At 71.6% G+C, this 57671-nt stretch carries 43 protein-coding genes, 1 tRNA gene, 1 rRNA gene and 1 pseudogene (1 of these 46 running past the window's edge); 27 read left to right on the plus strand and 19 right to left on the minus strand.

The genetic code is table 11. The annotated features are described in order from the left end of the window. The 3 genes from rrf to ACIGYR_RS34625 form a co-directional block, all read left to right on the plus strand. Positions 1-93: ribosomal RNA gene (gene rrf / locus ACIGYR_RS34615) — 5S ribosomal RNA — on the plus strand; the annotation flags it as partial. Positions 94-207: 114 nt separating this feature from the next. Continuing rightward, on the plus strand, positions 208-870 hold the full coding sequence (locus ACIGYR_RS34620) for a DegT/DnrJ/EryC1/StrS family aminotransferase (RefSeq protein WP_399607885.1): 663 nt from the start codon (positions 208-210) through the stop codon (positions 868-870). Between the two features lie 84 nt (positions 871-954). Continuing rightward, positions 955-1027 (plus strand) — tRNA-Thr (locus ACIGYR_RS34625). A gap of 46 nt (positions 1028-1073) precedes the next feature. On the opposite strand, the gene ACIGYR_RS34630 is transcribed toward ACIGYR_RS34625, so the two are convergent. Next, the gene (locus ACIGYR_RS34630) at positions 1074-3833 is read right to left on the minus strand and encodes a SpoIIE family protein phosphatase (RefSeq protein ID WP_399607585.1); all 2760 of its coding nucleotides are present in this window, start codon (positions 3831-3833) and stop codon (positions 1074-1076) included. Between the two features lie 410 nt (positions 3834-4243). Here ACIGYR_RS34630 and ACIGYR_RS34635 point away from each other — a divergent pair, with 410 nt between their 5' ends. The 9 genes from ACIGYR_RS34635 (at position 4244) to ACIGYR_RS34675 (ending at position 18677) form a co-directional block, all read left to right on the plus strand. Continuing rightward, positions 4244-9703 carry a HAMP domain-containing protein gene (locus ACIGYR_RS34635; RefSeq protein ID WP_399607588.1) on the plus strand — a complete coding sequence of 1820 codons (5460 nt, stop codon included), beginning with the start codon at positions 4244-4246 and terminating at the stop codon, positions 9701-9703. A 280-nt stretch (positions 9704-9983) separates the two neighbouring features. Further along, positions 9984-10664 (plus strand): two-component system response regulator, encoded by a 681-nt coding sequence (locus ACIGYR_RS34640; protein WP_391847410.1) that lies wholly within the window; start codon positions 9984-9986, stop codon positions 10662-10664. A 124-nt stretch (positions 10665-10788) separates the two neighbouring features. Further along, positions 10789-13542, plus strand: coding sequence for a DNA translocase FtsK (locus tag ACIGYR_RS34645; RefSeq protein ID WP_399607591.1), 2754 nt, complete (start codon positions 10789-10791; stop codon positions 13540-13542). 278 nt (positions 13543-13820) lie between these two features. Next, a complete protein-coding gene (locus ACIGYR_RS34650) occupies positions 13821-14663 on the plus strand; it encodes a helix-turn-helix domain-containing protein (RefSeq protein ID WP_399607594.1) in 843 nt (280 codons plus the stop codon). A 94-nt stretch (positions 14664-14757) separates the two neighbouring features. After that, positions 14758-16230 (plus strand): 30S ribosomal protein S12 methylthiotransferase RimO, encoded by a 1473-nt coding sequence (gene rimO, locus ACIGYR_RS34655; protein WP_399607596.1) that lies wholly within the window; start codon positions 14758-14760, stop codon positions 16228-16230. After that, entirely contained in the window at positions 16227-16985 is a 759-nt protein-coding gene (gene pgsA, locus ACIGYR_RS34660) for a CDP-diacylglycerol--glycerol-3-phosphate 3-phosphatidyltransferase (protein WP_391847414.1), read from the plus strand. Before rimO ends, pgsA begins: the two co-directional genes overlap by 4 nt. Then, entirely contained in the window at positions 16982-17527 is a 546-nt protein-coding gene (locus ACIGYR_RS34665; protein ID WP_399607600.1) for a CinA family protein, read from the plus strand. Before pgsA ends, ACIGYR_RS34665 begins: the two co-directional genes overlap by 4 nt. A gap of 109 nt (positions 17528-17636) precedes the next feature. Beyond that, entirely contained in the window at positions 17637-18011 is a 375-nt protein-coding gene (locus ACIGYR_RS34670) for a helix-turn-helix domain-containing protein (protein ID WP_164587610.1), read from the plus strand. A gap of 195 nt (positions 18012-18206) precedes the next feature. Further along, positions 18207-18677, plus strand: a complete 471-nt coding sequence (locus ACIGYR_RS34675; RefSeq protein ID WP_391847416.1) for a Dps family protein — start codon at positions 18207-18209, stop codon at positions 18675-18677. A gap of 363 nt (positions 18678-19040) precedes the next feature. On the opposite strand, the gene ACIGYR_RS34680 is transcribed toward ACIGYR_RS34675, so the two are convergent. From ACIGYR_RS34680 to ACIGYR_RS34690, 3 genes are all read right to left on the minus strand, one after another. Further along, entirely contained in the window at positions 19041-19805 is a 765-nt protein-coding gene (locus ACIGYR_RS34680; protein ID WP_399607603.1) for an SDR family NAD(P)-dependent oxidoreductase, read from the minus strand. 113 nt (positions 19806-19918) lie between these two features. Continuing rightward, positions 19919-20788: an Fpg/Nei family DNA glycosylase gene (locus ACIGYR_RS34685; protein ID WP_399607606.1), complete on the minus strand. Its 870-nt coding sequence runs from the start codon at positions 20786-20788 to the stop codon at positions 19919-19921. A 503-nt stretch (positions 20789-21291) separates the two neighbouring features. After that, positions 21292-26325, minus strand: a complete 5034-nt coding sequence (locus tag ACIGYR_RS34690) for an ATP-dependent helicase (RefSeq protein ID WP_399607609.1) — start codon at positions 26323-26325, stop codon at positions 21292-21294. A gap of 277 nt (positions 26326-26602) precedes the next feature. Between ACIGYR_RS34690 and ACIGYR_RS34695 the strand changes: the two are divergent. The 3 genes and pseudogenes from ACIGYR_RS34695 to ACIGYR_RS34705 all read left to right on the plus strand — a co-directional run. Beyond that, positions 26603-27454 (plus strand): annotated as a pseudogene (locus tag ACIGYR_RS34695) (AraC family transcriptional regulator); the annotation flags it as partial. 29 nt (positions 27455-27483) lie between these two features. After that, entirely contained in the window at positions 27484-28239 is a 756-nt protein-coding gene (locus tag ACIGYR_RS34700; protein WP_399607611.1) for an AzlC family ABC transporter permease, read from the plus strand. Next, on the plus strand, positions 28236-28544 hold the full coding sequence (locus ACIGYR_RS34705) for an AzlD domain-containing protein (protein WP_391847421.1): 309 nt from the start codon (positions 28236-28238) through the stop codon (positions 28542-28544). The genes ACIGYR_RS34700 and ACIGYR_RS34705 overlap by 4 nt, the downstream gene beginning before the upstream one ends. A 51-nt stretch (positions 28545-28595) precedes the next feature. On the opposite strand, the gene ACIGYR_RS34710 is transcribed toward ACIGYR_RS34705, so the two are convergent. Further along, positions 28596-29540 carry a hypothetical protein gene (locus ACIGYR_RS34710; RefSeq protein ID WP_399607614.1) on the minus strand — a complete coding sequence of 315 codons (945 nt, stop codon included), beginning with the start codon at positions 29538-29540 and terminating at the stop codon, positions 28596-28598. Positions 29541-29620: 80 nt separating this feature from the next. Here ACIGYR_RS34710 and ACIGYR_RS34715 point away from each other — a divergent pair, with 80 nt between their 5' ends. Together ACIGYR_RS34715 and ACIGYR_RS34720 are read left to right on the plus strand one after the other, a co-directional pair. Further along, on the plus strand, positions 29621-29815 hold the full coding sequence (locus ACIGYR_RS34715; protein ID WP_391847423.1) for a DUF3046 domain-containing protein: 195 nt from the start codon (positions 29621-29623) through the stop codon (positions 29813-29815). 248 nt (positions 29816-30063) lie between these two features. Continuing rightward, the gene (locus tag ACIGYR_RS34720) at positions 30064-31203 is read left to right on the plus strand and encodes an AI-2E family transporter (protein WP_399607888.1); all 1140 of its coding nucleotides are present in this window, start codon (positions 30064-30066) and stop codon (positions 31201-31203) included. Between the two features lie 25 nt (positions 31204-31228). On the opposite strand, the gene ACIGYR_RS34725 is transcribed toward ACIGYR_RS34720, so the two are convergent. After that, positions 31229-31975 (minus strand): hypothetical protein, encoded by a 747-nt coding sequence (locus tag ACIGYR_RS34725; protein WP_399607616.1) that lies wholly within the window; start codon positions 31973-31975, stop codon positions 31229-31231. Positions 31976-32384: 409 nt separating this feature from the next. Between ACIGYR_RS34725 and recA the strand changes: the two genes are divergently transcribed. From recA to ACIGYR_RS34740, 3 genes are all read left to right on the plus strand, one after another. Further along, positions 32385-33515, plus strand: coding sequence for a recombinase RecA (gene recA, locus ACIGYR_RS34730; protein WP_399607619.1), 1131 nt, complete (start codon positions 32385-32387; stop codon positions 33513-33515). 3 nt (positions 33516-33518) lie between these two features. Continuing rightward, positions 33519-34298, plus strand: a complete 780-nt coding sequence (gene recX / locus ACIGYR_RS34735; protein WP_399607621.1) for a recombination regulator RecX — start codon at positions 33519-33521, stop codon at positions 34296-34298. Between the two features lie 418 nt (positions 34299-34716). Further along, on the plus strand, positions 34717-37245 hold the full coding sequence (locus ACIGYR_RS34740) for an FtsX-like permease family protein (RefSeq protein ID WP_399607625.1): 2529 nt from the start codon (positions 34717-34719) through the stop codon (positions 37243-37245). 135 nt (positions 37246-37380) lie between these two features. Here ACIGYR_RS34740 and ACIGYR_RS34745 read toward each other — a convergent pair whose 3' ends face one another. The 8 genes from ACIGYR_RS34745 to ACIGYR_RS34780 all read right to left on the minus strand — a co-directional run bounded on the left by ACIGYR_RS34745 (position 37381) and on the right by ACIGYR_RS34780 (position 44271). Next, the gene (locus ACIGYR_RS34745; protein WP_399607628.1) at positions 37381-37821 is read right to left on the minus strand and encodes a rhodanese-like domain-containing protein; all 441 of its coding nucleotides are present in this window, start codon (positions 37819-37821) and stop codon (positions 37381-37383) included. Next, positions 37818-38327, minus strand: a complete 510-nt coding sequence (locus ACIGYR_RS34750) for a cysteine dioxygenase (RefSeq protein WP_391847590.1) — start codon at positions 38325-38327, stop codon at positions 37818-37820. Before ACIGYR_RS34750 ends, ACIGYR_RS34745 begins: the two co-directional genes overlap by 4 nt. A gap of 103 nt (positions 38328-38430) precedes the next feature. Next, positions 38431-38544, minus strand: coding sequence for a putative leader peptide (locus tag ACIGYR_RS34755; protein WP_391847429.1), 114 nt, complete (start codon positions 38542-38544; stop codon positions 38431-38433). A gap of 534 nt (positions 38545-39078) precedes the next feature. Further along, a complete protein-coding gene (locus ACIGYR_RS34760; RefSeq protein ID WP_399607631.1) occupies positions 39079-40728 on the minus strand; it encodes an FAD-dependent monooxygenase in 1650 nt (549 codons plus the stop codon). 176 nt (positions 40729-40904) lie between these two features. Beyond that, positions 40905-41858 (minus strand): amino acid ABC transporter permease, encoded by a 954-nt coding sequence (locus ACIGYR_RS34765; protein WP_399607633.1) that lies wholly within the window; start codon positions 41856-41858, stop codon positions 40905-40907. Next, on the minus strand, positions 41855-42520 hold the full coding sequence (locus ACIGYR_RS34770) for an amino acid ABC transporter permease (RefSeq protein WP_391847432.1): 666 nt from the start codon (positions 42518-42520) through the stop codon (positions 41855-41857). Before ACIGYR_RS34770 ends, ACIGYR_RS34765 begins: the two co-directional genes overlap by 4 nt. A gap of 75 nt (positions 42521-42595) precedes the next feature. Next, on the minus strand, positions 42596-43426 hold the full coding sequence (locus ACIGYR_RS34775; RefSeq protein ID WP_399607636.1) for a glutamate ABC transporter substrate-binding protein: 831 nt from the start codon (positions 43424-43426) through the stop codon (positions 42596-42598). Between the two features lie 68 nt (positions 43427-43494). Next, positions 43495-44271: an amino acid ABC transporter ATP-binding protein gene (locus tag ACIGYR_RS34780; RefSeq protein ID WP_399607639.1), complete on the minus strand. Its 777-nt coding sequence runs from the start codon at positions 44269-44271 to the stop codon at positions 43495-43497. A gap of 296 nt (positions 44272-44567) precedes the next feature. Between ACIGYR_RS34780 and ACIGYR_RS34785 the strand changes: the two genes are divergently transcribed. Further along, complete coding sequence (locus ACIGYR_RS34785; RefSeq protein WP_399607892.1) at positions 44568-45254, plus strand: response regulator transcription factor; 687 nt, start codon at positions 44568-44570, stop codon at positions 45252-45254. Positions 45255-45263: 9 nt separating this feature from the next. Beyond that, on the plus strand, positions 45264-46751 hold the full coding sequence (locus ACIGYR_RS34790) for a sensor histidine kinase (RefSeq protein ID WP_399607642.1): 1488 nt from the start codon (positions 45264-45266) through the stop codon (positions 46749-46751). Here the strand turns inward: ACIGYR_RS34790 and ACIGYR_RS34795 are convergent. Then, the gene (locus ACIGYR_RS34795; RefSeq protein WP_399607645.1) at positions 46748-47746 is read right to left on the minus strand and encodes a TAXI family TRAP transporter solute-binding subunit; all 999 of its coding nucleotides are present in this window, start codon (positions 47744-47746) and stop codon (positions 46748-46750) included. The genes ACIGYR_RS34790 and ACIGYR_RS34795 overlap by 4 nt on opposite strands. Positions 47747-47878: 132 nt before the next feature. Between ACIGYR_RS34795 and ACIGYR_RS34800 the strand changes: the two genes are divergently transcribed. Beyond that, positions 47879-48286 carry a MazG nucleotide pyrophosphohydrolase domain-containing protein gene (locus ACIGYR_RS34800; protein WP_399607648.1) on the plus strand — a complete coding sequence of 136 codons (408 nt, stop codon included), beginning with the start codon at positions 47879-47881 and terminating at the stop codon, positions 48284-48286. 16 nt (positions 48287-48302) lie between these two features. On the opposite strand, the gene ACIGYR_RS34805 is transcribed toward ACIGYR_RS34800, so the two are convergent. After that, positions 48303-49724: a hypothetical protein gene (locus tag ACIGYR_RS34805; protein ID WP_399607650.1), complete on the minus strand. Its 1422-nt coding sequence runs from the start codon at positions 49722-49724 to the stop codon at positions 48303-48305. Between the two features lie 315 nt (positions 49725-50039). Here ACIGYR_RS34805 and ACIGYR_RS34810 point away from each other — a divergent pair, with 315 nt between their 5' ends. Further along, entirely contained in the window at positions 50040-50585 is a 546-nt protein-coding gene (locus ACIGYR_RS34810; protein ID WP_399607653.1) for a DUF1697 domain-containing protein, read from the plus strand. 244 nt (positions 50586-50829) lie between these two features. On the opposite strand, the gene ACIGYR_RS34815 is transcribed toward ACIGYR_RS34810, so the two are convergent. Further along, the gene (locus ACIGYR_RS34815) at positions 50830-52197 is read right to left on the minus strand and encodes a lectin (protein WP_399607656.1); all 1368 of its coding nucleotides are present in this window, start codon (positions 52195-52197) and stop codon (positions 50830-50832) included. 229 nt (positions 52198-52426) lie between these two features. Between ACIGYR_RS34815 and ACIGYR_RS34820 the strand changes: the two genes are divergently transcribed. Next, complete coding sequence (locus ACIGYR_RS34820) at positions 52427-53260, plus strand: SDR family NAD(P)-dependent oxidoreductase (protein ID WP_399607659.1); 834 nt, start codon at positions 52427-52429, stop codon at positions 53258-53260. Between the two features lie 43 nt (positions 53261-53303). On the opposite strand, the gene ACIGYR_RS34825 is transcribed toward ACIGYR_RS34820, so the two are convergent. Further along, complete coding sequence (locus tag ACIGYR_RS34825) at positions 53304-54467, minus strand: MAB_1171c family putative transporter (protein ID WP_399607662.1); 1164 nt, start codon at positions 54465-54467, stop codon at positions 53304-53306. Further along, on the minus strand, positions 54454-54975 hold the full coding sequence (locus ACIGYR_RS34830; protein WP_399607665.1) for a regulator component: 522 nt from the start codon (positions 54973-54975) through the stop codon (positions 54454-54456). The genes ACIGYR_RS34825 and ACIGYR_RS34830 overlap by 14 nt, the downstream gene beginning before the upstream one ends. A 456-nt stretch (positions 54976-55431) precedes the next feature. On the opposite strand from ACIGYR_RS34830, the gene miaB reads away from it, so the two are divergent. Continuing rightward, positions 55432-56961 (plus strand): tRNA (N6-isopentenyl adenosine(37)-C2)-methylthiotransferase MiaB, encoded by a 1530-nt coding sequence (gene miaB, locus ACIGYR_RS34835; RefSeq protein ID WP_399607668.1) that lies wholly within the window; start codon positions 55432-55434, stop codon positions 56959-56961. A gap of 331 nt (positions 56962-57292) precedes the next feature. Next, a protein-coding gene (locus tag ACIGYR_RS34840) for a class III extradiol dioxygenase subunit B-like domain-containing protein (RefSeq protein WP_399607671.1) crosses the window boundary here: on the plus strand, positions 57293-57671 show its 5' portion. 335 nt of this gene lie beyond the right edge of the window; only the first 379 of its 714 coding nucleotides appear in the window; it begins with the start codon at positions 57293-57295; its stop codon lies off the right edge, out of view.

Consider the following 57671-nt stretch of genomic DNA (forward strand, 5'->3'; position numbering starts at 1 on the left):
ACGCCCGGTTACATTCCGAACCCGGAAGCTAAGCCTCACAGCGCCGATGGTACTGCAGGGGGGACCCTGTGGGAGAGTAGGACGCCGCCGAACAAATTGTGATAAAGGTCGGATCCTGAACTTCGGTTCGGGGTCCGGCCTTTTTTTGTTGTGCGTAACGTGTCGTTCACGTTGCGAGCACAGCATCCAGACATGGGAACTGCAGCAATGCTCAGGGCCGCCGGCGTCGGAGTCGGTGACGAGGTCGTCGTACCGGCCTTCGGGAACGCCGAAGTCGCCGAGGCCGTGACCCTGGCCGGGGCGCTCCCGGTCTTCGCCGACGTGGACCCGGTGACGTACTGCCTGGCCCCGGACGCGGTCGAGTCGGCCGTAACCTGCCGTACCGCCGCGGTCGTTGTCGTGCACCGCTTCGGACGGCGCGCCGACATCGCGCGGTTGCACGCGCTCGGGCAGCGGCACGGGCTGCTGGTGCTGGAGCAGGGTGAGTCCGAGGCGCCGTACGACGAGATAGCCCAGCGCAGGGAGCGAGCCGCTTATCTCGACGCCAAGCTCAAAGGCGTACGCACGCCGGACGGTGGCGACGGGCACACCTATCAGCAGTACGTCGTGCGCGTGCCGGGGAACGGCCGGCCGGACCGGGACGCTTTCGCCCGTGCACTGCGGACCAGGGGCGTTGACTGCCGGGTGCCGGTGAAGACCCCGGTGCACCGGCTCCCCGAGTTCGGTCGGTGTGTGTCACTGCCGCAGACCGAGCTGGCCGCCGACGAGACGCTCGCGCTGCCCGTGGACGCCACGCTCACCAAGCGGGACATGCAGCGCATCGTGTCCGCCTGCAACGCACTCGGCGGTCTGCTTCAGCCCGCCTTCTGACCGGGCACCGAACGAATTTGGGAACTGAGGCCCGCTCGGGGTACAGTTTCTTCGTCGCCGCGAGGGAAACCTCGAAAACGACAGGCCCCTATAGCTCAGTCGGTAGAGCGTCTCCATGGTAAGGAGAAGGTCAACGGTTCGATTCCGTTTGGGGGCTCAAACAAAAAGCCCCACCCTCACGGGTGGGGCTTTTTCATGCTTTCTCACACCTCCATGTGGATCCCCGGAACGCGCATCGCCAGAATCGCCATGTCGTCGGAGGGAGCGTCGGAGGCGAAGCGCTCCACCGCACGCATGATGCGTGCGGCGACCGCGCCCGCCGTCAGACCGGTGCACGTCGTGAGGACATCGGCGAGGCCGTCGTCGCCCAGCATGCGGGTGCCCTCCCGGCGTTCGGTCACGCCGTCGGTGACGCAGAGCAGCACGTCACCCGGGTCGAGGGTGACCGTCTCCTCGTACAGCTCCAGGTCCTCGATGACGCCCAGCAGCGGCTGCGGTTCGGCCGCCGCCGTCACCGTGCCGTCCTGGCGCAGGCGCAGCGGGAGCGGATGGCCGGCACAGACGACCTTCAGCTCCGCGCTGCCGTCCTCCTGCGGACGCAACTCGCCGTAGAGGAGGGTCAGGAACCGGCTGCGGTCGCCCTCGTCGAGGATCGCGGAGTTCAGGCGCTCCAGTACGGCCGGGCCACTGAGGCCCTCGCGGGCCAGCAGGCGCAGGGCGTGCCGGGCGAGGCCGGTGACCGCCGCCGCGTTGGGGCCCGTACCGCAGACGTCGCCGATGGCGAATCCGTACGCGTCGTCGCCGATGGGGAAAACGTCGTAGAAGTCTCCGCCGACCTCGTTGCCCTCGCCGGCCGCGCGGTAGATGACCTCGACCTCGACGCCCTCGATGTGCGGTGTGCCGGGCGGCAGCAGGCTGCGCTGGAGGGCCTGGCTGATGGCCGTGCGCTCCGAGTACAGGCGGGCGTTGTCCAGGGCGAGGGCCGCCCGGCGGCTCAGGTCCTCGGCGAGTTCCAGGATCTCCTGGCGGAAGTGCTCGTCGGTCGGCTTGCCGAGGGTCAGCATGCCGATGACGCGGTTGCGGGCGACAAGGGGCAGCACGACCGTCTCGCCGCCGACCGCGCCGGCCGTCGCGAGTGTCGGGCCGATGCCCGAGGCGACCTGGCGCGTGGGGCCGCCGGAGAGGCCGAGGCTGCGCATGGAGCTGCGCAGGGCCGCCTGGTGGGCGGTCTCCGCGGGGGCGGTCCACACGCGGGCGCCGGGCGTCGGCACCGGGTCCGGCGGCGGGACCTTCGACAGCAGCGACTTGATGCCGTCGATGAGTTCCTCGTCCTCGTGCAGGACGTACGACAGGTACGGCTCGGACGCCTGGTCGGCGATGGTGTACACCGCGCACCAGGTGGCCAGGGTCGGGACCGTCATCTGGGCCATCAGGGCCAGGGTCTGGTCCCGGTCCAGGGTGCCGGCCAGCAGGTCGGACGCCTCCACCAGGAAGCTCAGGGAGCCGCGGCGCAGCCGTTCCAGCTCGCCGAGGCGGGCCGACTCGACGGCCAGCGCGATGCGGTCGGCGGCGAACTGCAGGCGCAGAGCCTCCTCGTTGGTGTACCGGCCGGGTGCCTCGGCCGCCACGCCCAGGGAGCCGGTGAGGCGGCCCTCGACCTTCAGTGGGACGGTGACCACCGAGCGCATGCCGGTGCCCGAGAGCAGTGGTACGGCCCCGGGGACGGCGGCGAGGTCGTCGTGGACCGCGGGCATGCGGGCGGAGCCGTAGCGGCCGGGTCCCGCCTCGACCGGCACGCGCGCGAAGCGCTGGCGGGCGGAGGGCAGGCCGGTGGAGGCGCGGACCTCCAGCTCCGTCTCGTCGTCGGTGGCGAGCAGCAGGAACGCGGAGTCGGCGTCGAGCATGTCGCGGGCGCGTTCCACGGTGCGCTGGAGCAGGCCGTCGAGGTCGTCCGGGGCGGGGGAGCCGATGAACACCTCGAAGGGGTCGGTGCTCTTCCCGTCGGAGGACTGGTTCTGGTCGGTGGCCGGGATCCGGGGCGGGCTCTGCAGGACGGCGCGCTCGTGGTCGTGCACCAGGAGACAGACGGTGGAGGGTTCGCCGCCGGTGTCGCGGACCCTGAGGTGGGAGGCGTACACCTGGGCCACGCGGCCGTCGGCGCCGCGGATGCCGTAGGTGCCCTCCCAGCGGGAGAGCTGGAGGGCCTCGGCGATGCCGGTGCCGGTGCCCGGGGTGTGCGGCCAGGCCGCCAGTTCGGTGAGGGGTTTGCCGATGACGTCGGGCGCCGGGTAGCCGAACAGTTCCTCGGCGTCCTCGTTCCAGGCGCTGATGTTGCCCTTGCGGTCGACCTGGAGGACGGCGACACGGACCCGGCCGTCGGCCAGCGGGAGGAGGTCGGCGGGCAGGACCGGGCCGGCGGTGCGGGTACCGACCGGGCGTTCGGGCAGGTTGAGCTGGAACCAGACGTTCTTGTGGGTGGGGGTGTAGTCCACGCCCCAGCGGGTGGCCAGGGCCGCGCAGAGCTGGAGGCCACGGCCGCCCTCGCGGTCGGGGCTGCCCATGGCGGCGGCGGAGCTCTGGAGGGGCACCTCGCGCTCCGGGTAGCGGTCGGCGACCTCGATGCGCACGCCCTCCTCCGTGCGCAGGCACAGCACCTCCGCGTGCGTGCCCGCGTGGACGACCGCGTTGGTCACCAGTTCGCTGGTGAGAACGACCGCGTCATCGACGATGTCGGCGAATCCCCAGCCCTGGAGGGTGTCGCGGACGAAGGACCGGGCGGTCGCGACCGATCGTCCGACGGGCTCGAAACTGGCGGCCGCGCGCGCGGTGATCACAGAACTCCTCGGCCGGTTGTCGGCATGCAGGGCTGTCTCGCCGACCGGCTCGCGCCGCTGCTGCGGCATCAGCTCGCCCGTCGGCTGTGGCTCCGGGGGTTGTCCCCCGGGGATCACTCCGGTGGTCATGGTGTCCGGCCGCCCCTCCGATGCCCGCTCCTACTCGTGCCACCGCCCAGGCCGGTCGGACCGGTGCGGCTGGACAGCCGCATGCAAGGTTACTTACCTTCGCCGTCCGAGCGGATGCCGGTCGCAGGTGTTTACGCCCCCAGGGTGTGCGGACGATGTGCGAAGCTGCCGAACTGTTATGGCCTGGTTCGGCCGGGGTGAAACACTGGGCAAGCTTCTGATGAAGGTCGGGTCGGGCTGCGTGTGTTCCGTGCGCGGCGGGCAGCAGCCTCTGGTGCGGCCTGATCTCGTCTGGCAGGAATACGCGGAAGTATCCGGTACGCGGAAGTAACCGGTATGCCGAGGACCGGCACGCCGGGGCCCAAGCGGCCGAGACAGCAGTAGTGGTCTACCCCTCCGGGAGGGACACAGTGGAGTCTGGCGCGGCGACGCGAAGCACGAGGACGCGCGCGAAAGGCGGACCTTCCCTGGGCAGGAGCGGCGGTACCACCGCCGTGGACACGGCTGCCCTGAACCGGCTGCTGGCGGCTCTCGTGGCGATGCGGGAGGGCAACTTCCGCAAGCGGCTCACGGTGTCCGGGGACGGCGTGATGTCGGAGATCGCGGCTGTCTTCAACGAGGTGGCCGACCGGAATCTGCATCTGACCGGTGAGCTGTCGCGCGTGCGGCGCATGGTGGGGCGTGAGGGAAAACTCACGGAACGGCTGGAGGCCGGTGCCTGTGAGGGCTCCTGGGCGACGGCCATCGACAACTCCAACGCGCTGGTGGACGATCTCGTCTGGCCCGTCTCGGAGGTCAGCCGGGTGCTCACGGCGGTCGCCGAGGGTGATCTGTCGCCGCGGATGGAGCTGCGGACGCAGGCACCGGACGGCGGTACGGGGCATCCGCTGCGCGGTGAGTTCCTGAAGGTCGGCCGTACCGTCAACAACCTGGTCGACCAGCTGTCGACGTTCACGGACGAGGTCACGCGCGTGGCCAGCGAGGTCGGCACCGAGGGCAAGCTGGGTGGTCAGGCCCGGGTGCGCGGTATGTCGGGTTCGTGGAAGGACCTGACCGAGTCGGTCAACACGATGGCGTACCGGCTGACCGCGCAGGTGCGGGACATCGCGCTGGTGACCACGGCGGTCGCCAAGGGTGATCTGTCGCGCAAGGTGACCGTCCATGTCGCCGGCGAGATGCTGGAGCTGAAGAACACCGTCAACACGATGGTGGACCAGCTGTCGTCCTTCTCCTCCGAGGTCACGCGGGTGGCCCGCGAGGTGGGCACCGAGGGCATCCTGGGCGGCCAGGCGCAGGTGCCCGGGGTGGCCGGTGTGTGGAAGGAGCTGACCGACTCCGTCAACACGATGGCGGGCAACCTGACCGCGCAGGTCCGTGGGATCTCGCAGGTCACGACCGCTGTCGCCAACGGTGACCTGTCGCAGAAGGTGACCGTTCCGGCGCGCGGGGAGGTGGCGCAGCTCGCCGAGACGATCAACCAGATGACCGAGACGCTGCGGATCTTCGCGGACGAGGTCACGCGCGTGGCGAACGAGGTCGGTGCGGAGGGGCGGCTCGGCGGGCAGGCGAACGTGCCGGGCGCGGCCGGTACGTGGAAGGACCTGACGGACTCCGTCAACACGGTCTTCCGGAACCTGACCACGCAGGTGCGGGACATCGCCGCCGTGACGACCGCGGTGGCCAGCGGTGACCTGTCGCAGAAGGTCACCGTGGATGTGGCCGGCGAGATGCTGGAGCTGAAGAACACCGTCAACGGCATGGTGGACCAGCTGTCGTCTTTCGGTGCCGAGGTGACGCGGGTCGCGCGGGAGATCGGTGTCGAGGGTGAGCTGGGCGGTCAGGCGCAGGTGCCGGGCGCGGCCGGTACGTGGAAGGACCTGACGGACTCCGTCAACACCGCGTTCCGCAACCTCACCGGCCAGGTGCGCAACATCGCCCAGGTGACGACGGCGGTCGCCAACGGTGATCTGTCGCAGAAGGTCACCGTGGACGTGTCCGGTGAGATGCTCCAGCTGAAGAACACCGTGAACACGATGGTGGACCAGCTCTCCTCGTTCGCCGACCAGGTGACGCGGATGGCCCGGGACGTGGGTACGGAGGGCAGGCTGGGCGGTCAGGCCCGGGTGGACGGCGTCTCCGGTACGTGGAAGGAGTTGACGGACTCCGTCAACTTCATGGCCGGGAACCTGACCTCGCAGGTGCGGCAGATCGCGCAGGTGACGACGGCGGTGGCGCGGGGTGACCTGTCGCAGAAGATCGACGTTGACGCGCGCGGCGAGATCCTTGAGCTGAAGAACACGATCAACACGATGGTTGATCAGCTGTCCGCTTTCGCCGACCAGGTGACCCGGGTCGCGCGCGATGTGGGTACCGAGGGGCGCCTCGGCGGGCAGGCGCAGGTGCCCGGTGTCGCCGGTGTGTGGCGGGACCTGACCGACTCCGTGAACGGCATGGCGGGCAACCTCACGGCCCAGGTGCGCAACATCGCGCAGGTCGCCACCGCCGTGGCGCGCGGTGACCTCTCCCAGAAGATCACCGTGGACGCGCGCGGGGAGATCCTGGAGCTGAAGAACACGCTGAACACGATGGTGGACCAGCTGTCGTCGTTCGCCGACCAGGTCACGCGCGTGGCCCGGGAGGTGGGCACGGAGGGCATCCTCGGCGGGCAGGCCGAGGTGCAGGGTGTCTCCGGCACCTGGAAGGACCTCACGCAGTCCGTGAACTTCATGGCGAACAACCTGACCATCCAGGTGCGCAACATCGCCGAGGTCACGACGGCGGTCGCCAAGGGTGACCTGTCGAAGAAGATCACTGTTGACGCGAAGGGCGAGATCCTTGAGCTCGTCACGACGGTCAACACGATGGTTGATCAGCTGTCCAGTTTCGCCGAGCAGGTGACCCGGGTGGCCCGTGAGGTGGGTACCGAGGGCATTCTGGGCGGTCAGGCGCACGTGCCGGGTGTGACGGGCATCTGGAAGGACCTCAGCAACAACGTCAACCTGATGGCCAACAACCTGACCATGCAGGTGCGGAACATCTCGCAGGTGTCCGCGGCCGTCGCCAACGGCGACCTGACGCGGCAGGTGACGATCGAGGCGCGCGGTGAGGTGGCGCAGCTCGCCGACACGATCAACACGATGGTGAAGACGCTGAGTTCGTTCGCCGACCAGGTCACCAAGGTGGCCCGTGAGGTCGGTACGGACGGCATCCTCGGTGGCCAGGCGCATGTGCCGGGTGTGGCCGGCACCTGGAAGGACCTCACCGAGTCGGTGAACCAGATGGCGTCGAACCTGACCGGTCAGGTGCGCAACATCGCCATGGTGACCACGGCCATCGCCAAGGGTGACTTGACGAAGAAGATCGACATTGACGCTCGTGGCGAGATCCTCGAGCTGAAGACGACGATCAACACGATGGTCGACCAGCTGTCCAGCTTCGCCGAGGAGGTCACGCGTGTGGCCCGCGAGGTGGGTACGGAAGGGCAGCTGGGCGGCCAGGCACGCGTGCGTGACGTCGACGGCACATGGCGCGACCTCACCGAGTCGGTGAACGAGATGGCCGGGAACCTGACCCGGCAGGTGCGTGCCATCGCGCGCGTGGCGACCGCGGTGACCCGCGGCGACCTGAATCTGAAGATCGACGTGGACGCGTCCGGGGAGATCCAGGAACTGCAGGACTACATCAACAAGATGATCGCCAACCTGCGGGACACCACGATCGCCAACAAGGAGCAGGACTGGCTCAAGGGCAACCTGGCCCGCATCTCCGCCCTCATGCAGGGCCGCCGGGACCTGGAGGACGTGGCCTCGCTGATCATGAGCGAGCTGACCCCGGTGGTGTCCGCCCAGCACGGCGCGTTCTTCCTGGTGATGCCGCAGATGGAGGGCAGGGGTGTCGGCACCGGCGAGGACGACTACGAGCTGCGGATGCTGGGCTCGTACGGCTACTCGATGGGCTCCATGCCGACGTCGTTCCGGCCCGGTGAGGCCCTGATCGGCACGGCCGCCGAGGAGAAGCGCACGATCCTGGTGGACAACGCGCCCAGTGGCTATCTGAAGGTCTCCTCCGGGCTCGGCGAGGCCCCGCCCGCCCAGGTGATCGTGCTGCCGGTGCTGTTCGAGGGCAACGTGCTCGGCGTGATCGAGCTGGCCTCCTTCACGCCGTTCACGCAGATCCAGCGTGACTTCCTCAACCAGATCGCCGAGATGATCGCGACCAGCGTCAACACCATCTCCGTCAACACCAAGACCGAACAGCTGCTCAAGCAGTCGCAGGAGCTGACCGAGCAGCTGCGGGAGCGGTCGGCGGAGCTGGAGAACCGGCAGAAGGCACTCCAGGCATCCAACGCCGAACTGGAGGAGAAGGCCGAGCTGCTGGCCCGGCAGAACCGGGACATCGAGGTGAAGAACACCGAGATCGAGGAGGCCCGGCAGGTCCTGGAGGAGCGCGCCGAGCAGCTCGCGGTCTCGATGCGCTACAAGAGCGAGTTCCTCGCGAACATGTCGCACGAACTGCGCACCCCGCTCAACTCGTTGCTGATCCTGGCGAAGCTGCTCGCCGACAACGCCGAGGGCAACCTGTCACCGAAGCAGGTGGAGTTCGCCGAGACCATTCACGGGGCAGGGTCCGACCTGCTGCAACTGATCAACGACATCCTCGACCTGTCGAAGGTCGAGGCGGGCAAGATGGACGTCTCCCCGACCCGTATCGCGCTCGTCCAGCTGGTGGACTACGTGGAGGCCACCTTCCGGCCGCTGACCGCGGAGAAGGGCCTGGACCTGTCGGTGCGGGTCTCTCCGGAGCTGCCGGCGACCCTGCACACCGACGAGCAGCGGCTGCTGCAGGTGCTGCGCAACCTGTTGTCCAACGCGGTGAAGTTCACCGACTCCGGTTCGGTGGAGCTGGTGATCCGGCCCGCCGGCGCGGGAGTGCCGCAGCCCATCCGGGAGCAGCTGCTGGAGGCCGGTTCGCTGGCCGATCCGGACGGCGAGCTGATCGCGTTCTCGGTGACCGACACCGGCATCGGCATCGCGGCCAGCAAGATGCGGGTGATCTTCGAGGCGTTCAAGCAGGCGGACGGCACCACCAGCCGCAAGTACGGCGGTACCGGCCTCGGCCTGTCGATCTCGCGGGAGATCGCGCAGTTGCTCGGCGGTGAGATCCACGCGCAGAGCGAACCGGGCCGTGGCTCGACGTTCACGCTCTACCTGCCCCTGCACCCGAGTGAGCTGCCGCCGCAGGGCTACCAGCAGTCCGTGCCCGCTCTGGAGGCCGGCGACCTGGTCGCCTCCGAGGCGCGCGTGTCCTCGGAGCTGTCCGCGGTGGAGATCGAGACGCCGGCCGAGGTGAAGTCGTACCAGGAGACGCAGAACGGCCCCGCCGCGCTCTTCCGGCGCCGGCGGCGCAGCATGCCCGAGGAGACGCAGCGGTTCGACCAGTGGACGGTCGCCACCGAGCAGGAGCGCGCGCCGCAGCCGGGGCGCGTGGTGCGGTTCGGTGGCGAGAAGGTGCTGATCGTCGACGACGACATCCGCAATGTGTTCGCGCTCACCAGCGTCCTGGAGCAGCATGGCCTGTCGGTGCTGTACGCCGAGAACGGCCGCGAGGGAATCGAGGTGCTGGAACAGCACGACGATGTGGCGGTCGTCCTGATGGACATCATGATGCCGGAGATGGACGGGTACGCGACCACCACGGCGATCCGTCGTATGCCCCAGTTCGCCGGGCTGCCGATCATCGCGCTCACCGCGAAGGCGATGAAGGGTGACCGGGAGAAGGCGATCGAATCGGGTGCCTCCGACTATGTCACCAAGCCGGTCGATCCCGATCACCTGCTGTCGGTGATGGGCCAGTGGATGACCACGGAGTGACCGGGGCGGGCGCGGCCGGGCCGGGCGTGAACGCCGGGGGAACTTACGGCGTCCCTCGGGAGTTGCTGCATGATGAGGGCCGGGAACATGCGGGAATCCCGGATTCCGGGAACCATCCGGGGTCCTGCCGCGTTTCCGTTATGTGCACAGTGACATCGCGGTGACAGGGTGTGGCGACAGGCGGGGTGCGGCTACGATGACCGGCACAAGGACGGGCGGCGAAAGGGAGTCGTCCCCTGGGGCGGCGCCCGGTGTACCGCCGGGGCGAGGAGGGCGGGCCATGGTGCAGAAGGCCAAGATCCTCCTGGTCGATGACCGGCCGGAGAATCTGCTGGCGCTGGAGGCCATCCTCTCTGCGCTCGATCAGACGCTGGTGCGGGCATCGAGCGGGGAGGAAGCGCTCAAAGCACTGCTCACGGACGATTTCGCGGTCATTCTGCTGGACGTCCAGATGCCGGGCATGGACGGGTTCGAGACCGCCGCCCACATCAAGCGGCGCGAGCGGACCCGGGACATCCCGATCATCTTCCTCACGGCGATCAACCACGGGCCGCACCACACCTTCCGGGGCTATGCGGCGGGCGCGGTGGACTACATCTCCAAGCCGTTCGACCCGTGGGTGCTGCGCGCGAAGGTCTCGGTCTTCGTCGAGCTGTACATGAAGAACTGCCAGCTGCGTGAGCAGGCGGCGCTGCTGCGGCTCCAGTTGGAGGGCGGCGGCAAGGGCGGGGTCGCGGGCAAGGAATCGGCCGGGCTGCTCGCCGAGCTGTCCGCGCGGCTCGCGGCCGTCGAGGAGCAGGCGGAGGCGCTGTCCAAGCAGCTGGACGACGACTCCGCGGACGCGGCGGCGGTGGCCACGGCGGCCCACTTGGAGCGCAAACTCACCGGCTTGCGCCGTGCGCTCGATGCCCTGGAGCCGGGCACGGGCGGCGGCGGTGCCCCGGTGCCGTCGCAGAACTGACGTGGGCGCGGACCGCAGTTGCGGATAAGTGTGCGTCAGTTCCGGTCCTCGGTAAGCACGACACGAACGGGTGAAGCCGTGGCCACGCGTGTCCGCTGTCGTCTCCCCCGGTAACCTCACACCCATGGCCTCACGTCCGTCCGCAGCCAAGAAGCCGCCTTCGAAGAAGGCGGCAGCTCCCGTGAAGGCTCCGGCGAAGAAGGCCGCCGCGAAGAAGGCCCCGGCCAGGAAGGCGCCCGCCAGGAAGGCCGTGGCGAAGAAGTCCGTGCCCCCGAGGCCGGCACCCAGCGCCACCGGGGGCGTGTACCGGCTCGTGCGCGCCCTTTGGCTCGGTCTCGCGCACGCCGTCGGCGCCGTCTTCCGCGGCATAGGGCAGGGTGCGAAGAACCTCGACCCGGCCCACCGCAAGGACGGCGTCGCGCTGCTCCTGTTCGGCATCGCCCTGATCGTCGCGGCGGGTACCTGGGCGGACCTCAAGGGGCCCGTCGGCGACCTGGTGGAGATCCTGGTCACCGGCGCGTTCGGCCGGCTCGACCTGCTGGTGCCGATACTGCTGGCGGTGATCGCCGTACGGTTCGTCCGGCACCCGGAGAAGCCGGAGGCCAACGGACGGATCGTGATCGGCCTGTCCGCGCTCGTCGTCGGTGTGCTCGGCCAGGTCCACATCGCCTGTGGCGCGCCCGCGCGCAGCGACGGCATGCAGGGGATAAGGGACGCCGGCGGTCTCATCGGCTGGGCGGTGGCCACCCCGATGACGTACACCATGACCGACATGCTCGCCGTGCCCCTGCTGGTGCTGCTGACGATCTTCGGGCTGCTCGTGGTGACCGCCACCCCGGTCAACGCCATCCCGCAGCGGCTGCGGAAGCTCGGCGTCCACCTGGGCGTGCTGCACGACTACGAGGCGGACCAGCTCGTCGACGAGGGCCACTACGACGAGCAGTGGCGCGAGGCGACGCCCGCGCGCCCGCGCAGGCGCTCCGGCGCCCCTTTGGCGTACGACCCCGACGGCGCCGAGGAAGAGGTCCTCTCGCAGCGTCGCGGGCGCCCCAGGCGCTCTGCGGTGCCCCAGCCGGATCCGCAGCGGCAGATGGACGCAGTGGACGTCGCGACGGCTGCCGCCGCCGCGCTCGACGGCGCCGTGCTGCACGGCATGCCGCCGTCCCCGCTCGTCGCCGACCTCACGCAGGGAGTGAGCGCGGGGGAGCGCGAGGACACCACCCCGGTGCCCGCGCCGGCGTCCGAGCCCGATCCGACGCCCGAGCGCTCGCCGGTCCCGGCCCCGGCGGCTCGCCCCAGGCACCAGAAGCTTTCGACCGGTCTCGTCCCGGATCTGACCAAGAAGGCCCCCGAGGAGCCCCGCGACCTGCCCGCGCGCGCGGAGCAGCTCCAGCTCTCCGGCGACATCACCTACGCGCTGCCCTCCCTGGACCTGCTCACACGCGGTGGCCCCGGCAAGGCGCGCAGTGCCGCCAACGACGCGGTCGTCGCCTCGCTCACCCAGGTCTTCACCGAGTTCAAGGTCGACGCGGCCGTCACCGGCTTCACCCGCGGCCCGACGGTCACCCGCTACGAGGTCGAGCTCGGCCCCGCCGTGAAGGTCGAGCGGATCACCGCGCTGACCAAGAACATCGCCTACGCCGTCGCCAGCCCGGACGTGCGGATCATCAGCCCCATCCCCGGCAAGTCAGCGGTCGGCATCGAGATCCCGAACACGGACCGGGAGATGGTCAACCTCGGTGACGTGCTGCGCCTCGCGGAGTCCGCCGAGGACGACGATCCGATGCTGGTCGCCTTCGGCAAGGACGTCGAGGGCGGGTACGTCATGCACTCGCTGGCGAAGATGCCGCACATGCTGGTCGCCGGCGCCACCGGCTCCGGCAAGTCGTCCTGCATCAACTGTCTGATCACCTCGGTCATGATGCGGGCGACCCCCGAGGACGTCCGGATGATCCTGGTCGATCCCAAGCGCGTCGAGCTGACCGCCTACGAGGGCATCCCGCACCTGATCACGCCGATCATCACCAACCCCAAGCGGGCCGCCGAGGCGCTGCAGTGGGTGGTCCGCGAGATGGACCTCAGGTACGACGACCTGGCCGCCTACGGCTACCGGCACATCGACGACTTCAACCGCGCGGTCCGCGAGGGCAAGGTCAAGCCGCCCGAGGGCAGCGAGCGGGAGCTGCAGCCGTACCCGTACCTGCTGGTGATCGTGGACGAGCTGGCCGACCTGATGATGGTCGCCCCGCGTGACGTCGAGGACGCGATCGTGCGCATCACCCAGCTCGCGCGCGCGGCCGGCATCCACCTCGTGCTCGCCACCCAGCGTCCTTCCGTCGACGTGGTCACCGGTCTGATCAAGGCCAACGTGCCCTCCCGGCTCGCCTTCGCCACCTCCTCGCTCGCCGACTCCCGCGTCATCCTCGACCAGCCCGGTGCTGAGAAGCTGATCGGCAAGGGCGACGGTCTGTTCCTGCCGATGGGCGCGAACAAGCCGACCCGTATGCAGGGCGCGTTCGTGACCGAGGAGGAGGTCGCGGTCGTCGTCCAGCACTGCAAGGACCAGATGGCGCCGGTCTTCCGGGACGACGTCACCGTGGGCAGCAAGCAGAAGAAGGAGATCGACGAGGACATCGGCGACGACCTCGATCTGCTGTGCCAGGCGGCCGAGCTGGTCGTCTCCACCCAGTTCGGGTCGACGTCCATGCTCCAGCGCAAGCTGCGCGTCGGCTTCGCCAAGGCCGGCCGCCTCATGGACCTCATGGAGTCCCGCAACATCGTGGGACCGAGCGAGGGCTCCAAGGCGCGTGACGTTCTGGTGAAGCCTGACGAGCTGGATGGCGTGCTGGCGATGATTCGCGGGGAGTCTGAGGGATAGCGCGCAGGACCGTTCGGCGGAGCCGGCTACGCCGGGTGGCCGCATCGCCGTGACCCACCCGTTAGGGAGCGGCGAGCAACCGTTTGCCTTTGTCGTACGTCCAGTTGAGCGAAAGGACAGGTAAGGGTCCCACCCTGGGGTACCTGCTTGTCCGACCATCGGCATGTCAGGCCATACACATGGCGTAGAAAGTCATACCGTCCGGTTGCCCCACCCTTTCGTCACCCCCCTAGACTGAGCTTCCAGCACAGGTGGCTACACGCTCGAAAGGCGCCCCCGTGTCCATCGGCAACTCCCCTGAAGACGAGCGTCCGTTCCGAGACGAGTCCCAGGAAGCCCGACCCTCCGTCGGCCGCGCCCTCCAGCAGGCGCGGATCGCGGCCGGGCTCACCGTGGACGACATCAGCAGTGCCACTCGTGTCCGTATCGCCATCGTGCACGCCATCGAGGCGGACGACTTCGCCCCCTGCGGCGGCGACGTGTACGCCCGTGGGCACCTGCGCACGCTGGCCAGAGCCGTCCACCTCGACCCCGAGCCGCTGATCGCCCAGTACGACGCCGAGCACGGCGGCCGTCCCGAGCCCACCCCCGCCGCGCCCCTGTTCGAGGCGGAGCGGATCCGGCCCGAGCGACGGGGCCCGAACTGGACGGCGGCGATGGTGGCCGCGATCGTCGTCGTGATCGGCTTCGTCGGGTTCACCGCGTTCAAGGGCGGCGACGACTCCGGCGACTCGAAGTCGCAGCTCGCCGAGGGCACCACGCCCACCGTCGGCAAGTCCGCCGCGTCCACGACGAAGAAGGAGAAGCCGGCCGAGCCGACCGGCGCGCCCTCCGACAGCGCCATCGCCGCCGCACCCCAGGACAAGGTGACCGTCCAGGTCAGCGCCCCCAACGGACGCAGCTGGATCTCGGCCAAGGACCACAACGGCCGGATGCTCTTCGACGGGCTGCTGAAGAAGGGCCAGTCCAAGACCTTCCAGGACACCTCCAAGATCAACCTGATCCTCGGTGACGCGGGCGCGATCGAGCTGTACGTCAACGGCAAGAAGATCGAGGACACCTTCCGGCCCGGCGCGGTGGAGCGCCTCACCTACACGAAGGGCGACCCGGTGGCCGGCTGACGGGCCCCCGATTGACCGGCGTGTGACGGAGTCGGCCACGATCGGCCAACCCCGTCGACGTGGGCTGCCAGTGAGACAAAGTAGTCTTGAGCCCATGCCTGAACGCCGTACCGTCGCACTCGTCACTCTCGGCTGCGCCCGTAACGAGGTGGACTCGGAGGAGCTCGCAGGCCGTTTGGAGGCGGACGGCTGGCAGCTCGTCGAGGACGCCGCGGACGCCGACGTCGCCGTGGTCAACACCTGTGGCTTCGTGGAAGCCGCGAAGAAGGACTCCGTCGACGCCCTCCTGGAGGCCAACGACCTCAAGGATCATGGCAGAACCCAGGCCGTCGTGGCGGTGGGCTGCATGGCCGAGCGGTACGGCAAGGAGCTGGCCGAGGCGCTGCCCGAAGCCGACGGCGTGCTCGGCTTCGACGACTACGCGGACATCTCCGACCGCCTCCAGACCATCCTGTCCGGCGGTATCCACGCCGCCCACACCCCGCGCGACCGGCGCAAGCTGCTGCCGATCAGCCCGGCCCAGCGGCAGGAGTCGGCCGCGGCGGTGGCGCTTCCGGGGCACGCCCCGGCCGACCTCCCGGCGGGCGTCGCGCCCGCCTCCGGCCCGCGCGCGCCCCTGCGCCGCCGGCTGGACGGCTCCCCGGTCGCCTCGGTCAAGCTGGCCTCGGGCTGCGACCGGCGCTGCTCCTTCTGCGCCATCCCCTCCTTCCGCGGCTCCTTCATCTCCCGCCGCCCCAGCGACGTCCTCAACGAGGCCCGCTGGCTGGCCGAGCAGGGCGTGAAGGAGATCATGCTCGTCTCCGAGAACAACACCTCCTACGGCAAGGACCTGGGCGACATCCGCCTGCTGGAGTCCCTGCTGCCGGAGCTGGCCGATGTCGACGGCATCGAGCGGGTGCGGGTGAGCTACCTCCAGCCGGCCGAGATGCGCCCCGGGCTCATCGACGTACTGACCTCGACCCCCAAGGTCGCCCCGTACTTCGACCTGTCCTTCCAGCACTCCGCGCCCGACGTGCTGCGCGCCATGCGCCGCTTCGGCGACACCGACCGGTTCCTGGAACTGCTCGACACCATCAGGACCAAGGCCCCCGAGGCCGGTGTCCGCTCCAACTTCATCGTCGGCTTCCCCGGTGAGACCGAGTCCGACCTGGCCGAACTGGAGCGCTTCCTGAACGGCGCCCGGCTGGACGCCATCGGCGTCTTCGGCTACTCCGACGAGGAGGGCACGGAAGCGGCGACGTACGACAACAAGCTGCACGAGGACGTCGTCGCCGAGCGCCTGGCCCACATCTCGCGGCTGGCCGAGGAACTCGTCTCGCAGCGCGCCGAGGAGCGCGTCGGCGAGACCGCCCGGGTCCTGGTGGAGTCCGTCGACGAGGAGGAGGGCGTCTACGGCCGCGCGGCGCACCAGGCGCCGGAGACCGACGGACAGATGCTGCTCACGAGCGGCGCGGGCCTGAGCGTCGGACGTATGGTCGAGGCGAAGGTGGTCGGTACGGAGGGTGTCGACCTGGTGGCCGAGCCGCTGACCGGCTCGCTCGCGTGTAGTGAGGAGGCGGGCAGATGACCGGAGTCCCGGCATCCGCCGCGGGCGGCTCCTCCGGCGCGCAGGGCGCCCGCGGTTCCGCCGCCGCTGCCGACGGCGTTGCGTCCGAGGTCTCCGGTACTGCTTCAGGCCCCGAGAGCGGCGGCAGGTCACCGCGCGGTGGCAAGATCGCGGCCGCGGCCGTCAACCAGGCCAGTGTCTGGAACGTCGCCAATCTGCTGACCATGCTGCGGCTCCTCCTGGTGCCCGGCTTCGTCGCGCTGATGCTGGGGAACGGCGGCTACGACCCGGCCTGGCGCTCGCTGGCCTGGGCGGCCTTCGCCATCGCCATGATCACCGACCTGTTCGACGGACATCTGGCGCGCACCTACAACCTGGTCACCGACTTCGGGAAGATCGCCGACCCCATCGCCGACAAGGCGATCATGGGGGCGGCGCTCATCTGTCTGTCGGGCCTGGGCGATCTGCCGTGGTGGGTGACGGCCGTGATCCTCGGCCGGGAACTCGGCATCACCCTGCTGCGTTTTCTGGTCATTCGCTACGGCGTGATCCCCGCCAGCCGGGGTGGCAAGCTGAAGACACTCACCCAGGGCGTGGCCGTCGGGATGTACGTCCTGGCGCTGACGGGCTGGCTGGCCACCCTGAGGTTCTGGGTGATGGCCGCGGCGGTCGTCCTCACGGTCGTGACCGGCCTCGACTACGTGAGACAAGCCATTGTGCTGCGCCGGCAGGGAATCGCCGAGCGCGCTGCGGCGTTGGAGGAGAAGGAAGCGTGAGTTCCGTGGCCACCGAACTGGTGCGACTACTGACCGTGAGGGGCGAGACCCTTGCCGTCGCCGAGTCGCTGACCGGTGGCCTGGTGGCCGCGGAGATCACCGGGGTACCCGGGGCGTCCCGGGTGTTCCGGGGGTCGGTCACCGCTTACGCCACCGAACTCAAGCATGAGCTGCTCGGTGTCGACGCCACCCTGCTGGCCCAGCGGGGAGCGGTGGACCCCCAGGTCGCGGGCCAGATGGCAGCCGGAGTCCGCAAGGCTCTGGGGGCCGACTGGGGCATCGCGACCACCGGGGTCGCCGGCCCCGATCCGCAGGACGGCAAGCCCGTCGGGACCGTCTACGTGGCCGTGGAAGGGCCTCTCACCGCCCGTTCCGGTTCTGCCGGTGGCGGAAAAGTCGAGGGTCTGCGGTTGAACGGTAGCCGTGCGGAAATTCGTATGGAGAGTGTACGGAGCGTACTCGCAGTGCTCCTGGAGCAGCTTGCGGGCGAACAGACCGGGAATGAGCGGGCACAGGATACGGAACGGAACGGGGGGTTTTGATGTTTGCAGCCCTGAGTGAACACGACATCGCTCCCCGCACGGCCGCGGCGCGAGGCGGTACGGTGGGGCGAGAAGGATGCGGCTACGCGGTCCGAGGAGGGAGCCACCGATGATTCTGCTCCGTCGCCTGCTGGGTGACGTGCTGCGTCGGCAGCGCCAACGCCAGGGCCGTACTCTGCGCGAAGTCTCCTCGTCCGCCCGAGTCTCACTCGGCTATCTCTCCGAGGTGGAGCGGGGGCAGAAGGAGGCTTCCTCCGAGCTGCTCTCCGCCATCTGCGACGCGCTGGACGTACGGATGTCGGAACTCATGCGAGAAGTGAGCGACGAACTGGCGCTCGCCGAACTGGCCCAGTCCGCCGCGGCCACCGAGTCCGTGCCCACGTCGGTCCGACCGATGCTGGGTTCCGTGTCGGTGACCGGCGTGCCACCGGAACGGGTGACCATCAAGGCGCCCGCGGAAGCGGTGGACGTGGTCGCGGCGTGAGGATCGCGCGCGCGGCCTGACGAACCCGAGACGACCGAAGCCCCGGCCGGCTTCCCCAGCGAGACCTGGGAGGCCCGGCCGGGGCTTCCGTCTTGCCGATGACACCTTGTACCCGCTTCCTGCCCATTTGCCGGTGTTGGGCCATGCGGTCATCGTGAGAAGGACGTGACGGCGCCGGAGCACCGGAGGAAGCGGATGTACATCGTGAAGAGTTCGTTGGCCGACGCGGATCTGAAGACCGTGTCCGAGGCCCTCCAGGGCGCCCTCGTGGACCTGGTGGATCTCTCGCTGGCCGCCAAGCAGATCCACTGGAACGTGGTCGGCCCCCGCTTCCGCTCCATCCACCTCCAGCTCGACGAGGTCGTCGCCTCTGCCCGCACCCACTCGGACACAGTGGCCGAGCGGGCCTCGGCGCTGGGTGTGCCCCCCGACGGGCGCGCCGTCACGGTGGCCGCCACCAGCGGCATCAAGACCACTCCGGCGGGGTGGATCAAGGACACGGACGCGGTCTCGGCGATGGTGGACGCGCTCGGCGCCGTGATCTCCCGGATGCGAGAGCGGGTGGACGCGACCGGGGAACCGGACCCGGTGTCCCAGGACATCTTCATCCAGGTCACCGCGGATCTGGAGAAGCACCACTGGATGTTCCAGGCGGAGAACGCGTAGGAGCAGGCGAGACGGGCGGCCGGAGACACCCGCTGTTTCCGGCGCCATGTGGTCCGGCGTTGCATCGGTGAGCCCGTGATGCGCCTCCCGCGCGGGACAGGCGACGGTCTAGCGTCCGGCTGGAGGTGGTGGCGGGCATGGTGGGGCGGATAGTGCGCTGGGGGGTTGCGTTCGCGCTCGGGGCGGTGTGGTGGTGGGCCGTGCTGCGGCTCGCCGCCGGGCACGGCTCGGGCGTGCTGGAGGGGGCTGTCGCGGTCGGCGGATGGGGGTTGAGTCTGCTGCCGGTGCACTGTGTGTCCAAGCCGCACGCGACCGCGGCCGTTCCGCCGGGACGCTGGGTGGCCGCCTGGCGGTCCGGGGACGTCACCACGGCATCACCACACCCCCGTTCGGGCGAAGTATCTGACCTGTCGTGAACCCCGACGCGTCCGACGCCAGATACAGCACCGCGTGCGCGACGTCGTCCGGTTCGCCGACCCGGCCCAGTGGTGTCATCCGGGTCATCACGGCTTCGGTGTGCGCCTGTGCCTCGCGGTCGTGGCGATCGGTCATGGGGGTGCGGATCCAGCCCGGCGCGATCGCGTTGACCCGGATGCCCTGCGGGCCCATCTCGGTGGCCAGCGTCTTGGTCAGCTGCACCACGGCCGCCTTGGCCGCGCCGTAACCGAGCAGCCCGGCACCGCCGGTGTCGACCGCGCCGGAGGCCATGGTGACGATGCTGCCGCGGGTCTTGTGGGCGAGCATCAGCCGGGCCGCCTCCTGGCAGGCGTACAGCACGCCCTTGAAGTTGATGTTCAGCACCCGGTCCAGATCCTCGTCCAGGATCTCCAGGACCGGGCTGCTGTGCATGACCCCGGCGATCGCCGCCAGCACGTCCAGTCGCTCGCAGGACCGGACCGCCGCGGCCAGCCGGGCTCGGTCGGTGACGTCGAGGACGTGGATACGGGCCGTGCCGCCGCGGTCCTTGATCAGCGCGGCCGTGCCGTCCAGGCCGTCCGCGTCCCGGTCGGCACAGTGCACCGTGGCTCCCGCCTCGGCGAGCAGTACGGCGGAGGCCCGGCCGATGCCGCCGGCGGCTCCGGTGACGAAGGCGGTGCGTCCGGTGAGGTCGTACGCGGTGAGGGCCATGCAGGGACGGTACGAGCATTTCTGACGGGTCGTCAATTAGTGGGTGGGGGCGGGATCGGGGCCGTGCGGGCTCTTGCCGGGGCAGGCCGGCGGCTGACCCGGGGTGTGCGTGGTCAGCCGGTGCTGCGGGGGTAGCGGTCGCGCCAGCGCTGGGGGGAGCCGGCCGCGGGAGCGGGACCCGGCTGGCAGGTGGGGCACCAGTAGGTGGGCCGTTCCTGAGAGCCGTCACCCTGGTCTGCGACCCGGACGGGGGTGTGGCAGCGCAGGCAGGGGCGAGCTGCGCGGCCGTAGACGAACAGATCGGGCCAGGGCGGACGTGTCGCCTGCCGACGGGACAGGCCCGCCGTCTGCCGGACCGGGCGATCGCGGTTCGCCTCCAGGAGCCGCTTGGCCAGGCCGGGCAGCTTCTCGGCGCGGTCCGCGGGCAGCGCGCCGGCTGGCAGCCAGGGGGTCACGCCGAGCAGGAAGCACAGCTCGCTCTTGTAGACATTGCCGATGCCGGCCAGATTGCGCTGGTCCAGCAGGGCCTCGCCGAGCTGACGGGCGGGGTCCGCGAGGACGTTGGCCAGGGCCTGGTCGGGGTCCCAGTCCGGGCCGAGCAGATCGGGGCCGAGGTGGCCGACGGCCTGCTCCTCCTCGGTGGTGCGCAGCAGCTCCAGCACCGGCAGGCGGTAACCGACGGCGTCGCGATCGGCCGTGCCGAGGATGATCCGGATCTGGTGCGCCGGTCCGCCCCGCCAGCGTTCACCCGTGCCGAACACCTTCCACGCGCCCTCCATGCGCAGATGGGTGTGCAGGGTCAGACCGCCCTCGAAACGGGTGAGCAGGTGCTTGCCGCGCGGGATGGTGCTCAGCACCCTGCGGCCGGTCAGATCGACCGTCGCGTACTTGGGCACGCGGAAGTCGCTGCGGGTCAGCGTCTTGCCCGTGAGGGCTTCGTGCAGCCGCCGCGCGGCCTGCCAGACCGTGTCACCTTCGGGCATGCGTCAAGCGTGCCACGGTGGGGCGAGGTGGCGCGGGCCGGCGGTGGGTGGGCCTGGGGAGGCGGTGCGTGCCGACGGTGGTGGGCCTGGGGAGGTGGTGGGGGCCGGCGGTGAGCGGGCCCGGAGAGATCGTGCGTGCGTCGGAGGGCGGTGGCTCGGCCGAGCGGGAGGCGGTGCGTGCGTCGGAGGGCGGTGGCTCGGCCGGACGGGAAGCGGCGGGTGCGTCGGAGGGCGGTGGCTCGGCCGGGCGGGAAGCGGTCGTGGCAGGCCGGGCGGGGCGGCGGCCGTGGTCGGGGGAGCCGGACGGGGGCGTGCCGAAGGGGGCTGGTCAGGGTCGTCGTTTCGAGGGGGGGCTGGTCAGGGTGGTCGCGTCGAGGGGGCTGGGTGGTGGGCGTGGCGGGTGGAGCCGGATGGTGGCCTTGCGGGGGCGGAGACGATCGGTGGCTGTGCCGGGCGGAGACGATCGGTGGCTGTGCCGGGCGGCGGGCCGGTGGCGGTGCCGGTCACGCTCTCAGGCGCAGGCCGCGTGGGGTCGCCACGAATCCTGCCTCCTCCAGGAGGGTGCCGGTCGGAGAGGTCAGGGCCTGGGCGCCGTTGATCCGCTCGACCGTGACCGTGCCGAGTGAGCCCGCTCGGGCCGCCGCGGCCAGCGCCTCCGCGGCCGAGCGGAGGCGGGGGTCGTCCGCCGCGGCGGTGTCCGGGGCGGCGGGCCAGGCCAGCAGCGACTTGCCGCCACGCTCCATGTACAGCGTCAGCTCGCCCTCCACCAGGACGACCAGCGAACCCGCCTTGCGTCCCGGCTTGTGCCCGGCGCCGGTCGGCGGCTCCAGCCAGGGCAGCGCGGAGCCGTAGGCGTTCGCCGGGTCGGCCGCGGCGAGGACCACGGCACGGGGGTCGGGCGTGGCGGAACCCGTCCGGCCGGTGCCGTAGCCGCGGTGCGGGGCCGTGCCGTGGGCGGCCGGGCCGTAGGAGGGGGCCGGGCCGTAGGAGGGCGCCGAGCCGTAGGGGGTGGTGCCGCCGCGGGGGCCGCCGTAGCCCGGGGAGGCGAACGGGTCCGCGAGGTCGCGGGGTGAGACCTGGTCACCGTCGGCGGCGGGTCCGTCCTCCGGCGGCCAGGTGAAGTCACCGTCCAGGCCGGGGTGGGCGAAGCCGCTGTCGGCTGCGTCGAAGGTGTGGCCGTGCGGGGTGCCGTCGGTGCCGTCGAACGGGTTCGGGAACCCCTGCTCGGCGAAGCCGTTCGCGGCACCCGGGGCGCCGAAGCCGTTCGGGCGGGCCGGGGCGGGCAGGCCTTCGGCCCGCTCGCGGGCGTTCGCCACCGCGCGCAGGCGGTCCACCGCGCCGTCCATCGCGAACTGGGCCGCGCCCAGCCCCTCGACGACATAGCCCCGGCGGGCCTGACCACTGTCCTCGAACGCCGACAGCACCCGGTACACCGCCGAGAAGCCGCCCTCGACGCCCTCGGCGGCGACCGCGCCCCGGGTGACCACGCCGTGCCGGTCCAGGAGCGTGCGGGCCAGTGCGTGCGCGCGCACCGTGGCGTCCGGTTCGGTCGCGGGCAGCAGTGACCAGCGGCCGGCGACGGTCGGCGGGCCGGTGCGGGAGGCGGTGCGCGCGGCGGCCGTCAGGGAGCCGTAGCGTCCGCGGGGGACGGAGCGCTTGGCGCGGTGCGCGGTCGAGCCCGCCGTCCGGCCGGATCCCAGCAGGGCACGCAGGGGACTCAGGGTGTCGTTGGTGAGCCGGCCCGACCAGGCCAGGTCCCACAGCGCGTCGGCCAGTTGGGGATCGGTGACGTCGGGGTGCGTGGTGGCACGGATCTGGTCGGCGATCTGCCGGAAGAACAGGCCGTAGCCGCCGGAGAGGGCGTCGAGGACGGACTGGTGGAGCGCGGTGAGCTCCAGCGGGTGGGGCGCCGGGAGCAGCAGCGGGGCCGCGTCCGCCAGATAGAGGGAGACCCAGCCGTCCTTGCCGGGCAGGGCGCCCGCGCCGGCCCACACCACCTCGCCCGCGGCGGTCAGCTCGTCGAGCATCGAGGGCGTGTAGTTCGCCACACGGGAGGGCAGAACCAGTTTCTCCAGCGCGGAGGCGGGCACGGAGGCGCCCTGCAACTGCTCGACAGCGCGCACCAGTCCGTCCACTCCGCGCAGACTGTGCCCCCTGCCGATGTGCTGCCACTGCGGCAGGAACTGGGCGAGCGCGGCCGGAGGCACGGGCTCCAGCTCATGGCGCAGGGCCGCCAGCGAGCGGCGGCGCAGGCGGCGCAGTACGGCCGCGTCGCACCACTCCTGGCCGATGCCGGCCGGGTGGAACTCGCCCTGTACGACCCGGCCGTTCGCCGCGAGTCGCTGCAGGGCCCCCTCGGTGACCGCGACGCCCAGGCCGAACCGGGCCGCCGCGCTGGTCGAGGTGAACGGGCCGTGGGTACGGGCGTAGCGCGCGAGGAGGTCGCCCAAGGGGTCCTTGACCGGTTCGGTGAACGCCTCGGGGACACCGACCGGCAACGCGGTGCCGAGCGCGTCACGCAGCCGGCCCGCGTCCTCGACGGCCGCCCAGTGGTCGGCGGCCGCGATCCGGACCTTGATGGTCCGGCGGGCCCCGGCCAGCTCCCGCGCCCACTGCGGGTCCGCGCCGCGCTCGGCCAGCTCGGCATCGGTCAGCGGGCCGAGCAGCCGGAGCACATCGGCAACGCCCTCGACGTCCTTGATCCGGCGGTCCTCGGTGAGCCACTGAAGCTCGCGCTCCAGCTCGGTCAGCACCTCCGCGTCGAGCAGTTCGCGCAGCTCCGCCTGGCCCAGCAGCTCGGCCAGCAGCCGTGAGTCCAGCGAGAGCGCGGCGGCGCGGCGCTCGGCCAGCGGGGAGTCGCCCTCGTACAGGAACTGGGCGACGTACCCGAAGAGCAGGGACCGGGCGAACGGGGACGGCTCCGGGGTGGTGACCTCGACGAGGCGCACCTTGCGGGACTCGATGTCTCCCATGAGCTCGACCAGCCCGGGGACGTCGAAGACGTCCTGGAGGCATTCTCGGACCGCTTCCAGGACGATCGGGAACGAGCCGAACTCGCTGGCCACCTGGAGCAGTTGGGCCGCTCGCTGCCGCTGCTGCCACAGCGGGGTGCGCTTGCCGGGGTTGCGGCGCGGCAGCAGCAGCGCGCGGGCGGCACACTCCCGGAACCGGGAGGCGAACAGTGCCGAGCCGCCGACCTGGTCGGTGACGACCTGGTCGACCTCGCCCTTATCGAAGGCGACGTCCGACGCGCCCAACGGGGCCTGCTCGGTGTCGTACTCGCTGCCGGCCTTCGCGGGCTCCTGGTCGAGCAGGTCCAGGCCCATCAGATCGGCATCGGGCAGGCGCAGCACGATGCCGTCGTCGGCGTGCATGACCTGCGCGTCCATGCCGTACCGCTCGGACAGACGGGCGCCGAGGGCGAGGGCCCAGGGGGCGTGGACCTGGGCGCCGAAAGGGGAGTGGACGACGACGCGCCAGTCGCCCAGCTCGTCACGGAACCGCTCCACGACGATCGTGCGGTCGTCCGGGACATGGCCGCATGCCTCGCGCTGCTCGTGCAGGTACGACAGCACGTTGTCCGCCGCCCACGCGTCCAGGCCGGCCGCCAGCAGCCGCAGCCGAGCGTCGTCCTTGGGCAGCGAGCCGACCTCGCGCAGGAACGCGCCCACCGCGCGGCCCAGCTCCAGCGGGCGGCCCAGCTGGTCGCCCTTCCAGAAGGGCAGCCGGCCCGGCACACCCGGCGCGGGCGAGACCAGGACGCGGTCGCGCGTGATGTCCTCGATCCGCCAGGAGCTCGTGCCCAGCGTGAAGACGTCGCCCACCCGGGACTCGTAGACCATCTCCTCGTCCAGCTCGCCGACCCGGCCGCCGCCCTTCTTGGGGTCGGAACCGGCGAGGAAGACGCCGAACAGGCCGCGGTCCGGGATCGTGCCGCCGGAGGTGACCGCGAGGCGCTGGGCGCCCGGCCGGCCGGTGATCTCGCCGGTGACGCGGTCCCACACCACGCGCGGGCGCAGCTCCGCGAACGCGTCGGACGGGTAGCGGCCCGCCAGCATATCGAGCGTCGCCGTGAACGCCGACTCCGGCAGCGAGGCGAACGGTGCCGCGCGGCGGACCATGGCCAGCAGGTCGTCGAACTGCCAGGTGTCCAGCGAGGTCATGGCGACCAGCTGCTGCGCGAGCACGTCCAGCGGGTTCGCCGGAACCTTCAGCGACTCGATCGAGCCCGAGCGCATCCGCTCGGTGACCACGGCCGCCTGGACGAGGTCGCCCCGGTACTTCGGGAAGACGACACCGGTGGAGACGGCACCGACCTGGTGTCCCGCGCGGCCCACGCGCTGGAGACCGGAGGCGACCGAGGGCGGGGACTCGACCTGCACGACGAGATCCACCGCACCCATGTCGATGCCGAGTTCAAGACTGGAGGTGGCGACCACCGCGGGCAGCCGGCCGGCCTTCAGATCCTCCTCCACCAGGGCACGCTGCTCCTTGGAGACCGAGCCGTGGTGCGCGCGGGCGATCACCGGCGGCGCGCCCTGCGCCGCGCCCGAGCCGCCCATCAGCTCGGCGGGGGAGTGGCGCTCGTCCAGGGTCTCCCCGGTCGCCCGCTCGTAGGCGATCTCGTTGAGCCGGTTGCACAGCCGCTCCGCCAGCCGGCGGGAGTTGGCGAACACGATCGTGGAGCGGTGGGCCTGGACCAGGTCGGCGATCCGCTCCTCCACGTGCGGCCAGATCGACGGCCGCTCCCCGCCGTCGGCGGCGTCGGCGGCGGGGGCGCCTCCCAGCTCCCCCATGTCCTCGACCGGGACGACCACGGAGAGGTCGAACTCCTTGCCGGACTCCGGCTGGACGATCTCCACCTTGCGGCGTGGGGACAGATAGCGGGCGATCTCGTCCACCGGGCGCACGGTCGCGGACAGGCCGATCCGGCGGGCGGGCTTCGGCAGCAGCTCGTCCAGTCGCTCCAGGGACAGCGCGAGGTGGGCGCCGCGCTTGGTGCCCGCGACCGCGTGCACCTCGTCCAGGATCACCGTCTCCACGCCGCTGAGCGCCTCGCGCGCGGCCGAGGTCAGCATCAGGAACAGCGACTCGGGAGTGGTGATCAGGATGTCCGGCGGGCGCGTGGACAGGGCCCGGCGCTCGGCGGCCGGGGTGTCGCCGGACCGGATGCCGACCCGGATCTCCGGCTCGGGCAGCCCCGCGCGCACGGACTCCTGGCGGATGCCGGTCAGCGGGCTGCGCAGGTTGCGCTCGACGTCGACGGCCAGGGCCTTCAGCGGGGACACGTACAGCACCCGGCAGCGCTTCTTCGGGTCGGCCGGGGGCGGGGTCGAAGCCAGCTGGTCCAGGGCGGCGAGGAACGCGGCCAGCGTCTTGCCCGAGCCGGTCGGGGCGACCACCAGCACGTCCGAGCCCGCCTGAATGGCTTGCCACGCGCCCGCCTGGGCCGCGGTGGGCGCGGAGAAGGCCCCCGTGAACCAGCCGCGGGTCGCGGGGGAGAAGCCGTCGAGGGCCCGGTGGGCGGAGCTGACCATGCGTCCATCCTGCACCCGCCCACTGACAATCGGCCTGACCTGGGCAAATGGGGCGAGGTGCGGGGCGAGCCGGGGTGGTGGCCGGCTGGGTGCGGGGTGCGGGGTGCGGGGCGGGCCGGGGTGGTGGCCGGCTGGGTGGGGTGCGGGCCGGGCCGGGGTGGTGGTCGGCTGGGTGGGGTGCGGGGCGAGCCGGGGTGGTGGCCGGCTGGGTGCGGGGTGCGGGGTGCGGGGTGCGGGGTGGGCCGGGGTGATGTCCGGCTGGGCGGACAATGGCCGTATGGCTGGTTCAGGGGAGCGGGCACGGCACTGGCGGTACGCGGAGCTGCCCGGGGTCGACCTGCTGCGGGCCCGGTACATCCGCAAGTCCTTCGTCCGGCACACCCACGAGAACTTCGTGATCGCGGCCATCGCCGACGGCGTCGAGGTCTTCCATCACCACGGCTCCGACGTCTCCGCCGGCGCCGGAGCGCTCGCCCTGGTCAACCCGGACACCCCGCACACCGGACGGGCCGGGGTGCCCGAGGGCTGGCGGTACGGTGCGCTCTACCCGTCGCCCGACGTGGTCGCCGCGATCGCCGCCGAGACCACCACTCTCCGGGGCACACCGGGCTTCGTCCGCCCCGTCCTCGACGATCCCTGCACGGTCCGTCTGGTCCATCGGGTGCTGCGCGCGGCCGACGAGGGCAACGCGCTGGCCGCCGACACCCTTCTGCGGGTCGCGGTGACCAGGCTGCTGCGGCTGAACGGCGGTCCGCTGCCCGAGCGGCGGACCCGGACGGCCGGCGCGCGGATCGCGGCGCGCGCGCGTGCGGTGCTGGAGGAGCGCATGGCCGAGCCGCCGACCCTGGAGCGGCTGGCCGGGGACCTCGGCACCAGCCCGTTCGCCCTGCTGCGGGCGTTCCGCAGCGCCTACGGCATGCCGCCGCACACCTGGCTGACCGACGCCCGCGTGCGCCGCGCCCGGCTGCTGCTGGACGCGGGGACGACTCCCGCCGAGGCGGCAGTCGCCGTCGGCTTCACCGATCAGCCCCACCTCAATCGGCACTTCGCCCGGATCGTCGGCGTACCTCCGGGCGCGTACCGGCGTGAGCGCACGGGCCTGGGCGAGCGCAAGAACGTACAAGACGCGGGCTGACGGCCGCCCGTACCGTCGGGTGCGTGGCACAGCACATAGCACTCACCGACCAGACAGCCGACGGCTCGGACAAACCGGACAGGGCCGTCGTACGGGACGCCCTCGGGGTCGGCGTCGCCGTGGGCCTGTCCGGATTCGCCTTCGGGGTGACCTCGGCGGGCAGCGGACTGGGGCTGCTCCAGACCTGCGCGCTCAGCCTCCTGGTGTTCACCGGCGCCTCACAGTTCGCCCTGGTCGGCGCGCTCGCCGCCGGGGGCAACCCGTTCACGGCCGCGGCCGGTGCCTTCTTCCTGGGCGTGCGCAACGCCTTCTACGGGCTGCGGCTGTCACAGCTGCTCGCCCTCCCCCGCGCGGTACGGCCGTTCGCCGCCCAGTGGGTGATCGACGAGACCACCGCGGTGACCCTGGCACAGCCGACCCGGCGGGCCGCGCGGATCGGCTTCACCGTGACGGGGCTCAGCCTGTACGTGCTGTGGAACCTCACCACGCTGCTCGGCGCCCTGGGGGCCGAAGCGATCGGTGACACGCGCGCGTGGGGCCTGGACGCGGCGGGCCCCGCCGTGTTCCTCGCCCTGCTCGCGCCGCTGCTGAAGACGGCCGCCGAGCGTGCGGTCGCCGGCCTCGCCGTCCTGCTGGGCCTCGGTCTGCTGCCCGTCCTGCCGGCCGGCGTGCCGGTCCTGGTGGCGGCACTGGCGGCCCCGCTCGCGCTCTTCGCCGAGGGCCGGCGCCGGGGGCGTGCCGGGCGGGACGGACTCGACGGCGCGGAGGCGGACCGGTGAGCACCTGGCTCGCGATCGGAGTGACCGTCCTCGGCTGTTATGCCGTCAAGCTCGCCGGACTCCTCGTGCCGGCGCACACCGTGGAGCGGCCGTACGTGCGGCGGCTCGCCGCCCTGCTGCCGGTCGCGCTGCTCGCCGCGCTCACGGCCCAGCAGACGTTCGCCGAGGGACACGCGCTGATGCTGGACGCCAGGGCCGCGGGGCTGGGCGCCGCGGCCCTGGCCCTGGTGCTGCGGGCGCCGTTCCTGCTGGTCGTGGCGGCGGCCGTGGTGGTGACGGCGGGCGTACGGGCCATCGGCGGGTGAGGCGGGCCGGCCCGGTCGGCGGGCCGGGCCGGCCCGAGGACGGGCGCCGGATCAGCCCACGAAGCGGCCGTGGGCCCTCAGGGTGCGCAGCGCCTCGATCGTCACCAGGGGGCGCGCCTCCAATGTGGGCGCCGGGGCCCACTGACGCCACCGGACGGGCCAGCCGCCGTCCTCCCGCTGCTCGGCGGCCAGGTGGTCCAGCGAGCGCGCCATCTCGTCGTCCGTGAACCACGCGCGCGCGAGCGAGTCCGGGCTCCGGGCGAAATCGTGCGGGAAATGGTGCTCGCCCGGGGCGTAGCCGGACGCGACCGCAAACGCGTCGAGTCGGTCCGGGTCGAGCACGGCGAGCCGCTGCTCCCGTACCAGGCGGCCCAGCCGGTCGGCGGCGGCCTCCGCGCGCGGGCGGTCGGGAGCGGAGTCCAGGAAGGTCACGGCGGCCTCCACCTCGTAGGGGTGGGACTTCTCCAGGGACTCCACCGCGTGCCAGCAGTAGTCGGTGGCCCGGAACAGCCAGGCGTGCCACACCTCGTTGCGGTGCAGCAGCCCGACCACCGGTCCGGTGGCCAGCAGATCGCTGGGCGGATCGTCGACGACCGGGACGAACGGCGCCGTCGGATAGCCGCGCTGGCCGGGATGGACCGCAGGCAGCGCGCCGTCCGCATTGGAGACGGAGGTCAGATAGCGGCACACGCGCTCCACCCGCTGCCCGCCGCAGCGCCCCACGGCGTCCAGCACGCCCAGTGCGTGCGCGGTGTGCAGCGGCTGGCTGACCGGTCCGCGCAGATCGGGCTCCAGCGCGTGCCCGTACCCGCCGTCCTCGTTGCGGTAGGCGTCCAGCGCGGCTTCCACCGCCTCCGGACTGCCGTTCAGGAAACGGTAGGCGAAGAGACGCTGCTCCAGCACGCGTGCGGTGAGCCACACGAACTGTTCGGCGCGGAACAGCGGGGAGCGCGCCGCGGGCGTGGAGGGGAGTGGGGAATCTCCTAGTTCGGCCATGCGTCAGACCGTAGGACGGAAAGCGGTCTCAGCAGGCGCTCCCGGGCAGGGCCCACCCCCAGGGGCGGGATACTGGAGTCATGCGGTTGACGGTCTTCTGGCAGCGGATGGCGGAACACTTCGGTCGGGGGTACGCCGACACCTTCGCGCGCGACCACGTCATGTCGGAACTGGGCGGACGCACGGTGAATCAGGCGCTGGACGCAGGCTGGGCGGCCAAGGACGTGTGGCAGGTGGTCTGCGCGGTCATGGACGTGCCGCGGGAGAGGCGTTGACACGCGACCGAAATGTCCGATGTGCCGGTGAAGAATTCGACAGTACGGCACTGCTCTGTCACGAAGATCGCGGGCGGGCGCCGGTTGTCGGTGGCGTGGGCGAGACTTGGCGCGTGGCACCCACTGACGAGGATCCCCTGGCACCCACCGCCGTGGACGGCGAGCCGTCCGACCGGCAGGCAGCACCGGCGGCTTCGACCCCGCCCGGTCGGCCCCCGCTCTCCGACGCCGGCACGCAGGGCGGCCGGATGCCGCGCTGGCTGCCGCGCGCCATGGTGCTCGCGCTCGCGCTGATCGCCGCCTTCCAACTGGGCAGCTGGGCCTTCCACCAGCTCACCGGACTCCTGATCAACATATTGATCGCCTTCTTCCTGGCCCTCGCGATCGAACCCGCGGTGAGCCGGATGGCGGCTCGTGGCATGCGCAGGGGGCTCGCCACCTTCCTCGTCTTCCTCGGGCTGACCGTCGTCGCCGCCGGTTTCGTCACCTTGCTCGGGTCGATGCTGGCCGGCCAGATCATCAAGATGATCGAGGGCTTCCCGGATTACCTTGACTCGCTCATCAACTGGATCAACGAGACCTTCCACACGGACCTCAAGCGGGTGGACGTCCAGGAGGGCCTGCTCCACTCCGACTGGTTGCGCAAGTACGTACAGAACAGCGCGGCCGGCGTCCTCGATGTGTCGGCCCAGGTGCTCGGCGGGCTCTTCCGGCTGCTGACGGTCACCCTGTTCTCGTTCTACTTCGCCGCGGACGGCCCCCGGCTGCGCCGCGCCCTGTGCTCCGTACTGCCCCCCGCGCGTCAGGCCGAGGTGCTGCGTGCCTGGGAGATCGCCGTCGACAAGACAGGGGGCTATCTGTACTCGCGCGGTCTCATGGCGCTCATCTCCGGTGTCGCGCACTACATCCTGCTCGAGGCCATGGGTGTGCCGTACGCGCCCGTGCTGGGCGTCTGGGTGGGACTGGTCTCGCAGTTCATCCCCACCATCGGGACGTACCTCGCGGGTGCGCTGCCGATGCTGATCGCGTTCACCGTCAACCCCTGGTACGCGGTGTGGGTGCTGGTCTTCGTCGTGATCTACCAGCAGTTCGAGAATTACATGCTCCAGCCCAAACTGACCGCCAAGACCGTCGACATCCACCCGGCGGTCGCCTTCGGCTCGGTCGTCGCGGGCACCGCGCTGCTGGGTGCGGTCGGCGCGCTGATCGCCATCCCGGCGGTGGCCACCCTCCAGGCGTTCCTGGGGGCGTACGTCAAGCGGTACGCCGTCACGGACGACCCCCGGGTGCACGGGCACCGCGGCAGAGGCCGGGGCGGTCCCGGCGTGCTCACGCGCGTGCGCCGGTTGTGGGCCGGCCCTCGCCCCGGCGGGCGGGAGCGGGCGTAGGCGGTCCGCGCCCGACAGTGCCGCTTCAGTACGTCAGTACCGCCCACACCGCGGCCACGACGACGGCCGCCGCGTAGCAGCCGGCCGCCGCGGCCACGATCCGCCGGCGGGCCACCTCGCTCCAGGACGTACGGGACAGCAGCCAGGCCAGCACGGGCAGCACGAGCACGGCATGCAGGCTCACGCCGTGCAGCGGCTTGAGCGGGGCCGTCGAGTGGTACGCGGCCTCCTGGTGCCCGGTCCGCGTCAGGACGACCCCGCGCGCGATCATCGCCGCCCCGGAGGCGAGCGCCACCAGCAGGAGCGCGAACCCCGAACGTACGGCGAGCGGCATGCCCGCAGGGCCCGTCGGCCGGTGCCGGAAGGACGCGACGGCGAACACGGTGAGCAGCACGACCAGGACGACGCCGCCCGCCGCGAGCGTCATGGACACCGCCGTGTCGAAGGACGTCTCCATGTTCAGGTGCGAGGGCACCCGGCGCCATGCCTGGAGGGTGATGCCGCCCACCTCCACGACGCAGTCGGCGGCCAGGACGAGCAGCAGGACCGGGCGCAGCCGGTCACCGGTCCGCAGGTACGACGTGACCCAGGTGAGCGCGATCAGCGTCACCCCGAACGAGAGCCCGAACGTGACGGGCTTGCGCCAGGAGACGGGGCCGTCCCACGGGCCGCCGTCGACCGCGAACACCACCAGGTGGACGAGGCCGGACAGGACGAGGAGCAGACCCGTGGTGTGACAGAGGCGGTCGACGGCGGCGCGCGGATTCTTCATGACCCCAGGCTTGCGGGGGTGGCCCGTGCGGGCGTCGTCCGGCCGGAGACACCGGTGGTACGCCGCCGGGAGCAGTCCGGCCCGCCGTCGGTCGTCCCTCGGTCGCCTCGGCCGGGATGTCCAGGGAGAAGGAGCGGCTCGTGTCCTGGACGGCCTCGGCGAGTCGCCGGGGCCGCTCGAAGTCCTGGGCCGGTCGGCGCCGCGCACCGCGTGGTGCGCTTGACACCAAAATCGAACATCCATTCTTATGGAGGCTCAGGCGAGGCTTTCGGGTGGGGATCTCGTCCGTATTCGCGAGGGATGTCCCCCGGTTATCCACAGGCTGGGCCTGCGTCGGGGCGCATTGTCAGTGGCAGGCGTTAGCGTCTTTGACGTGAAGCGATCGACTCAAGCAAATCGGGTGGAACCCATGGCAGGAACCGACCGCGAGAAGGCGCTCGACGCCGCGCTCGCGCAGATTGAACGGCAATTCGGCAAGGGCGCGGTCATGCGCATGGGCGAGCGGTCGAAGGAGCCCATCGAGGTCATCCCGACCGGGTCGACCGCGCTCGACGTCGCCCTCGGCGTCGGTGGCCTGCCGCGTGGCCGCGTCGTGGAGATCTACGGGCCGGAGTCCTCCGGTAAGACGACCCTGACCCTGCACGCCGTGGCGAACGCCCAGAAGGCCGGCGGCCAGGTCGCGTTCGTGGACGCCGAGCACGCCCTCGACCCCGAGTACGCCCGTAAGCTGGGCGTCGACATCGACAACCTCATCCTCTCCCAGCCCGACAACGGCGAGCAGGCCCTGGAGATCGTGGACATGCTGGTCCGCTCCGGTGCCCTCGACCTGATCGTCATCGACTCCGTGGCCGCGCTCGTCCCGCGCGCGGAGATCGAGGGCGAGATGGGCGACAGCCACGTGGGTCTGCAGGCCCGTCTGATGAGCCAGGCGCTGCGGAAGATCACCAGCGCGCTCAACCAGTCCAAGACCACCGCGATCTTCATCAACCAGCTCCGCGAGAAGATCGGCGTGATGTTCGGTTCTCCGGAGACCACGACCGGTGGCCGCGCCCTGAAGTTCTACGCCTCGGTGCGCATCGACATCCGCCGCATCGAGACCCTGAAGGACGGCACGGAGGCGGTCGGCAACCGCACCCGCTGCAAGGTCGTCAAGAACAAGGTCGCGCCGCCCTTCAAGCAGGCCGAGTTCGACATCCTCTACGGCCATGGCATCAGCCGTGAGGGCGGTCTGATCGACATGGGCGTGGAGCACGGCTTCGTGCGCAAGGCCGGCGCCTGGTACACGTACGAGGGCGACCAGCTCGGCCAGGGCAAGGAGAACGCGCGGAACTTCCTCAAGGACAACCCCGACCTGGCCAACGAGATCGAGAAGAAGATCAAGGAGAAGCTGGGCGTGGGGGTCCGGCCGGAGGAGCCCGCCACCGAGCCGGGCGCCGACGCGGCGGTCACCACCGCGGCGGTCGAGGACTCCGTCAAGTCCGTGCCCGCCCCGGCAGCCACCAAGGCCACCAAGCCCAAGGCCGCCGCAGCCAAGAGCTGACCCGTGACACGACGAACCGACTGGGCCGAGTACGAGTACGCCACCCCCGATGCCCCGCGGGGGAGGGGCACCGGGGGCTCGCCGGACTCCGCCCCGGCCGGTGGCGACGGACACCGGGACGACGGTTACGGCGAGTGTGACGACCAGCATCGCGGGCGCGACGAGCACGGCGCGCGAGGCCGGGGACGCGGGCGCGGCCGACGGCGGCGCGGTTTCGGGGACGCGCCCGGTGAGGACGAAGGCGCCCCTTACTCGGCGAGGGACGAGCGGGGGGAGTCTTCAGGGGACCCGGCTGAGCGGGCCCGGGCGATCTGCCTGCGCCTGCTCACCGGGACCCCGCGCACCCGCAAGCAGCTCGCGGACGCGCTGCGCAAGCGGGAGATCCCCGAGGACGTGGCCGAGGAGGTGCTGTCACGGTTCGAGGAGGTCGGGCTCATCGACGACGGCGCCTTCGCGGACGCCTGGGTGGAGTCCCGCCACCACGGGCGGGGACTCGCCCGCCGCGCCCTCGCCCGGGAACTGCGCACCAAGGGGGTCGACTCGGCGCTGATCGAGGACGCCGTCGCCCAGCTCGACTCCGAGCAGGAGGAGGCGACCGCCCGCGAACTCGTCGCCCGCAAGCTGCGAGCCACCCGTGGCCTCGACCGCGACAAGCGGCTCCGCCGGCTCGCGGGCATGCTCGCGCGCAAGGGCTACCCCGAGGGCATGGCCCTCCGCGTCGTACGCCAAGCCCTGGAGGAAGAGGGCGAGGACACGGACTTCCTCGGGGACGGGGACCTCTGACGGTTCCCGGGGAAGGGGATGCCTGACGTTTTCTCGGACGTGGGGCTTTCCGGCGGTACCTCGGACGTGGGGCTTTCCGGCGGTTCCTGGGGAACGGGCTTCCGACCGTTCGGAAACAGAGGCTTCTGACGGCTTCCCTCGGGGTGGGGGACCTGTGACGGCTCGTCGGGGACACCCGTTTCTGCGTTTCTTCCGGGCGGAGGCCCGTGACGGCATTCCCGGGTGGACCCAGGGGTGGGGTTAACCCCCTCCTCCGACGGGCGGGTTGACCCCCTCGCAAGAGGCCGGGCCACCGCAGTGCTCTCACCTGCCCGCACGGGCGAGTCTGTACGCGTGCCCCGGGACCGGCTCACGCACCAGCCGGAGGCCGGCCGCGCACGACACGACACGTGCACACAGCGGAAGAGAGCCCGTCCCCATGATGCTGCGTTACGCCCTGCGAACCGTCCGCGCCCCGAAGGCCGGTTTTCTCGGCGCCTTCCTCGCCCTGATGTGCGCGGCGGCTCTGATCACCGCCTGCGGCAGCCTCCTCGACACCGGCCTGCGCGGCACCATCCATACCGAGCGCTACGCCGCCGCCCCCGTCCTGGTCTCCGCCGACCAGTACGTGCACCGGACCACCGTCAAGCACAAGAAGGGCAAGACCAAGGTCAAGCACAAGGCGAAGTCCATCGCCGAGCGTGCCTGGCTCCCCGAGCAGCTGCGCGGCACGCTCGCCCGCACCCCCGGCGTGGGCCGAGTCGTCCCCGAACTCACCTTCCTTGCCCAGCCGTCGATCCCGGCCGGCACCGGCGGCCGTACCGCCTACGGCCATGCGTGGGACTCCGCCGCGCTGACCCCGTACCGGCTGACCGCCGGCCGCGCCCCCGAGGCCGCGGGTGACCTCGTCATCGACGACGACCTCGCCGCGCGGGCCCGTCTCCGGCCCGGCGACCACCTCACGGTGCAGTCCACACAGGCTCCGCGCGGCTACCGCATCACCGGTATCGCCACCCCGGCCGCTCCCGTGCGCCACCAGACGTCCTTGTTCTTCTCCACCGCCGAGGCCCGCCGACTGGCCGCGCACCCCGGGCAGGTCACCGCGTTCGGCGTGCTCCCGGCCGAGGGGGCGGACGCGGAGCAGGTGCGCCGAGCCGTGGCGCGGGCGCTGCACGGCACCACGGCCCAGGTCAGCACCGGCGACGCCCGCGGGCCCGTCGAATTCCTGGACGCGGCTGCCGCCCGCACCCGGCTGGTCAGCATGGGCGGCGCCATGGGCGGCACCTCGCTGCTGGTGGCGGTGCTCGTGGTCGTCGGCACCTTCGCGCTCACCGTCCGGCAACGCCACCGCGAACTCGCCCTGCTCCGGGCCATCGCCGCCACATCCGGGCAGATCCGCAAGCTGCTGGGCCGGGAGGCGCTGATCGTCGGCGCGGCGGCGGGCACGGCCGGCGCACTGCTCGGGCTGCCGCTCGGTGGCTGGCTGCACTCGAGGTTCGTCGCCCTGGGCGCCGTACCCGACACGCTCGAACACACCGTCAGCGTCTTTCCGCCGCTCGCCGCTCTCGCCGCCGGCGTGTTCGGCGCGTGGGCGGCGGCCCGGATCGCCTCCCGCAGGATCTCCCGGATCCGCCCGGCCGAGGCCCTGGCCGAGGCCAGGACCGAGCGGAGTCGCCCCGCCTGGGGCCGGATCGCCGCCGGGGTGCTGCTGCTGGCCGGCGGAGTCGTCCTCGTCATCGTCCTCACCTCCCTGCGCACCGAGCCAGCCTCGACGCCCGTGACCTTTCTCGCCGTCATCGTCCTGGCCACTTCCGTCGCCCTGCTCGGTCCCCTCCTGGTCAAGGCCGCCGCGCTGCTGCTCGCCGGCCCGCTCCGGCTCACCGGTCACGGCGGCAGGCTCGCCACCGCCAACCTGCGCGGCAACGCCGCCCGCATGGCCTCCGTCGTCACCCCCCTCGCCCTGCTCGTCGGCATGACCTGCACCGTCCTGTTCGTCCAGACCACCCTCGGCGACGCCGCCCGCGCCCAGGCCCGCGAAGGCGTCAGGGCCGACTGGGTCGTCGCCGCCCAGGGGCCGGGCGTCCCCGGCGAGGCCGCCGAGCGGCTGCGCGCACGGCATGACACCGTCACCGAGGTGGTCCGTACGACCGTCCGTGTCGGTCTCGACAAGTACGCCGCGCAGGGTGTCACCCCCTCGGGCCTGACCCGCACCTGGGACCCGGAGGTCACCGCCGGCTCCCTCGACCGGCTCGGTCCCGGCACCGTCGCCGTCAGCGAACTGGCCGCGGACCAGCAGCATCTGAGGCCGGGAAGCATGCTGAAGCTCACCCTCGGCGACGGCACGCCCGCCACGCTCACCGTCGCCGCCGTCTACGCCCGGGGTCTCGGCTTCGGCGACCTCACCTTCGCCCATGACCTTGTGGCGCACCACGTCGACAACCCGCTCGCCTCCTCCGTCCTCGTCAGCACGCCCCGTACACAGACACAACTCGCGACTACGCTCCGTGAGTTCCCGGGACTGCGGATTCTTTCACCGGCCGACGCCGACGCCCTCCAGGCCGACCGGCAGCAGGCGAACGCCGAGGTCAACTACCTCGCCATGGGGCTGGTGCTGGCCTTCACGGCCCTCGCGGTCGTGAACACGCTCGCCATGTCGGTCGCCGAGCGGGTCCGTGAGTTCGCGCTGCTCCGCCTCGCCGGCGCGACCCGCCGGCAGGTCCTGCGCATGCTGCGCACCGAGGTGCTGTCCGTCCTCTTCCTCGCCACCACACTCGGCAGTGGTATCGCCCTTGCCGTACTCACCGCGTTCAGCGTGGGCATGACGGGCCGAGCAGCCCCGACGGTCACCCCGCTGCACTATGTCGGCGTGGTCGGGTTCGCGGGCCTCCTGGCGCTGGTGGCCGGAGCCGTGCCGGGACGGGCCGCACTCCGGGTGCGGGCGGTGACGGTCGCCACGGCGCAGGAGTAGCCCCCGAGGACGGAGCGGCACCGGCGCCGTACCGTGGCTCGGTCGCCCGGGCCGCCGCCCTGAGCCCCTGGCGAAGCGCCGGGGGCTCAGGGGCTTGTCAGGTCAACGGGCCAACGGGTCAGCAGGTCAGCGGGATCAGCGTGCCGCCGGCGCCACCGGCAGCCCCTCCGCCCGCCATGCCTGGAAGCCGCCCACCAGATCCGTCGCGCGGTGCAGGCCCAACTGGTGCAGAGAGGCGGCGGCGAGGCTGGAGGCGTATCCCTCGTTGCAGATCACCACGACACGCAGGTCGTGGCCGGTCGCCTCGGGGAGGCGGTGGCTGCCCTGCGGATCGAGGCGCCACTCCAGTTCGTTGCGCTCGACCACGACGGCGCCGGGGATGAGTCCGTCCCGCTCGCGCAGGGCGGCGTACCGGATGTCGACCAGTAGTGCCCCGCCGGACTGCGCCGCCTCGTGCGCCTCCCGCGCCTCGATGCGCCGGTAGCCTGCCCGGACCCGCTCCAGCAACCCGTCGATGCCGAGTGGACGTTCGCCGCTCACGCCGGCCACCGCCGACTGCTCGCTGGTGCCGCTCACTGCCAGTCCTCCGGGCGCTCGACCTGCTCCAGGCGCAGCACCTGGCCCGTGCGACTGTAGCGGCGGATGCGGGGCAACGGCGGATAGTAGGCATGGACGGAGATGGCGTGGCGGTCGGGTGACTCGTTCAGCACCTCGTGCACATGGTGACGGCCGAAGGCGCGGCCCTCACCGGCGGGCAGTCGGCGTACGCGGTCCACGCCCTCGGTGAGTTCCAGGGTCTTCCAGCCGTCCGTGGGCAGCCGGGCGGCGAGCGAGTACTCCTTGAGTTCGCCCGACGCCGTGAGGAAGGCGCCGACGGAGTCGGCGTGGTCGTGCCAGCCGGTGCCGCTGCCGGGCGGCCAGCCGATCAGCCACGCCTCGCTGCCGCCGGGGCCTTGCAGCCGTACCCAGGTGCGGCCCTGAGGGTCGAGCGGAAGGGCGTCGATCAGCTCGGCGTCCGCCGCCGTGCGCCGGACGAAGTCGAGGAGGTCCGCCTGGGTGGGTGCCGAGCCGGCGGCGGACATGGGTGAGGACAGGGAAGAGGTGGGGACAGACACAGGCACCGTCCTGAGGAGCGTTCGCGGAAACGGGCGCGCGACGGCGCCCGGTGAGGAAGGGGATGCGAATTCAGCAGGACGGGCGACACACGCAGCCCGCGTAGCGGACGAGGTCCATGTGGACCCTCCGCCACAGGCGCACACAGGTGTCGGTCACGATCCGGAGTACAGCATGCCGACGCACACCGGTCAACCGAGTGTCACCCCGTGGACGGGGGCGGAGACGGCACGGTCAGGGCGCGCGGAAGTCGGCCCGCGCACGCTCCCCACAGCGCACGCCAGAGACGCGCCGGACCCGGGCCCCGATGCCCTCCCACCGGGCAAGACAGCGGCGAACCGGACTCCCCGCGCACCCCTGACCGCCGGGCACCCCCGGTCCCGCACCCCGACCGTCCCGCACCCCGACCGTCCCGCACCCTGACCGTCCTGCGCCCCCGGTCCGGCACCAGCGACCCTGCACTCCCGGCCCGGCACCTGCGATCCTGCACTCCCGGCCCGGCACCTGCGACCCTGCACCCCCGGCCCCGCACCTGCGACCGTCCTGCGCCCTGCCCCGCGCCCCCGGGCCGGCACCCCCTGCACCCTCGGTCCCGCGCCCCCGACCGTTCCGCGCCCTCGGCCCCGCACCCCCGGCCCACCACTCCGGCCCCGCGCCCCCCGCCCCGCACGGTCGGTGCGTGGCGGCGTCAGTGCGGCCTGGGCGCCCTCGCGCGCGTGGTCAGCGCGCGCCGGAGCCGGCTTGCGCCGTTGCTGTCGCCTCCTGCCGCTCCTCCTGCCGCTGTTCCTGCCGCTCTTCCTGCGCCGCGCCGCCCAGCGTGGCCTCCGCCGCCGCGTACAGGTCGGCCGGGCGGACCCCGCTGAACGCGGTGACCAGGTGGCCGTCGGGGCGTACGAGCAGCACGCTGTGTGCCGGCGCGCCCGGGTAGCTCTCGGCGACGAGCAGTTCCGCGGGGTGCGGCAGCGCCGTCACGGCCGCCGCGAGCCGGGGCATGACCCCGGCGGACACCCAGTGCTTGCGGTCCCACACACCCGTACCGGGCGCGATCAGCACGACGAGCAGCGCGCCGCGGCCGAGCCGCTCCCGCAGCTGGACGAAGGACCCGTCCTCCGCCGTGACCCGGACGTCGGTCACCGGTACGCCGGGCGGAGTGTCGACGGGGATGGTCGCCTCCAGCTGCCGGGGCGCGAGTGGCGAGTCGGCGTATGTCCCGGACGCGCCCAGCGGGCCGCGGCCCAGATGACCGTCCGCGAGCAGCGTGTCATGGCCGCGGGTCGCGCCCGGGACGATGCTGCGCAGCCCGCCCCCGCCGCGCAGCACCGGCAGCGCCTGGTCGGCGGCGCGCAGCCGGGCGGCGACCACCGCGCGCCGCTCGGTCTGGTAGCTGTCCAGCAGGGCCTCGTGCGGGCCGTGGTGCCAGGCCGTGGCCAGCTTCCAGGCGAGGTTGTCGGCATCGCGGAGGCCCTCGTCGAGCCCCTGCGTGCCGAAGGCGCCGAGCAGATGGGCCGCGTCTCCGGCGAGGAAGACCCGGCCGGCGCGCCACCGGCGGGCCAGCCGGTGGTGCACGGTGTGGACACCGGTGTCGAGCAGTTCGTACGTCGGTGTGGTGCTGTCCGTCCAGCCCCCGATGGTCTCGCGGATCCGGGCCACCAGGATCTCGGGCGTGACCAGGTCCTTCCCCGGCGGCAGCAGCCAGTCCAGGCGCCAGACGCCGTCCGGGAGGGGGCGGGCGGTCACCTCCCCGGCCGAGGGGCCGGACGACCGCCACGGCGGCATCCGGTGGAGCAATGCCTGGTCCTTCCAGGGAAGTTCCGCGCGCAGCGCGGCGACCGCGTGCCGCTCCACCGCCGTACGGCCCGGGAAGCGGATGTCCTGGAGCTTGCGCACGGTCGAGCGGGGGCCGTCGCAGCCCACCAGGTAACTGCCACGCCACCACGTGCCCCTGGGGCCGCGGGTGTGCGCGGTGACGCCGGAACGCTCCTGCTCGACCGCGTCCAGGCGGCTGTCGACGGCCACCTTCACCAGCGGCTCGTCGGCGAGGGCCGCGCGCAGGGCGTTCGTGAGGATGTGCTGCGCGATGTGCAGCGGGGCGGCGGGGTCGGCCGCGTCGAAAGCGACCTCGCTCACCACCTGCTTGCGCCGCAGGGACCGCCATCCGGCCCAGCGCACACCGTGCTCGCCGAGGGCGACTCCGGTCAGCCGCTCCAGCAGGGCGGCCGTGTCCTCGCGCAGGACGACGGTGCGTGCCGGGCGGGGCTCGTCCTTGCCGGGGCCCTCGTCCAGGACGACGGCGGGCACCTGCTGACGGGCCAGCAGCAGGGCGAGCGCCAGTCCGACGGGCCCCGCTCCGACGATGATCACCGGGTCCATGACGCGGCGCCCCCTGCCCGTGACGATGCCCTGACGGAGACAAGTGAACAGGAAGGTGGAGCGGGGTGCACGATCACACAACGTATGCAACCCATTGGCAGAGTTTGCGTCAAGCGAACGGAGGCAGTGGCGATCATGCCACTGCCTCCGGGTACCTCACGTCACCTGAATGATCGTCAGTCCTTGTGGGCGCCGCCACCGCCGCCGACGAAGGGACCGCTGAGGTCCACGCCGCCGCCGGCGCCCCCGGCCCCGGTCGCCGCCGTGCCGGCGATGTCCGCGACGTCCTGGGCGCCGAGGACCGCGCCGGTCGACTTCTTGCGCCGCCGCAGCCGGCCCTCCAGCCAGCCGGCGAACGAGGTCAGCGAGAAGTTGATGATCACGTAGATCACGGCCACCACCGTGAAGGACGCGATGGTGTTGGCGCCGTAGTAACCGCTCATGGTGTTCGCCGAGGCGAGCAGCTCGGGGAAGGTGAGGACGGCGCCGCCGAGCGCGGTGTCCTTCACGATGACCACCAGCTGGCTGACGATCGCCGGGAGCATCGCGGTGACGGCCTGCGGCAGCAGGATGAGCCGCATCACCTGTCCCTTGCGCAGACCGATCGCCTTCGCCGCCTCGGCCTGGCCCTTCGGCAGGGAGAGGATGCCCGCGCGGACGATCTCGGCGAGCACCGACGCGTTGTACAGCACCAGGCCGGTCACGACCGCGTAGAGCGGGCGGTCGTCGGAACTGACGTCGGTGTACTGGCTGTACAGCTCGTTCCCGAAGATCATGAGGACCAGCACGGGGATCGCGCGGAGGAACTCGATCACGACCGTGGCGGGTACGCGCACCCACGCGTGGTCCGAGAGCCGGGCGATACCGAAGAAGGCTCCCAGGGGCAGCGCGATGACCATCGCAAGCGCCGCCGCCTTCAGGGTGTTCTGCAGACCGGGCCAGATGTACGTGGTGTACGCCTCGGAGCCGAAGAACGGCTTCCACAGGACCCAGTCCAACTGGTTCTTGTCGTCGAGGGCCGCGTACACCCACCAGACGACGACCGCGGCCGCGGCTATGAAGAGAGCCGTGTAGAGGATGTTGCGCCGTTTGGCGCGCGGCCCCTGGGCGTCGTACAGGACCGAACTCATCGCTTCACCGCCACCTTCTTGCCCACCCAGCCGAGGATCAGACCGGTCGGCAGCGTCAGGCAGCAGAATCCGAAGGCGATCACCGCGGAGATCTGCAGCAGCAGCGCCTCTTTGTCGAGCATGTCCTTCATCAGGGCCGCCGCCTCGGCCACACCGATCGCCGCGGCCACCGTCGTGTTCTTCGTCAACGCGATCAGTACGTTGGTCAGCGGCCCGACGGCCGCGCGGAAGGCCTGCGGGAGCACCACCAGGAACAACACCTGGGTGAAGCTCAGACCGATGGCCCGCGCGGCCTCCGCCTGGCCGACCGGCACGGTGTTGATACCGGAGCGGGTCGCCTCGCACACGAAAGCCGAGGTGTAGAGAATCAGACCGAGCACGGCCAGCCGGAAGTTGATCGTGTCGGTCTCTTCGGAACCGAGGCTGACGCCCAGCGTCTGGTACAGGCCGAGCGAGGAGAACAGAATGATCACCGTGAGCGGGATGTTCCGCACGATGTTCACGTAGGCGGTGCCGAAACCGCGCATCAGCGGTACGGGGCCCACCCGCATGGCGGCCAGCAGGGTGCCCCAGACCAGGGAGCCCACGGCGGACAGCAGCGTCAGTTGCACCGTCGTCCAGAAGGCGCCCAGTACGTCGTAACCGTCAAGAAAGTCGAACACGATCTCCCGCGCTTTCGCGTGTAGGGATGCCCGGATGCGCCGCCCTCACGGGCGACGCATCCGCGGGGCATTGCCTCAGCTCTTGATGTCGCCGATCTTCGGGGCGGGCTCGTTCTTGTAGCCGGCGGGGCCGAAGTTCTTCTGCACGGCCTTGTCCCAGGACTTGTCGGCGACCATCTCTTCAAGGGCCTTGTTGATCTTGGCCTTGAGGTCACTGCCCTTCTTGACGCCGATGCCGTAGTTCTCGTTGGTCATCTTCAGGCCACCCAGCTTGAACTTGCCCTTGAACTGGGACTGGGAGGCGTAACCGGCGAGGATCGAGTCGTCCGTCGTCAGGGCGTCGATCACCTTGTTCTGCAGACCGGTCAGGCACGCGGAGTACGTCGGGTACTTCTGGAGCTGCGCCTTGGGGGCGAGCTTGTCCTTGACGTTCTGCGCCGAGGTCGAGCCGGTGACCGAGCACAGCTTCGCCTTGTTCAGGTCCGCCGCCGACTTGATGGAGGGGTCGTCCGCGCGGACCAGCACGTCCTGGTGGGCCAGCAGGTACGGGCCGGCGAAGTCGACCAGCTTCTGGCGCTCCGGGGTGATCGAGTAGGAGGCGGCGATGAAGTCGACGTCACCACGCTTCAGCATGGTCTCGCGGTCGGCGCTCTTCGACTCCTTCCACTCGATCTGGTCGGCGCTGTAACCGAGCTTCTCGGCGACGTAGGTGGCAACGTCGACGTCGAAGCCCGAGTAACCCTGCGGGGTCTTCTGGCCGATGCCCGGCTGGTCGAACTTGATGCCGATGGTGATCTTCTTGCCACCGCCGGAGCCCTTGTCGTCCTTGTCGCCGCCGCACGCGGTGGCGGTCACGGAGAGGGCGAGGAGGACGGCCGAGGCGGCGGTGACCTTGCGGAGCTTCATGCTGAACATCCTTTGAGTGGTGAGGAACGAGGTCCCTTGAGGCGCGTGACGCGAGCGGGGCCGGGCCGTCAGTGGTGCAGGATCTTGGACAGGAAGTCCTTGGCCCGGTCGCTGCGCGGGTTGCTGAAGAACTGGTCGGGCGCGGCCTGTTCGACGATCCGGCCGTCCGCCATGAAGACCACCCGGTTCGCAGCCGATCGTGCGAAACCCATCTCGTGCGTGACGACGATCATCGTCATGCCCTCACGCGCGAGCTGCTGCATGACCTCCAGGACCTCGTTGATCATCTCGGGGTCGAGAGCGGAGGTCGGCTCGTCGAACAGCATGACCTTCGGGTCCATCGCCAGCGCACGCGCGATGGCGACCCGCTGCTGCTGACCACCGGACAGCTGCGCGGGGTACTTGTCGGCCTGAGTGCCCACACCGACCCGGTCCAGCAGGGCCCGGGCCTTCTCCTCGGCCTGCTTCTTGTCCGCCTTGCGGACCTTGATCTGGCCCAGCATCACGTTCTCGAGCACGGTCTTGTGCGCGAAGAGGTTGAAGGACTGGAACACCATCCCGACGTCCGCCCGCAGCCTGGCCAGTTCCCGGCCCTCGTGCGGCAGGGGCTTGCCGTCGATCGTGATGGCGCCGGAATCGATCGTCTCCAGGCGGTTGATGGTGCGGCACAGGGTCGACTTTCCGGACCCGGAGGGCCCGATGACCACGACGACCTCGCCGCGGGCGATCGTCAGGTCGATGTCCTGGAGCACGTGCAACGCGCCGAAGTGCTTGTTGACGCTCTTCAGGACGACCAGTTCGTCGGACGTGGCCACGTCTTCCTTGGCCACCGATACTTCGGTCATCGCTCTCGGGCTCCGTCCTCCTCGGGTTTCCGAGGACAGTAGTGAGGGGCTGTGACCTGCGTCATCACATCTGAGGGAAACCTGAGCATCACGATCCGATAGCAATCGGACACGTGTCGTAGTACCTGTCCCCGGTGCGCGTATCGGCCGGGTAACGGAAGTGACGGGCAACCCGAACCCTCTTGACGCCGTCCTTATCCATCAGCGTCACTGCCATGGTGCACGCGCGCGTGCCGGTGATCTACCAGGCCGACGCGAACCGAGACCGTACGACCACTGAACCGGAGGGGGCCGGGATGAGACTGCTGCTCGTCGAGGACGACAACCACGTCGCCGCGGCCCTGTCGGCCGTCCTCGCGCGGCACGGCTTCCAGGTGACCCACGCGCGCAGCGGTGAGGAGGCCCTCCAGGCGCTCGTCCCCGAGGGCGCCGGATTCGGCGTCGTCCTGCTCGATCTCGGCCTGCCCGACCAGGACGGCTACGAGGTCTGCGGCAAGATCCGCAAGCGCACCGGCGTCCCGGTCATCATGGTCACCGCGCGCGCAGACGTCCGCTCCCGCATACACGGGCTCAACCTGGGCGCCGACGACTACGTCGTCAAGCCGTACGACACCGGGGAACTGCTCGCCCGGATCCACGCCGTCAGCCGGCGCACCGTCCACGAGGACCCCGCGGCCGGCGGCGAGAGCGCCCTGCTCCTCGGTCCCGTCCGTATCGAACTGCCCACCCGCCAGGTCAGCGTCGCCGGCGCGGTGGTCCAGCTGACCCGCAAGGAGTTCGATCTGCTCGCCCTGCTCGCCCAGCGGCCCGGAGTGGTCTTCCGACGGGAACAGATCATCAGCGAGGTCTGGCGCACCAGTTGGGAGGGCACCGGCCGCACCCTGGAGGTGCACGTCGCCTCCCTGCGCGCCAAACTGCGCATGCCCGCGCTGATCGAGACCGTACGCGGCGTCGGCTACCGGCTCGTCGCCCCGGCCGCCTAGCGGGGACGGGTGCGCACACGTCTCCTCCCGCTGCTCATCGTCCTGCTGGCGGCCGTCCTGCTCGCCCTGGGCATCCCGCTCGCCGGCAGCGTGGCCGCCGCCCAGCAGCAGCAGGTCGTCGTCGACCGGATCGACGACACGGCACGGTTCGCGGCGCTCGCCCAGTTCGTCACCGACGGGCCCAGCGGGTCCCGCCGCACCACCACGGACGAACGCTGGGAGGCCCTGCGCAGGGAACTGGAGAGCTACCACGGCGTCTACGACATCCGCGCCGGTGTCTTCTACCGCAACGGTTCGGCGATGGCCAACGCACCCGGTGACTGGTTCGTACCGCCGACGGGTGAGGTCCGCCGGGCCTTCGACGAGGCACTGCTCAGCCGGCGCAGTCACGACCCGCCGCAGGCGTGGCCCTGGCAGCGCAGCCGGCTCGTCGTCGCATCGCCCGTGATCCGGGACGGTGACGTCGTCGCGGTCGTGGTCACCGACTCACCTACCGGACAGCTGCGGTCCCGCATTCTGCGCGGCTGGCTGTTCATCGGGGCCGGCGAGATCGCGGCCATGCTGCTCGCCGTCGGTGCGGCGCTGCGGCTGACCGGCTGGGTGCTCAGACCGGTCCGGGTCCTGGACGCCACCACCCATGACATCGCCACCGGGCGCCTGAAGTCCCGGGTCGCGGCCGCCGGCGGACCGCCGGAACTCAGGCGGCTCGCCCGTTCGTTCAACGAGATGGCGGACAACGTCGAAGCCGTGCTGGAGCAGCAGCGCGCCTTCGTCGCCGATGCCTCGCACCAGCTGCGCAACCCGCTCTCGGCGCTGCTGCTGCGTATCGAACTGCTCGCCCTCGAACTCCCCGAGGGCAACGCGGAGATCGCCTCGGTGCGCACCGAGGGCAAGCGCCTCGCGCAGGTTCTGGACGACCTGCTCGACCTGGCGCTGGCCGAGCACGCCGAGGCCGACCTCCAGCTGGCCGACATCGGCGCGCTGACCGAGGAGCGGGTGGCCGCCTGGGCACCGGCCGCCCAGGCCAAGGGCGTCCGGCTGACCGGCGACTGCCCGCCCACCACCGCCTGGACCGACCCGATCGCCCTGTCCAGCGCCCTGGACGCGGTGATCGACAACGCCGTGAAGTTCACCCCCGAGGACGGCACGGTCCAGGTCACCGTCTCCGCCGACGGCGACGCCAGCACGGTCGTCGTCACGGACACCGGTCCCGGCCTCACCGACGAGGAACTCGCCCGCGTGGGTGACCGTTTCTGGCGCAGCGGCCGGCACCAGAACGTGAAGGGCTCGGGCCTGGGCCTGTCCATCACCCGCGCCCTGCTCGCGGCGGGCGGCGGCTCGATCGACTACGCCCACCACGAGCCGCGGGGCCTGCGGGTGACGGTCACGGTGCCGCGGCACGCGGAGACCGCGGCGGGCTCCTCCGGCGTCTCGCGAAGCGGCGCCCCGGGTCCTCTCGCCGGGCCGCCCTCCGGGTTCGGCCGGGCCGTTCCCTAAGGCTTCATCGACCGGTAGTAGCGCCGGGCGCCCTCCTGCAGGGGCAGCGGGTCCGTGTAGATGGCGGTGCGCAGGTCGACCAGCTGGGCGGAGTGGACATGCCGGCCGATCCCGTCCCGGCTGTTGATCACCGTACGGGTCACCCACTCGGTCAGCCGCGGGTCCACGTCCGTGCGGGTCATCAGCACGTTGGACACGGCGATCGTCGGTACCGGCAGGCCCTGCTGCACGGCCGGATAGGCCGACTCGGGGATGTTGGTGGCCCGGTAGTAGCGCGACTCCTCGCCCTGGCCGTGCAGCCGGGTGATGATGTCGTCGCCGATCGGCACGAACCGGAAGGCGCCGTCCTTCGCCAGCGCGGCCAGTCCCTTGGTGGGCAGGCCGCCGGACCAGAAGAAGGCGTCGACCTTCCCCTGCTGGAGCCGCGCGGGCCCGGTGTCGATGCCGTCCGCCTCCGCGGTGACGTCCTTTTGCGGGTCCATGCCGGCGGCCCGCAGCACCCTTTCGGCTATCAGCCGCACCCCGGAATCCGGCAGTCCGGTCGCCACCCGCTTGTGCCGCAGGTCCGCGACGTTCCTGATGTCCGAGCCGCGGGGCACGATGAGATGCACGTAGTCGTCGTAGAGCCGGGCCACACCGCGCAGCCGCCCGGCGCCGACGCCGTGCCGCAGTTCGTACGCCGCCACCGCGTCGGCCGCCGCGATGGTGAAGTCGGCCCGCCCGGTCGCCACCCGCTCGACGTTCTCCTGGGAACCGGCGCTGTTCAGCAGTTTCACCTTCAGGCCCGGCATGTCGGTGCCCATCTCGTTGCGCAGCCGCTCGCCGTACTCCTGGTAGACCCCGCGGGGCGTACCGGTGCTGAACACGATCGTCCCGCTCGGCGGCTTCTCGCCCAAGGGCAGCAGCCACCACAGCAGCAGCCCGAGTGCCACGACACCGACGGCCGCGGCCTGTAGCGCTCGGCGCCTGCTGAACCGGGGGAACTCCTTGGACATGCGGCGATCCTGCCAGGCGGGGCGCGACGCTGACCAGGGCCGGGGACACTCCGGGACCGACTGCGGCCAGGGTCACTCCAGGACGGACCGCGGTCGGCGGGCGTTGTCAGTGGCGGCCGTTAGAGTCGCCGCATGAGCACTTCGCCCGCCCGCCTCGTGCATGAGTTCCACCGCGCCTTCGGCCTCGACGCCCGCAGCACGCCGACCGAGGTGGCCCCCGAACTGGCCGCCCACCGCGGCGACCTGCTCGCCGAGGAGGCCGCCGAGGTGGCCGAGGTCGCGGTGCGGGGCCCGCTGGACCGGCTCGCGCACGAGCTGGCCGACGTGGTGTACGTGGCCTACGGCACGGCCCTGGTGCACGGCATCGACCTCGACGAGGTGATCGCCGAGGTCCATCGCGCCAACATGAGCAAGATCGGCCCGGACGGGTGGATCGCCCGCCGGGACGACGGCAAGGTGCTCAAGGGGGAGCACTACCGGGCGCCGGACGTGTCCGCCGTGCTGCGCCGCCAGGGCTGGACACCGGACGGCGCGGCCTGAGGCCCGTACCGGGAGGCTAGGAGGACAGCTTCCCGCCCGCCAGTCTCCACTCCCGGTGCAGGGCGCCCAGCGGGATGCTCCGCCGGACGACCGGGGTGCCGAAGACGGACAGCTGCAGGCGCAGGGTGCCGGACAGGTCCACGCCGCCGTAGACGCTCCAGGTGCCGTCCGCCTTCGGCGTGCTGCCGTCGGAGGCGGCGGTGATGGTGCCGGCGGCCTCGCCGCGCAGATACGGGGCCAGGTCGGCGGTGACGCCGACGCTGCCGTAGAGGCCGACCGTGGCCTCGGCGCCGAGTGCGGTGCGCACGCTGCCGGCGGTGCTGACGGAGGCCCGCACCGGGGTGCTCGTCATGTCGGAGGAGCTGACCGGGGTCCACCCCTTGGCCGGACCGAAGGTGCCGCCCGCCTTGAAATCGCCCTTCAGGCTCTGCTCGACGTCGACGGTGACCCGGCCGTCGGCGCTGATCTGGAAGTAGCAGGTCAGATCGAGGTTGACCACGACAGGGACGGGGCCGACCTGGAGGACGGGGTCGGCGTGCAGTTTGGCGAACGGGATCCGCAGCGGGGTGCCCGTGGCCGCCGGGGCCCGTCCCTTGACCGCCCAGCGGGAGGTCCAGTCGCCGGACACACCGAGGTACGCCGAGCCGGGCGGGGCGTCGCTCCCGGTGCCGCCGTAGGCGAAGTCGACCCGCGGGGCGACCTGGACGAAGCCGTGCACGGAGGCGGTGGCCGACGCGGGGGAGTCCGCGGCGGTGGGCACTTCGGCGCCGACGTCGAGGCGGAGGCTGCCGAGCGGTACGGTCGCGCCCTTGGGGCCGGCGTGCACGTCACCGGTCTTCGACCAGGACACCCGCACATCGGGCAGCAGCTTGTCGACGGCGAAGGACGAGGGATCGACCGGTACGTCGCCCTGCGCGGTGTCGTCGCCCAGCAGGGCGTTGAGTGTGGCCGGTTCCGTCTGGACCTCCGTGCCGCCGTCCTTCTCGCCGATCACCTCGGTGACCTTGGCGAGCAGTCCGTGCGGCGCGCCGGGCGCGGGCGCGCTGGCGATCACATCGCCCACGGCGGTCCGGTGCGGTACGGCGGAGGAGCCCGTGGAAGGAGCGGGCGAGTGCGGTGAACTCCCCTTTCCCTTCGGCTTGTCGGCGATGACCGCGCGCCGGGTCTGGCCGTCGTAGGAGTCGACGGTGAGCGTCGAGGTGTGTGCTCGTGGCGCGGAGCCGCCCGGGCTCGCCGTGGCGGTCGCGGCGGCGGTGGGAGCGGGGGCGACGGTGAGCGGGTGTTCCGCGCCCTCGGTGGGCCGGTCGGCGGCCCGGATCTGTCGGCCCTGGCCCGCGGCCGGCTGCCGGGCGGCCTCCGGCGCGGGCGAGGAGCAGGCCGCGGCGAGGAACAGGGTCGTCACGGCGAGGGCGGGCAGCAGGGCACGTCTGTGCCTCATGCGTGTGCGCAAGGTGGGTCCTGTGTGGAGTGGGGGGTGGCAGGGAGGTACCGCGACCGGATCTACTCGCGGGTAGAACTGATCGGTAACCTCGTTGACGAGCCATGAGCATGCCACCAGTCGCGCACGGGTCACATGGAAACCGGCCACCACCCAACGTGACCTGCACCACGGGGAGTCGGGGCCGAAATGGCCTCAGCGGGCGGGCTGGGGGGAACTCGGCTTCCGGGCCTGGCAAGGGCGGCGCTGCGCGGCAGGGTGGGGCTGTATGGCGAGGAGCCCCCGGCGTGATTGCCGTGTGAGAGGTTGGGGGCCATGACGAAGCACATCGCGCTGCTGCGTGGGATCAATGTCGGTGGCCACGCGAAGATCGCCATGAAGGATCTGCGCGGACTGTTCGCCGACATGGGATTCGCTGCCGTCCAGACCTATCTGCAGAGCGGGAACGTGGTGTTCAGCGCTCCGGACCCGCAGACCCCCGCGGAACTCGCCGTGCGCATCGAGAAGCGGGTCGCCGAGGACCTCGGGGTGTCCCTCACGGTCCTGCTGCGCTCCGCCGACTCGCTGGCCCGCACCCTTGCCGCAAACCCGTACCTCGGCCGGGAGGACGACCCGGTCAAGCTGTACGTCACCTTCCTCGCCAAGGAGCCGACCGCCGAGCAGGCCGCCCGTCTGGAGGTGCCGGCCGGCGAGACCGCGGTGTTCACGCTGGCCGGCGACGAGATCCACCTGCACGTCCCCGACGGGTACGGCAGGACCAAGCTCAACAACGCCTTCATCGAGCGCCGCCTCGGCATCCCGGCCACCACCCGCAACTGGAGGACGGTGGGCGCCCTGCACGCGCTGGCCACCGCCGACTGACGTACGGCCCGGAGGCTCGCCCGGGACCCGCACCCGTCGCGATTCGCCCCGGCGGCCGGGGGCCGCGCCGGGCGGCTGGGCCGCCGGGCCGGCGGGCTGCTGAACGTCGCGGGCGTCGCCCGTTCGTGGCCTTGCCGGGAACGGCCTCCGCCGACGTCGGGATCCCGGCGCCGGCGGAGGGTGTCGTGGCGGAGGCCGGCCCGTCGTGGGGCGGCGGCCCGTCGCGGGACGGCGGCGGCTCCGGTCAGCCGGTGTAGGAGGCGAAGACGCGCGTGTAGTCCCAGTCGGACTGGCTCACGCCGGAGCAGCTGTCGGCGGGCCCGCCCGTGCAGGGACGGTCCCGGTTGGCGGACCAGAAGGTCAGCCGCGCCAGGTGGTGCTGCTGGGCGTAGGCGAGGATGGTGCGGAAGTCGGCCACCGTGACGGTCTCGTTCTGGTCGGTGATGCCGTTCATGGACGAGATGCCCATGTCCCGGTACGCCTGGTCGTCGCTGTAGTGATAGGCGTTCTTCAGCGCGGTCTTCAGACCCTCGGCCGCCTTCACCGTCAGATCGCCCATGTTCTGGCCGGCGCCGCCGAAGTCGAACGGCATGATGGCCCAGGCGTCGACGCTCAGTCCGGAGGCGGCGGCCCGGTTGATGAGCCCGGTGTCGGGGCCGCTCTGCCCGGTGCCGATGGTGATGTACACCTTCAGACCGGGGTTGTTGGCCTTGACGGTCTTCAGCGCGTCGACCGTGCGCTGCTGGACGGTCCCGTTGCTGTAGGCGTCGGCCTCCAGGTCGATGTCGATCGCCTTCAGGCCGTAGGCGTTGACGACCTTCTGGTAGGCGGCGGCGAGTTCCCCGGCGCTGGAGCAGGAGCTCTCCAGCTTGTTGCCGCTGTAACCGCCGAAGGACGGGATGACGTCACCGCCGTTCGCCCGCACGGTGTTGACCGTCTGCTGGTCCACGCCGCCGGTCAGCGGACGGCTGCCGTCCCACTGCGGGTTGCAGTAGCCGTTGCTCAGCACGAAGGCGAGCGTGAACCACTTCACGCCGGTGGCCTGGGTGATGGTGCTCGGGTTGGGCGGGCTGCCCCAGCCGTTGTACAGGTACGGCGCCACCGCCATGGGCGCGGCGGGTGTGCCGCCGCCGGCGGTGGGCGCGTTCCACTTCTGGTTGGCGCCGCCGCCGCAGCTCCAGATCTGTATCCGGGTGCCGTTGGCGGAGTTGTTGTCGGTGACGTCCAGGCACTTGTTCGCCTGCGGGTTGACGATGTCGTGGGCGGCGGTGACGGTCCACTTCTGGTTCGCGCCGCCGGTGCAGCTCCACAGCTGCACCTTGGCGCCGTCGGCGGTTGAGTTCCCGGACACGTCGAGGCACTTGCCGAGGGCCCGGAGGGTGCCGTCGCTGCCGACGGTCCACTGCTGGGCGCTCGTGCCGTTGCAGTCGTAGAGCTGAACGGGCGTGCCGTCGGCGGAGGCTGCCCCGGCGACGTCGAGACACTTGCCGGCCAGACCGGTGACGGCGCCGGTCGCCGCCTGGGCGGGGGACGCCGCGAACAGGCCGGCGGACAAGGTGAGAGCGGTGACCGCGAGCGCGGTGGACGCGGAAAGGGACTTGGTTCGGGGCATGTTGGGGGACACCCTTTCGTGGGGGTGGGGTCGCCCGGTGAAACTAGAGGTCCAGACCACTTACGTCAAGGTGTGAAGTAAGAAGTGAGGGAAGGGGGGAGAGGGGCACACCGCGCCATACCGGGCCAGGCGGACGCTGGCTGGAAGTCGCCACCGACGGAACGGCGGGTTCTAAGCTCGGACGCGTTCGACGATCTCGATCGGTCTTGGTGAAGGAGCCTGAACAGCAGTGGAGGACAAGCGCGTTGTCGTCGTGACCGGCGGAGGCTCGGGCATCGGGCAGGCCACGGCCCGGATGCTGGCCGAGGAGGGGCACCATGTGGTCGTCTCCGGCCGACGGGCCGAGCCCCTGGAGCGCCTCGCGCGGGAGACGGGGGCGCTGGCACACCCGTCCGACGTCAAGGACCCCGACGCGGCCGAGGGCCTCGTCCGGGCGGCCCTGGACGCCTACGGACGGCTCGACGGAGTGGTGCTGAACGCGGGCATCGGGCGCGGCGGAGCCGTCGGCGACATGTCGCTGCGGGACTGGGACGAGGTGATGCGCACCAATGTCACCGGTCCGCTTCTCCTGCTGCGCGCCGCGATCCCGCACCTGCTGGAGTCCAAGGGGGCGGTGGTCGCCGTCGCCTCGGTGTCCGCACTGCGCAACGGCACGAGCAACGCCCCGTACGCCACGTCCAAGGCGGCCCTCCTCCAGCTGTGCCGTTCCGTCGCCGTCGACTACGGGCGTCAGGGCGTGCGGGCCAACATCGTCTGCCCCGGCTGGGTGCGCACCGAGATGGCCGACCGGCGCATGACCCGTTTCGCCGAGGAGGCCGGGCTGCCGGGCGGCGGGATGGAGGCCGCCTACGAGGAGGCGACCAGGCTGCTGCCCCAAGGACGTGCGGGTGAGCCGCGCGAGGTCGCCGAGGCGATCGGCTGGCTGCTGTCCCCGGCGGCGTCGTACGTCAACGGAGCGGTGCTCACCGTGGACGGCGGGACGACGGCCCTCGACCCCGGGACGCTCGCCTTCGACTACCGCATCGCGTCACGCGGCGCGGAGGCCACCGACGTCCCCGGGTGAGTGCGGCCCGCACCGGCACGCGGTGCGGGCGGCCCGGGGCCCTTCAGGGCTGCTGTGCCGGAGAGGTCCGGTCCCGGCAGGGAAGCGCGTCGGTCATGGCGCCCCACATCCGGGCGATTCCCAGCAGCGTCTCGGGACTGCCGTGCACCACCCCGGGCAGGGGGTGCGGGTCGGACGGTGGCACGCCGCCGAGCACCGCCCGGCGCGCCTGGCCGACGACACCGGCGAGCGCGGCGGACGCGAGACGGTCCTCCCGTATCCCCGCCTGCCGCGCATGCCGGTGCGCCTTCTCGTAGGCGTCCGGCTGGACGTACGGCTGGAGCGTGAGCAGCGCGTCGTACGTCTCGATGGTCTGCCGGTGCGCCTGGAGGGCCGGCGGGCAGCGCGGCCACAGCACCTCCTGGAGCCGGGTCCGCCGGGGGTCGGCGAGGGCCACATGGGGCACCGCCGTCACCAGGTCCCGCCACAGCGGCCACAGCCGCCAGGTGGTCCGCAGCGCGGTGGCCGCCCGGGCCAGGGCGGTCGCGGTGGGGACCAGCAGGGAGGCCGCCCGCAGGAAGCCGTGCACCCCCATGATCACGGACAGGTAGGGGAGCAGGCCCGGGGTGAGGCCGTAGAGGTCGAAGAGGTAACCGCCCCAGAAGACGAGGGCGAGGACGCTGCCCGCCGCGAACAGCCGCAGCGACCAGACGAGATCACGCTCCGTCGTGCGCAGGCTGTACCGCCAGCAGACCACGAGGGCGACGGCGTCCCCGAGGATGTGGGCGACGACGAGGATCAACCAGTAGGCGGCCGCGGCGGAAGCGGGCTGCTGAGCGGCCACCGCCGGCTCGGGCGAGGGACCGGCGCGCAGCAGATCCAGAACGAGCAATGACACCAGGGACGCCGTCAGGCCCACCGCCACGGAGCGGCGCAGGCGCGGGTCGCGCCGTGCGTCGATCACGAAGAGAAGGACCAGTCCCGCGCTGAGGACACCGATCAGGTTGCGGGCGAGGGACACCGTGTGGACGTGGACGCCGGCGGACGTGAGCCCGGTGACGATCCTGGGCTGGAAGAGGGTGATGGCGGTGGTCGCCGCCAGCACGGTCACCCACAGCCCGCGCAGCCGGGGCTCACGCAGTGCGGGCCGCGCCCGCCAGACGAGGGCGAACCACAGGGCGAAGACGCTGGCGAGTCCGACCCGGGCGGCCAGCTCACTCACCGGCATCGGCCGTCACTCCCAGGTACGCGCCGAGGCGGCCCAGGGGGCCGGCCACCCGGCCGGTCTTCCCGGCGCTCTGTATCAGGCTGGCGATCATCTCGGCTTCTTGTTCCTCGGTGGTCGTGTAACTGGTCCTGGCCCTCAGCCGCCTGACGAGATGCGGCTGCGGATCGTCCAGGAGCCGACCGGCCAACCGGTCATCGCCGTCCGCGAGGGTCCGATGGTGGTCGCACAGCACATGACCGATCTCGTGGAGGATGATGTGTTCGCGGTGCAGCGCCGCGGTCCGGGCCTCGTAGAAGACGTAGTCGGCATCGTCGGTGCCCAGCCAGAGCCCGCACGCCCCGATGTCCGCCGCCTCCTCGGGCAGTTCTCGCAGCACGAGCGGGCGCCCTCTCAGCTCCTCCACCCGCGCGCGGAGCGCGTCCAGGGAAAGCGACCGTTGCACCCCTAGATCACGCAGGATCGCGGTACATCGGCGCCGCAGCGCGGCGTACTCGCTCGTTCTCCTCACCCCTCGTGTCACCACCGCTCGCTGTTCTCACCGGCCGGAACGGCTGGGGCGTCTTTCCGTCTCCGTCGCGTCGGACAGGGCGTTCACGACGGCGCGCTCCGTCTGGCGTCCCACTCGCTCGCAGACCTCCTCGTCGGTGAAGCAGCCCGGTGTGACCCCGAATTGCTCTGCCGGTACGCGGAGATGGCCGAGTAGGACGTGGCCCCACCTAAGCAGGTCGTCCGCCCTCTTGCACACGTCTGCCGGCCCTTTCGGACGCCGTTTGGCGAAAACCTTCTCCTGCCCGGCGCGGTCGGCGAGACGGCGGGCACACCGCGAGCGGATCACCTTCCCTGTGACGGCAGTCACAGGGCATGGCGGGCGGCCCGTCATCGCCCCTGCCCGTCGCGGCGGCCGGCCGGCCGGCGGGACAAGCGCCGCACCACGCGTCTCCGCTGACCGCCTACCCTTGAACGCATGACCAGCAGCAGCGACCGGAGCCCGGCAGTGGACGTTCCCACCCCCAAGAGTTACGAGATCCGCACCTACGGGTGCCAGATGAACGTCCACGATTCCGAGCGATTGGCCGGGCTGCTCGAAGAGGCCGGATATGTGCGGGCCCCCGAGGGGTCGGACGGGGACGCGGACGTCGTCGTCTTCAACACCTGCGCGGTCCGGGAGAACGCCGACAACCGGCTGTACGGCAACCTCGGCCGGCTCGCGCCGAGGAAGGTGTCCCGCCCCGGTATGCAGATCGCGGTCGGCGGCTGTCTGGCGCAGAAGGACCGGGACACCATCGTGAAGAAGGCGCCCTGGGTGGACGTCGTCTTCGGCACGCACAACATCGGCAAGCTGCCCGTCCTGCTGGAGCGCGCCCGCGTCCAGGAGGAGGCGCAGGTCGAGATCGCCGAGTCCCTGGAGGCGTTCCCCTCCACGCTGCCCACCCGCCGCGAGAGCGCCTACGCGGCCTGGGTGTCGATCTCCGTCGGCTGCAACAACACCTGCACCTTCTGTATCGTCCCGGCTCTGCGCGGCAAGGAGAAGGACCGCCGCCCCGGCGACATCCTCGCCGAGATCGAGGCCCTGGTCGGCGAGGGCGTCTCGGAGATCACGCTGCTCGGCCAGAACGTCAACGCCTACGGCTCCGACATCGGCGACCGCGAGGCGTTCAGCAAGCTGCTGCGGGCCTGCGGGAACATCGAGGGCCTGGAGCGCGTCCGGTTCACCTCCCCGCACCCGCGTGACTTCACGGACGACGTGATCGAGGCCATGGCCGAGACGCCGAACGCGATGCCGCAGCTGCACATGCCGCTCCAGTCCGGCTCGGACACCGTGCTGAAGGCGATGCGCCGCTCCTACCGCCAGGAGCGGTACCTGGGAATCATCGAAAAGGTGCGGGCGGCCATCCCGCACGCCGCGATCACCACCGACATCATCGTGGGCTTCCCCGGCGAGACCGAGGAGGACTTCGAGCAGACGCTGCACGTCGTCCGCGAGGCCCGGTTCGCCCAGGCGTTCACCTTCCAGTACTCCAAGCGCCCCGGCACCCCCGCCGCGACCATGGAGAACCAGATCCCCAAGGAGGTCGTCCAGGCGCGCTACGAGCGGCTCGTCGCCCTCCAGGAGGAGATCTCCTGGGAGGAGAACAAGAAGCAGGTCGGCCGCACGCTGGAGCTGATGGTCGCCGAGGGTGAGGGCCGCAAGGACGGCGCCACCCACCGTCTCTCCGGCCGCGCCCCCGACAACCGCCTCGTCCACTTCACCAAGCCGGACGAGGAGGTCCGCCCGGGCGACGTCGTCACCGTCGAGATCACCTACGCCGCCCCGCACCACCTCCTCGCCGAGGGACCCGTCCTCGGTGTGCGCCGCACGCGCGCGGGGGACGCCTGGGAGAAGCGCAACGCCACGGAGGCCGCCAAGCCCGCGGGCGTCATGCTCGGCCTGCCGAAGATCGGGGTGCCGGAGCCGCTGCCGGTCGCCACGGGGAGCGGCTGCGGCTGCGACTGAGGTCCCCGGCCGGCCGCGTTCCGGCGGGCCCCGCTGTCCGGCGGGCCCCGATGTCGGGCGGGGCCCGGGGGACCGCACGGGACGTGGGGGCGACACGGGCCCGGGACGACACGGGGCCGGGGCATCATGGCCCCGGGCGACACGGGCCCGGGCGACACGGGCCCCGGCGGCAACACGGGTCCCGGCGGCAACACGGGCATCGGGTGTAACACGGGCATCGGGTGCAACAGGGGCCCCGGGGGCCGCGGTGATCGGCTTGGCGGTGGCCGGCCGACGGACCTGCTGAGCGAGGCGTGACACGCCGCCTGCTCGCCGCGTTACGCTGCCGATCATGCTTGTCGCCGCCGCAGTCTGCCCCTGCCCGCCGCTGCTCGTGCCCGAGGTCGCCGCGGGCGCCGCACCCGAACTGGACGCCGCGCGCGCGGCCTGCTCGGACGCGCTCGGCGTGCTCGCCGCCGCCCGCCCCGACCTGCTGGTGGTCGTCGGCACGGCCGGGCAGGACGCGCTCGGCCCGTACCCGCAGGGGGCGCCGGGCACCTTCCGCGGCTTCGGGGTCGACCTGGACGTCCGCCTGGGGGCCACCACCCACCCCGTCCCGGAGCGTGAGCTGCCGACCTCGCTGGCCGTCGGCGCCTGGCTGCTGGAGCGGACCGGCTGGGCCGACGCCCCCATCGAGGGACTCGGCATCGCGGAAACCCTGGAGCCGGAGC

Source organism: Streptomyces sp. NPDC053076 (genome assembly GCF_044546845.1).
Taxonomy (GTDB): Bacteria; Actinomycetota; Actinomycetes; order Streptomycetales; family Streptomycetaceae; genus Streptomyces.

Coding starts and splice junctions, on each gene's coding strand:
- ACIGYR_RS34620 (WP_399607885.1), top strand. CDS start 208: ATGCTCAGGGCCGCCGGCGTCGGAGTCGGTGACGAGGTCGTCGTACCG.
- ACIGYR_RS34630 (WP_399607585.1), bottom strand. CDS start 3,833: ATGACCACCGGAGTGATCCCCGGGGGACAACCCCCGGAGCCACAGCCG.
- ACIGYR_RS34640 (WP_391847410.1), top strand. CDS start 9,984: ATGGTGCAGAAGGCCAAGATCCTCCTGGTCGATGACCGGCCGGAGAAT.
- ACIGYR_RS34645 (WP_399607591.1), top strand. CDS start 10,789: ATGGCCTCACGTCCGTCCGCAGCCAAGAAGCCGCCTTCGAAGAAGGCG.
- rimO (WP_399607596.1), top strand. CDS start 14,758: ATGCCTGAACGCCGTACCGTCGCACTCGTCACTCTCGGCTGCGCCCGT.
- pgsA (WP_391847414.1), top strand. CDS start 16,227: ATGACCGGAGTCCCGGCATCCGCCGCGGGCGGCTCCTCCGGCGCGCAG.
- ACIGYR_RS34670 (WP_164587610.1), top strand. CDS start 17,637: ATGATTCTGCTCCGTCGCCTGCTGGGTGACGTGCTGCGTCGGCAGCGC.
- ACIGYR_RS34675 (WP_391847416.1), top strand. CDS start 18,207: ATGTACATCGTGAAGAGTTCGTTGGCCGACGCGGATCTGAAGACCGTG.
- ACIGYR_RS34680 (WP_399607603.1), bottom strand. CDS start 19,805: ATGGCCCTCACCGCGTACGACCTCACCGGACGCACCGCCTTCGTCACC.
- ACIGYR_RS34685 (WP_399607606.1), bottom strand. CDS start 20,788: ATGCCCGAAGGTGACACGGTCTGGCAGGCCGCGCGGCGGCTGCACGAA.
- ACIGYR_RS34690 (WP_399607609.1), bottom strand. CDS start 26,325: ATGGTCAGCTCCGCCCACCGGGCCCTCGACGGCTTCTCCCCCGCGACC.
- ACIGYR_RS34710 (WP_399607614.1), bottom strand. CDS start 29,540: ATGGCCGAACTAGGAGATTCCCCACTCCCCTCCACGCCCGCGGCGCGC.
- ACIGYR_RS34715 (WP_391847423.1), top strand. CDS start 29,621: ATGCGGTTGACGGTCTTCTGGCAGCGGATGGCGGAACACTTCGGTCGG.
- ACIGYR_RS34720 (WP_399607888.1), top strand. CDS start 30,064: ATGCCGCGCTGGCTGCCGCGCGCCATGGTGCTCGCGCTCGCGCTGATC.
- ACIGYR_RS34725 (WP_399607616.1), bottom strand. CDS start 31,975: ATGAAGAATCCGCGCGCCGCCGTCGACCGCCTCTGTCACACCACGGGT.
- recA (WP_399607619.1), top strand. CDS start 32,385: ATGGCAGGAACCGACCGCGAGAAGGCGCTCGACGCCGCGCTCGCGCAG.
- ACIGYR_RS34740 (WP_399607625.1), top strand. CDS start 34,717: ATGATGCTGCGTTACGCCCTGCGAACCGTCCGCGCCCCGAAGGCCGGT.
- ACIGYR_RS34750 (WP_391847590.1), bottom strand. CDS start 38,327: ATGTCCGCCGCCGGCTCGGCACCCACCCAGGCGGACCTCCTCGACTTC.
- ACIGYR_RS34760 (WP_399607631.1), bottom strand. CDS start 40,728: ATGGACCCGGTGATCATCGTCGGAGCGGGGCCCGTCGGACTGGCGCTC.
- ACIGYR_RS34765 (WP_399607633.1), bottom strand. CDS start 41,858: ATGAGTTCGGTCCTGTACGACGCCCAGGGGCCGCGCGCCAAACGGCGC.
- ACIGYR_RS34775 (WP_399607636.1), bottom strand. CDS start 43,426: ATGAAGCTCCGCAAGGTCACCGCCGCCTCGGCCGTCCTCCTCGCCCTC.
- ACIGYR_RS34780 (WP_399607639.1), bottom strand. CDS start 44,271: ATGACCGAAGTATCGGTGGCCAAGGAAGACGTGGCCACGTCCGACGAA.
- ACIGYR_RS34785 (WP_399607892.1), top strand. CDS start 44,568: ATGAGACTGCTGCTCGTCGAGGACGACAACCACGTCGCCGCGGCCCTG.
- ACIGYR_RS34795 (WP_399607645.1), bottom strand. CDS start 47,746: ATGTCCAAGGAGTTCCCCCGGTTCAGCAGGCGCCGAGCGCTACAGGCC.
- ACIGYR_RS34800 (WP_399607648.1), top strand. CDS start 47,879: ATGAGCACTTCGCCCGCCCGCCTCGTGCATGAGTTCCACCGCGCCTTC.
- ACIGYR_RS34805 (WP_399607650.1), bottom strand. CDS start 49,724: ATGAGGCACAGACGTGCCCTGCTGCCCGCCCTCGCCGTGACGACCCTG.
- ACIGYR_RS34810 (WP_399607653.1), top strand. CDS start 50,040: ATGACGAAGCACATCGCGCTGCTGCGTGGGATCAATGTCGGTGGCCAC.
- ACIGYR_RS34815 (WP_399607656.1), bottom strand. CDS start 52,197: ATGCCCCGAACCAAGTCCCTTTCCGCGTCCACCGCGCTCGCGGTCACC.
- ACIGYR_RS34825 (WP_399607662.1), bottom strand. CDS start 54,467: ATGCCGGTGAGTGAGCTGGCCGCCCGGGTCGGACTCGCCAGCGTCTTC.
- miaB (WP_399607668.1), top strand. CDS start 55,432: ATGACCAGCAGCAGCGACCGGAGCCCGGCAGTGGACGTTCCCACCCCC.